Annotated in this window: 52 protein-coding genes and 4 pseudogenes (1 of these 56 cut by a window edge); 22 read left to right on the top strand and 34 right to left on the bottom strand. The window is 70.9% G+C overall.

The annotated features are described in order from the left end of the window. The 3 genes from ACFYP5_RS15470 to ACFYP5_RS15460 all read right to left on the bottom strand — a co-directional run. Positions 1-797 carry the 5' end (the start) of a DNA repair ATPase gene (locus ACFYP5_RS15470; RefSeq protein WP_389035487.1) on the bottom strand. Its footprint begins 4,096 nt before the window's first position, so only the first 797 of its 4,893 coding nucleotides appear in the window; its start codon is at positions 795-797; its stop codon lies beyond the left edge, outside the window. Between the two features lie 216 nt (positions 798-1,013). Next, positions 1,014-3,128: a flotillin family protein gene (locus tag ACFYP5_RS15465; protein WP_389035485.1), complete on the bottom strand. Its 2,115-nt coding sequence runs from the start codon at positions 3,126-3,128 to the stop codon at positions 1,014-1,016. 121 nt (positions 3,129-3,249) lie between these two features. Then, positions 3,250-3,912, bottom strand: coding sequence for a hypothetical protein (locus ACFYP5_RS15460; protein ID WP_389035482.1), 663 nt, complete (start codon positions 3,910-3,912; stop codon positions 3,250-3,252). A gap of 298 nt (positions 3,913-4,210) precedes the next feature. On the opposite strand from ACFYP5_RS15460, the gene ACFYP5_RS15455 reads away from it, so the two are divergent. Next, positions 4,211-5,281, top strand: a complete 1,071-nt coding sequence (locus ACFYP5_RS15455) for a PucR family transcriptional regulator (protein ID WP_389035479.1) — start codon at positions 4,211-4,213, stop codon at positions 5,279-5,281. Between the two features lie 163 nt (positions 5,282-5,444). Then, positions 5,445-7,004 (top strand): MFS transporter, encoded by a 1,560-nt coding sequence (locus ACFYP5_RS15450; protein ID WP_389035477.1) that lies wholly within the window; start codon positions 5,445-5,447, stop codon positions 7,002-7,004. Between the two features lie 226 nt (positions 7,005-7,230). Here ACFYP5_RS15450 and ACFYP5_RS15445 read toward each other — a convergent pair whose 3' ends face one another. Next, positions 7,231-7,686: a tellurite resistance TerB family protein gene (locus ACFYP5_RS15445; RefSeq protein WP_030931413.1), complete on the bottom strand. Its 456-nt coding sequence runs from the start codon at positions 7,684-7,686 to the stop codon at positions 7,231-7,233. Between the two features lie 160 nt (positions 7,687-7,846). On the opposite strand from ACFYP5_RS15445, the gene ACFYP5_RS15440 reads away from it, so the two are divergent. Together ACFYP5_RS15440 and ACFYP5_RS15435 are read left to right on the top strand one after the other, a co-directional pair. Further along, positions 7,847-8,305, top strand: coding sequence for a BlaI/MecI/CopY family transcriptional regulator (locus ACFYP5_RS15440; protein WP_389035474.1), 459 nt, complete (start codon positions 7,847-7,849; stop codon positions 8,303-8,305). Between the two features lie 3 nt (positions 8,306-8,308). Further along, complete coding sequence (locus tag ACFYP5_RS15435; protein ID WP_389035472.1) at positions 8,309-9,241, top strand: M56 family metallopeptidase; 933 nt, start codon at positions 8,309-8,311, stop codon at positions 9,239-9,241. A 7-nt stretch (positions 9,242-9,248) separates the two neighbouring features. Here the strand turns inward: ACFYP5_RS15435 and ACFYP5_RS15430 are convergent, their stop codons facing one another. The 3 genes from ACFYP5_RS15430 to ACFYP5_RS15420 all read right to left on the bottom strand — a co-directional run bounded on the left by ACFYP5_RS15430 (position 9,249) and on the right by ACFYP5_RS15420 (position 11,746). Further along, positions 9,249-10,487: a cation:proton antiporter gene (locus ACFYP5_RS15430; protein ID WP_389035469.1), complete on the bottom strand. Its 1,239-nt coding sequence runs from the start codon at positions 10,485-10,487 to the stop codon at positions 9,249-9,251. Positions 10,488-10,489: 2 nt separating this feature from the next. Next, positions 10,490-10,960 carry a cation:proton antiporter regulatory subunit gene (locus ACFYP5_RS15425; RefSeq protein WP_030931425.1) on the bottom strand — a complete coding sequence of 157 codons (471 nt, stop codon included), beginning with the start codon at positions 10,958-10,960 and terminating at the stop codon, positions 10,490-10,492. A gap of 234 nt (positions 10,961-11,194) precedes the next feature. After that, positions 11,195-11,746: a peroxiredoxin gene (locus ACFYP5_RS15420; protein WP_389035465.1), complete on the bottom strand. Its 552-nt coding sequence runs from the start codon at positions 11,744-11,746 to the stop codon at positions 11,195-11,197. Between the two features lie 97 nt (positions 11,747-11,843). Between ACFYP5_RS15420 and ACFYP5_RS15415 the strand changes: the two genes are divergently transcribed. The 3 genes and pseudogenes from ACFYP5_RS15415 (at position 11,844) to ACFYP5_RS15405 (ending at position 14,977) form a co-directional block, all read left to right on the top strand. Next, positions 11,844-12,575 (top strand): serine aminopeptidase domain-containing protein, encoded by a 732-nt coding sequence (locus ACFYP5_RS15415; RefSeq protein ID WP_389035463.1) that lies wholly within the window; start codon positions 11,844-11,846, stop codon positions 12,573-12,575. A gap of 192 nt (positions 12,576-12,767) precedes the next feature. Continuing rightward, positions 12,768-14,480, top strand: a complete 1,713-nt coding sequence (locus ACFYP5_RS15410; RefSeq protein ID WP_389036157.1) for a SpoIIE family protein phosphatase — start codon at positions 12,768-12,770, stop codon at positions 14,478-14,480. A gap of 27 nt (positions 14,481-14,507) precedes the next feature. Beyond that, positions 14,508-14,977, top strand: a pseudogene (locus ACFYP5_RS15405) (hypothetical protein). On the opposite strand, the gene ACFYP5_RS15400 reads toward ACFYP5_RS15405, so the two are convergent. Both ACFYP5_RS15400 and ACFYP5_RS15395 read right to left on the bottom strand, forming a co-directional pair. Further along, on the bottom strand, positions 14,935-15,786 hold the full coding sequence (locus tag ACFYP5_RS15400; protein WP_389035460.1) for a GNAT family N-acetyltransferase: 852 nt from the start codon (positions 15,784-15,786) through the stop codon (positions 14,935-14,937). The pseudogene ACFYP5_RS15405 and the gene ACFYP5_RS15400 overlap by 43 nt on opposite strands. A gap of 61 nt (positions 15,787-15,847) precedes the next feature. Then, complete coding sequence (locus tag ACFYP5_RS15395; RefSeq protein ID WP_389035457.1) at positions 15,848-17,251, bottom strand: hypothetical protein; 1,404 nt, start codon at positions 17,249-17,251, stop codon at positions 15,848-15,850. A gap of 175 nt (positions 17,252-17,426) precedes the next feature. Here ACFYP5_RS15395 and ACFYP5_RS15390 point away from each other — a divergent pair, with 175 nt between their 5' ends. Further along, positions 17,427-18,719: a molybdopterin-dependent oxidoreductase gene (locus ACFYP5_RS15390; protein WP_389035454.1), complete on the top strand. Its 1,293-nt coding sequence runs from the start codon at positions 17,427-17,429 to the stop codon at positions 18,717-18,719. Positions 18,720-19,080: 361 nt separating this feature from the next. Here the strand turns inward: ACFYP5_RS15390 and ACFYP5_RS15385 are convergent, their stop codons facing one another. From ACFYP5_RS15385 to ACFYP5_RS15375, 3 genes are read right to left on the bottom strand one after another with little or no spacing between them, the layout of a single operon-like run. Next, positions 19,081-19,971: a class I SAM-dependent methyltransferase gene (locus tag ACFYP5_RS15385; RefSeq protein WP_389035451.1), complete on the bottom strand. Its 891-nt coding sequence runs from the start codon at positions 19,969-19,971 to the stop codon at positions 19,081-19,083. Continuing rightward, positions 19,968-20,639: a DUF2064 domain-containing protein gene (locus ACFYP5_RS15380; protein WP_389035448.1), complete on the bottom strand. Its 672-nt coding sequence runs from the start codon at positions 20,637-20,639 to the stop codon at positions 19,968-19,970. Before ACFYP5_RS15380 ends, ACFYP5_RS15385 begins: the two co-directional genes overlap by 4 nt. After that, entirely contained in the window at positions 20,636-21,361 is a 726-nt protein-coding gene (locus ACFYP5_RS15375) for a glycosyltransferase family 2 protein (RefSeq protein ID WP_389035446.1), read from the bottom strand. The genes ACFYP5_RS15380 and ACFYP5_RS15375 overlap by 4 nt, the downstream gene beginning before the upstream one ends. A 123-nt stretch (positions 21,362-21,484) precedes the next feature. Between ACFYP5_RS15375 and ACFYP5_RS15370 the strand changes: the two genes are divergently transcribed. Both ACFYP5_RS15370 and ACFYP5_RS15365 read left to right on the top strand, forming a co-directional pair. Further along, positions 21,485-22,300, top strand: a complete 816-nt coding sequence (locus ACFYP5_RS15370; RefSeq protein WP_389035443.1) for a response regulator transcription factor — start codon at positions 21,485-21,487, stop codon at positions 22,298-22,300. Beyond that, a complete protein-coding gene (locus ACFYP5_RS15365) occupies positions 22,297-23,412 on the top strand; it encodes a sensor histidine kinase (protein WP_389035440.1) in 1,116 nt (371 codons plus the stop codon). Before ACFYP5_RS15370 ends, ACFYP5_RS15365 begins: the two co-directional genes overlap by 4 nt. On the opposite strand, the gene ACFYP5_RS15360 is transcribed toward ACFYP5_RS15365, so the two are convergent. The 6 genes from ACFYP5_RS15360 to ACFYP5_RS15335 form a co-directional block, all read right to left on the bottom strand. Further along, entirely contained in the window at positions 23,403-24,485 is a 1,083-nt protein-coding gene (locus ACFYP5_RS15360) for an NAD-dependent epimerase/dehydratase family protein (protein WP_389035438.1), read from the bottom strand. The two genes, ACFYP5_RS15365 and ACFYP5_RS15360, sit on opposite strands and share 10 nt — an antisense overlap. A gap of 93 nt (positions 24,486-24,578) precedes the next feature. After that, on the bottom strand, positions 24,579-26,456 hold the full coding sequence (locus tag ACFYP5_RS15355; RefSeq protein WP_389035435.1) for an alkyl/aryl-sulfatase: 1,878 nt from the start codon (positions 26,454-26,456) through the stop codon (positions 24,579-24,581). A 220-nt stretch (positions 26,457-26,676) separates the two neighbouring features. Then, positions 26,677-27,288 carry a hypothetical protein gene (locus ACFYP5_RS15350; RefSeq protein WP_389035433.1) on the bottom strand — a complete coding sequence of 204 codons (612 nt, stop codon included), beginning with the start codon at positions 27,286-27,288 and terminating at the stop codon, positions 26,677-26,679. Then, positions 27,285-28,541: an MAB_1171c family putative transporter gene (locus ACFYP5_RS15345; protein ID WP_389035430.1), complete on the bottom strand. Its 1,257-nt coding sequence runs from the start codon at positions 28,539-28,541 to the stop codon at positions 27,285-27,287. The genes ACFYP5_RS15350 and ACFYP5_RS15345 overlap by 4 nt, the downstream gene beginning before the upstream one ends. Before the next feature lie 49 nt (positions 28,542-28,590). Next, a complete protein-coding gene (locus ACFYP5_RS15340) occupies positions 28,591-29,163 on the bottom strand; it encodes a toxin (RefSeq protein WP_389035427.1) in 573 nt (190 codons plus the stop codon). A 5-nt stretch (positions 29,164-29,168) separates the two neighbouring features. Further along, positions 29,169-29,618: a hypothetical protein gene (locus ACFYP5_RS15335; RefSeq protein ID WP_389035424.1), complete on the bottom strand. Its 450-nt coding sequence runs from the start codon at positions 29,616-29,618 to the stop codon at positions 29,169-29,171. A 534-nt stretch (positions 29,619-30,152) separates the two neighbouring features. Here ACFYP5_RS15335 and ACFYP5_RS15330 point away from each other — a divergent pair. The 4 genes from ACFYP5_RS15330 (at position 30,153) to ACFYP5_RS15315 (ending at position 33,218) form a co-directional block, all read left to right on the top strand. Further along, on the top strand, positions 30,153-30,506 hold the full coding sequence (locus tag ACFYP5_RS15330) for a MerR family transcriptional regulator (protein WP_376515844.1): 354 nt from the start codon (positions 30,153-30,155) through the stop codon (positions 30,504-30,506). A 305-nt stretch (positions 30,507-30,811) separates the two neighbouring features. Then, positions 30,812-31,015, top strand: a complete 204-nt coding sequence (locus ACFYP5_RS15325) for a cold-shock protein (protein ID WP_015609674.1) — start codon at positions 30,812-30,814, stop codon at positions 31,013-31,015. Between the two features lie 275 nt (positions 31,016-31,290). Next, positions 31,291-32,856 carry a DEAD/DEAH box helicase gene (locus ACFYP5_RS15320; RefSeq protein WP_389035420.1) on the top strand — a complete coding sequence of 522 codons (1,566 nt, stop codon included), beginning with the start codon at positions 31,291-31,293 and terminating at the stop codon, positions 32,854-32,856. 53 nt (positions 32,857-32,909) lie between these two features. Continuing rightward, positions 32,910-33,218 (top strand): SCO5918 family protein, encoded by a 309-nt coding sequence (locus ACFYP5_RS15315; protein WP_389035418.1) that lies wholly within the window; start codon positions 32,910-32,912, stop codon positions 33,216-33,218. 86 nt (positions 33,219-33,304) lie between these two features. On the opposite strand, the gene crcB (ACFYP5_RS15310) is transcribed toward ACFYP5_RS15315, so the two are convergent. The 4 genes from crcB (ACFYP5_RS15310) to ACFYP5_RS15295 form a co-directional block, all read right to left on the bottom strand. Continuing rightward, entirely contained in the window at positions 33,305-33,679 is a 375-nt protein-coding gene (gene crcB, locus ACFYP5_RS15310) for a fluoride efflux transporter CrcB (protein WP_389035415.1), read from the bottom strand. Then, positions 33,676-34,059, bottom strand: a complete 384-nt coding sequence (locus tag ACFYP5_RS15305) for a DUF190 domain-containing protein (protein WP_389035412.1) — start codon at positions 34,057-34,059, stop codon at positions 33,676-33,678. The genes crcB (ACFYP5_RS15310) and ACFYP5_RS15305 overlap by 4 nt, the downstream gene beginning before the upstream one ends. Further along, complete coding sequence (gene crcB / locus ACFYP5_RS15300) at positions 34,056-34,502, bottom strand: fluoride efflux transporter CrcB (protein WP_389036154.1); 447 nt, start codon at positions 34,500-34,502, stop codon at positions 34,056-34,058. Before crcB (ACFYP5_RS15300) ends, ACFYP5_RS15305 begins: the two co-directional genes overlap by 4 nt. A gap of 313 nt (positions 34,503-34,815) precedes the next feature. Further along, positions 34,816-36,198, bottom strand: a complete 1,383-nt coding sequence (locus tag ACFYP5_RS15295; RefSeq protein WP_389035410.1) for a glycosyltransferase family 39 protein — start codon at positions 36,196-36,198, stop codon at positions 34,816-34,818. Positions 36,199-36,713: 515 nt separating this feature from the next. Here ACFYP5_RS15295 and ACFYP5_RS15290 point away from each other — a divergent pair. Next, entirely contained in the window at positions 36,714-37,451 is a 738-nt protein-coding gene (locus tag ACFYP5_RS15290; protein ID WP_389035407.1) for a polyprenol monophosphomannose synthase, read from the top strand. Positions 37,452-37,645: 194 nt separating this feature from the next. Further along, positions 37,646-38,495: pseudogene (locus ACFYP5_RS15285) on the top strand (alpha/beta hydrolase). A gap of 40 nt (positions 38,496-38,535) precedes the next feature. On the opposite strand, the gene ACFYP5_RS15280 reads toward ACFYP5_RS15285, so the two are convergent. Together ACFYP5_RS15280 and ACFYP5_RS15275 are read right to left on the bottom strand one after the other, a co-directional pair. Continuing rightward, on the bottom strand, positions 38,536-38,901 hold the full coding sequence (locus ACFYP5_RS15280; protein WP_030931508.1) for a PH domain-containing protein: 366 nt from the start codon (positions 38,899-38,901) through the stop codon (positions 38,536-38,538). 143 nt (positions 38,902-39,044) lie between these two features. Continuing rightward, positions 39,045-39,662 (bottom strand): annotated as a pseudogene (locus ACFYP5_RS15275) (phosphoribosyltransferase); the annotation flags it as partial. A gap of 101 nt (positions 39,663-39,763) precedes the next feature. Between ACFYP5_RS15275 and ACFYP5_RS15270 the strand changes: the two are divergent. Further along, complete coding sequence (locus ACFYP5_RS15270; protein WP_389035405.1) at positions 39,764-40,564, top strand: HAD-IIA family hydrolase; 801 nt, start codon at positions 39,764-39,766, stop codon at positions 40,562-40,564. A 198-nt stretch (positions 40,565-40,762) separates the two neighbouring features. After that, positions 40,763-42,376: a D-alanyl-D-alanine carboxypeptidase/D-alanyl-D-alanine-endopeptidase gene (gene dacB / locus ACFYP5_RS15265; protein ID WP_389035402.1), complete on the top strand. Its 1,614-nt coding sequence runs from the start codon at positions 40,763-40,765 to the stop codon at positions 42,374-42,376. 167 nt (positions 42,377-42,543) lie between these two features. Here dacB and ACFYP5_RS15260 read toward each other — a convergent pair whose 3' ends face one another. Next, positions 42,544-43,206, bottom strand: a complete 663-nt coding sequence (locus tag ACFYP5_RS15260) for a CAP domain-containing protein (RefSeq protein ID WP_389035398.1) — start codon at positions 43,204-43,206, stop codon at positions 42,544-42,546. Between the two features lie 469 nt (positions 43,207-43,675). Next, positions 43,676-44,461, bottom strand: coding sequence for a DUF72 domain-containing protein (locus ACFYP5_RS15255; protein ID WP_389035395.1), 786 nt, complete (start codon positions 44,459-44,461; stop codon positions 43,676-43,678). A 177-nt stretch (positions 44,462-44,638) separates the two neighbouring features. Here ACFYP5_RS15255 and ACFYP5_RS15250 point away from each other — a divergent pair, with 177 nt between their 5' ends. Then, entirely contained in the window at positions 44,639-45,379 is a 741-nt protein-coding gene (locus tag ACFYP5_RS15250; protein WP_389035392.1) for a PP2C family protein-serine/threonine phosphatase, read from the top strand. A 144-nt stretch (positions 45,380-45,523) separates the two neighbouring features. On the opposite strand, the gene ACFYP5_RS15245 is transcribed toward ACFYP5_RS15250, so the two are convergent. The 4 genes from ACFYP5_RS15245 to ACFYP5_RS15230 form a co-directional block, all read right to left on the bottom strand. After that, the gene (locus ACFYP5_RS15245) at positions 45,524-45,862 is read right to left on the bottom strand and encodes a P-II family nitrogen regulator (protein ID WP_030931525.1); all 339 of its coding nucleotides are present in this window, start codon (positions 45,860-45,862) and stop codon (positions 45,524-45,526) included. After that, positions 45,859-47,178 carry an ammonium transporter gene (locus ACFYP5_RS15240; RefSeq protein WP_389035389.1) on the bottom strand — a complete coding sequence of 440 codons (1,320 nt, stop codon included), beginning with the start codon at positions 47,176-47,178 and terminating at the stop codon, positions 45,859-45,861. Before ACFYP5_RS15240 ends, ACFYP5_RS15245 begins: the two co-directional genes overlap by 4 nt. Before the next feature lie 215 nt (positions 47,179-47,393). Further along, positions 47,394-48,662: an ATP-binding protein gene (locus tag ACFYP5_RS15235; RefSeq protein ID WP_389035386.1), complete on the bottom strand. Its 1,269-nt coding sequence runs from the start codon at positions 48,660-48,662 to the stop codon at positions 47,394-47,396. Positions 48,663-48,908: 246 nt separating this feature from the next. Next, on the bottom strand, positions 48,909-49,556 hold the full coding sequence (locus ACFYP5_RS15230) for a hypothetical protein (RefSeq protein ID WP_389035383.1): 648 nt from the start codon (positions 49,554-49,556) through the stop codon (positions 48,909-48,911). Between the two features lie 743 nt (positions 49,557-50,299). Here ACFYP5_RS15230 and ACFYP5_RS15225 point away from each other — a divergent pair. After that, positions 50,300-50,653: a hypothetical protein gene (locus ACFYP5_RS15225; protein ID WP_389035381.1), complete on the top strand. Its 354-nt coding sequence runs from the start codon at positions 50,300-50,302 to the stop codon at positions 50,651-50,653. Positions 50,654-51,280: 627 nt separating this feature from the next. Here ACFYP5_RS15225 and ACFYP5_RS15220 read toward each other — a convergent pair. After that, positions 51,281-51,613, bottom strand: a complete 333-nt coding sequence (locus tag ACFYP5_RS15220) for a serine hydrolase (protein ID WP_389035378.1) — start codon at positions 51,611-51,613, stop codon at positions 51,281-51,283. A gap of 35 nt (positions 51,614-51,648) precedes the next feature. After that, positions 51,649-52,146 carry a hypothetical protein gene (locus ACFYP5_RS15215; protein ID WP_389035375.1) on the bottom strand — a complete coding sequence of 166 codons (498 nt, stop codon included), beginning with the start codon at positions 52,144-52,146 and terminating at the stop codon, positions 51,649-51,651. A gap of 630 nt (positions 52,147-52,776) precedes the next feature. Here ACFYP5_RS15215 and ACFYP5_RS15210 point away from each other — a divergent pair. Both ACFYP5_RS15210 and ACFYP5_RS15205 read left to right on the top strand, forming a co-directional pair. Next, positions 52,777-53,967: an acyltransferase family protein gene (locus ACFYP5_RS15210; RefSeq protein WP_389035372.1), complete on the top strand. Its 1,191-nt coding sequence runs from the start codon at positions 52,777-52,779 to the stop codon at positions 53,965-53,967. A gap of 136 nt (positions 53,968-54,103) precedes the next feature. Next, positions 54,104-54,250, top strand: a complete 147-nt coding sequence (locus ACFYP5_RS15205; RefSeq protein ID WP_389035370.1) for a hypothetical protein — start codon at positions 54,104-54,106, stop codon at positions 54,248-54,250. On the opposite strand, the gene ACFYP5_RS15200 is transcribed toward ACFYP5_RS15205, so the two are convergent. Then, positions 54,231-55,007, bottom strand: coding sequence for an ABC transporter permease (locus ACFYP5_RS15200; RefSeq protein ID WP_389035367.1), 777 nt, complete (start codon positions 55,005-55,007; stop codon positions 54,231-54,233). The genes ACFYP5_RS15205 and ACFYP5_RS15200 overlap by 20 nt on opposite strands. After that, a pseudogene (locus tag ACFYP5_RS15195) lies at positions 55,004-55,279 on the bottom strand (ABC transporter); the annotation flags it as partial. The gene ACFYP5_RS15200 and the pseudogene ACFYP5_RS15195, both read right to left, overlap by 4 nt.

Here is a 55,279-nt window from a genome sequence, read left to right as displayed (position 1 = left end):
CGGATGCGCAGCAGGATCAACGGCCCGACCTCGGCGTACTCGACGTCGGCGTCGGCGAGGGACTGAAGCGGTTCGGTGACCGGCTCCTCGTAGATGCCGTCGGGTGTGTCGGTGTCGTCGGCCGTCTTCACGGTCAGGGTGCCGCCGAGCGTGTCGACGAAGAGGGCGCCGCTGTCCCCGATCGCGATGTGCGGGTGCCGGCCGGGGATGTGCGACTCGCGTCCCGCCGGGGTCCAGGTGAAGTCGTGCGACGCCGGGAAGACGTGGTCGCGGTCGCCGCGCGCGTCGAGGAACGGTCCGGGGGAGCCGTCCGGGGCGAGCGCCCAGCGCAGGACACGGATGTCGTCGGCGGTCTCGCCGGTACGGAACACGGCGAGCAGCCGGCCGTCGACACGGCGCAGGCGGAGCAGGCGGGCGTCCCGGTAGTAGCGGTGCAGGGCGGTGAATTCGCGTACGAACGCCTCGTCGGTGAGGAGCGTGTCGCCACTCCCGGCCAGGTCCGGTCCGTACAGCGCGAGTACGTCGGCGACGGCGGCCTCGCCGCCCGCGCCCGGCCCGCGCTCGAAGCCGAACAGCAACTGTCCGCCCACGGCGACCAGATCGCGCGGCAGCGACGGCTGCTCCGTCCGGATCTGCTCGGTGGCCAGCAACCGCAGTTCCGTCGAGCCGAACGCCTCGGTGCGGCGGGCGTTGAGGGTTTCGGCGCGGCGGGCGAGTTCGGCGGCGTGCGCGGCCAGGCGGCGTCGCAGCACGTCGTAGGTGGCCGCGTCCACGGTGCGGGTGGGGTCGGTTTCCATGCGTACGGGGCTCCCTACGGGTGCGGGTTGCGGACCGCGCGTCCGGCGGCCGCACGTCGTCCTCGATCGCCGCAGGTCGAGCCTGTCCGGTGATCGAGGACGGAACCGCGGCCCGGTCGGTCCTGAACTGCGTGGTGGGCGGGCACGGGCCGGTCGACCCGAGCCCGTCGGGCGTTCGAGGACGGACCGGCCGCCGGACCGGCCCGCCCCGCCTCGCTACGCCACCGGCGCCCCGTTGCGTGCCGCCGCCCCGTCGTGCGCCTCCACCGCCGCCCCGACCCGCACATCCGCCAGCCCGAGCTTCCGCGCCGAGTCCAGCAACTGCCGGACCTGGCCGGCATCCGCTCCCACGTCCGGCGCCGCCATCATCCGCATCAGCAGCGCCGACACCGTCAGGTTCTGCACATCGCCGGTGGACACCGACCCGAGCACCCGGGTCAGGTCCTCCGTGAACGACGACGACCCGTTCAGCCACGGCCCTGCGAGGGCCTTCGCGGTGTCCGAGTTCTCCATGAACCCGTCCACGCTCCTGCCGAGCGAGATCGACGAGACCAGCCGGTCGAAGAAGACCGACTCCCCGCCGACGATGTCGATGTCGGCGTTCTCCAGGCCGGCGGCCACGATCGTCGCCTGCGCCTCCGCGACCTGCCGCTGCACATCGAGTCCGGCCAGCCGGATCTCCTTCTCGGCGGCGAGCCGCAGCCGGTACTCCTCGTGCCCGCGCGACGCGTCGTCCAGTGCGGCCATGGCCGCCGCCTTCTCCGTGAGCCCGGCCGCCTCGGCCTTCAGCTTCTCGCCGATCATCGCCGCGTCCGCGGTGGCCTGCGCCTGGGTGCCCTCGGCGGTCGCCAGGGCCTTCAGCCGTGCGCCCTCCGCCTCGGCCCTGAGCCGGGCGGACGTGGCCTCCGCCTCGGCCAGACCGGTCTTCTCGATGACGTCGGCCGCCGCCTCCCGCACCTGCACCTCGGCCAGGCCGGCCGCCGCGGACTCCGCCTGGACGCCTTCGGCGAGCCGCAGCTTGGCCCGGGCGTCGAGATCCGCGCTCTTGAGCCCGGCCTCGGCGAGCGTCAGCTGCTCCGCCGCCCGGTGGGTGGCCGCCACCTCGGCCGCTTCCGCCGCCTTGATGTCCTTGACCAGCTTCTCCTGGGCCTCGGCCTCGGCGGCGATGATCACCGACTTGCGGGTCCGCTCCGACTCCTCGACTGCCCGCAGCGTCTTGATCGACTCTTCCTGCTCGGCGACCGTACGGTCCACGGCGATCCGCTCCCGGATCACATCGGCGACCTCGCGGCGCTCTGCCTCGACCTCCTTCGTCGCGGCGATCCGATTCAGCTCGGTCTGCCGTTCGCGCCCGATGACCTCGATCAGCCGGTCCTTCTCGATGCGCTCGTTCTCGACCGCGATGACCCGTTCACGGTTCTTCTGCGCGACGGCGATCTCCCGCGCCTGGTTCTCGCGCTGGATGCCGAGCTGTTCCTCGGTACGGATGAACGCCGCCTGCGCGCCCAGCCGTTCCTCCTCCTGGACCCGGGCGGTGGCCGCCTCCTCGCGGGCCCGCAGTGTCTCGACCTCGCGCCGCTGCTTGATCTCGGCCTCGGCCTGCCGGCGCTCCAGCTCCAGAATGGTCTCGCGGGCATCGACGTTCTGCCGGGTGATCTCCTTCTGCTCGGTGCGCTGGAACTCGTTGGTGCGTACGTGCTCGATCGTCGTCAGTTCGGTGATCTTGCGGATGCCCTGTGCGTCGAGGATGTTGGCATTGTCGAGCTGCGCCATCGGCGTCTGTTCCAGGTGGTCGATCGCCGCGTCGTCGAGGTGGTAGCCGTTCAGGTCGGTCCCGATCACCCGGATGATGCGGTCCCGGAACTCTTCGCGTTTGGTGTACAGATCGACGAAATCCAGCTGCTTGCCGACCGTCTTGAGGGCCTCGGCGAATTTCGCGGCGAAGAACTCCTGGATGGCGGTCTTGTCGCTGGCCCGCTCGGTGCCGATGGCCTGGGCGACCTTGATGACGTCCTCGACGGTCTTGTTGACCCGTACGAAGAAGTTGATGTGGATGTCGGCGCGGATGTTGTCCTGGCAGATGAGGCCCTCGCGGCCAGTGCGCCGGATCTCGATCGTCTTCACCGAGATGTCCATGTACTCGGCCTTGTGCAGCACCGGCAGGACGACGGCGCCGGTGAAGGTCACGTCGACCTTCTTGGTCTTGGAGATGATCAGGGCCTTGCCCTGTTCGACCTTGCGGAAGAGCCGGCTGACGACGAGGAGCAGAGCGATCGCGATGAGCAGGACCACGGCGATGAGCACACCGAAGCCCAGGGAGATGGCATCCATGACAGTCCTTGGCGGCTGGTGAGGAAGGCGAGGAAGGTGGGAGGAGACGGAGCGCCGGAGCGGCGGCGGGCAGCCTTGCGTGCGCCGGATCGCGGCGTACGGCGGTGGCGGGCCGGGCGGCTCAGCCGGTGCGGCGGGGGCGGGTGCGCGGCAGCTGCCGCGGTGGCGTCGGTGGTCCCGGGTCGAGTGTCACGTCGTAGGGCGAGACCCAGAAGAACTCGCCCTCGTCGTCGTACGCGTAGAGAAGCCCCGCACTGCCCGCCGTGAACACCGCTTCGTCTGTCTGCCGCAACTGCCTGACCTGCACGATCGCGGTGGACCCGTCGGCCGCCGCGACCTCGGCCTGGCCGAAGTCGGTGCTGACGGAGCCGGTGCGGATGGTGCAGACCCGGCCGAGGAAGTCCTGACGGGACGGCGGGGGTTCGGACGGGAAGCGGCGCCGGTAGAGGCCGACGAGCAGTCGGACCACGGCCCAGGAGATCAGCAGTGCCCCGGCGAGCACGGCACAGGCGAGCGCGGCACGCGGGGTGCCGTTGACCGAACTGCGGTGCAGCAGGACGGTGCCGGTCAGGCCGGCGAACCAGGCGACGACGATCATCACGGACACCGAGACGGCGACCGGCACACCGCCGATCCCGGCCAGGTCGGGGTCGAGGTCGGCGTCGAAGGAGTGGTGGTCGGCCGCACCGGCCAGGACCAGCAGCCAGAAGCAGATGACGACGGCCAGGGCCGCGCCGAAGAGGGCGGTCGGGAACGAGAGCGCCGCGTCCAGGAACTCCTGCATCGGTCCACTCCCCCTGCGTGTGAGCGGGGGGTGCGGCGGATGCGCCGTCCGGCGGTGACCCCGGTGCCGCGACGTCGCCGACAAGCGGCGCCGCAGCAGCCGGGTCTTCCCCCGTCCCCGTATCCCCCGTGCTCCCCCGTGTTTCCCCCGGTGGTGCTGGGCCTGATAGTGACAGCCGATGCCGCCGCTCCGCATTGCCGGAGTCCGGCAATCTTTGTGCGTCCTTGATGCCGGGCACCAGCACCTGCCCGGATGCGTTGAGCAAGTGTCAGTGACGCGTCAAGACTGGAGGTAGGTCGTGCCGGAGCCGGAGATCCCCGACGAGTATCTGGGGGACTACGCCCGCATCCTGGGCGAGGTCGCCGCGACCGGCCGCCGGCTGACCCGCGAAGAGCTGGAGAGCCGCCGGGTCCTGGGCCGGAAGGCTGCCGAGGCCGGATTCCAGCTGCGCGCCCTGGTCGGTCTCCACCTGGCGGCGACCCGTACCGGCTGGCCGGGCGCCGACGCCACCGGCCCGGCGTCCACCGACTGCGTACTGGCCGCGGTCGAGCAGTCCGTCGACGCGTTCGCCGAGGGGTTCGAGCGGGCCCAGCGGCTCACCGTACGGCGGGAGGAGGCGGCGCGCCGCGAGTTCATCGACGACCTTCTGTACGGGCGCAGCGACCTGGGCCGGCTCGCCGAGCGGGCCACCAGGTTCGGGATGCGGCTGTCACGTGCTCACGCGGTCGCGGTGGCGACGGGCCCCCAGGCGTACACCGAGACGGACACCGTGCCGCGGCAGGTGGAGTCGGCGCTGCTGACCCGCTTCGACGGCCGGGAGTTCCTGCTGACGACGAAGGACGGGCGTCTGGTCTGTATAGCGCCGGGCTCCCAGCCGGACGTCCTGCGCTACTTCGCCAAGCAGGCGCATGCGGCGACGGACGGCGGCCGGGTCGCGGTCGGCCGCCCGCACCGGGGCCCGGGCGGTGTCGTCCAGTCGTACGACGAGGCGCTCGTCGCACTCGACCTGGCGGACCGGATGAGCCTTGACGATCCGGTGCTGTACGCCGCCGACCTGCTGGTCTACCCGGTGCTGACCCGGGACCGGCAGGCGATGGCCGATCTGGTGCGCAACCAGCTGGGCCCGCTCCAGCAGGCCCGTGGCGGCGCCGAACCACTGCTGAAGACGCTCTCCGCGTACTTCGACGCGGGCTGTGTCGCCGCCGAGACGGCCCGGCGGCTGGCGCTGAGCGTGCGGGCGCTCACGTACCGGCTGGAGCGGGTCCATCAGCTGACCGGTTCGGACCCGTCGGACCCGGTGCACCGGTACACGCTGCAGACGGCGGTGATCGGCGCCCGGCTGCTGGACTGGCCCGCCAAGGCGCTCTGACCGGTGGGTCCGCCCCGCTGCCGGATCCCGGTTCCGCCCGCCGTGCTGCCGGATCCCGGCAGGCCCGGACCCGGGCGCTGCTCACCGCATGCGGGGATCCTGACCCGCGCTTAGCGTGAGGTGCGGGGGATTTCGGGGTGCGCACCGAGGGAGACCCAGGACCATGGCCCGTCATGCACGTCATGCGCGAGAGCCGTTCGAGGGGGAACGCTCCGCGGGTGGCGTGCGAAGGACCGCGACCCCGTCGCCCGCTCACCCCGCGGCGGCCGGGCGTGAGCGTGGACAGGCACATCGGTGGTCGGTGCTCGGGGTGATCGGTCTGGCGCAGCTGATGGTGGTCCTGGACGCCACCATCGTGAACATCGCCCTGCCCTCCGCCCAGCAGGACCTCGGCTTCTCCGACGGCAACCGCCAGTGGATCGTGACGGCGTACGCCCTGGCCTTCGGCTCGCTGCTGCTGCTCGGCGGCCGGATAGCCGACCTGGTGGGCCGCAAGATCGTGTTCCTGACCGGCCTGGTCGGCTTCGCGGTGGTGTCGGCGATCGGCGGAGCCGCCCCGGGCTTCGAGGTCCTGGTCGTCGCCCGCGCCCTCCAGGGCATGTTCGCCGCGCTGCTGGCGCCGGCCGCGCTCTCTCTCCTCACCACGACGTTCGACGTCCCGAACGAGCGGGCGAAGGCGTTCGGGATCTACGGTGCCATCGCGGGCACGGGCGGCGCGGTGGGGCTGCTGCTCGGCGGGGTGCTCACCGAGTACCTGAACTGGCGCTGGTGCCTGTACGTCAACCTGCTGTTCGCCCTGGTCGCCTTCGTCGGCGGCGCCCGGCTGCTGACCGCCGGCGCCCCCGCCCACCGTCCGAAGCTCGATGTCCCGGGCACGGTCCTGGTCTCCTCGGGCCTCTTCTGCATCGTGTTCGGCTTCTCGAACGCGGAGTCCCACCAGTGGAGTTCACCGCACACCTGGGGGTTCCTCGCGGCGGGCGGTGTGCTCGTGGCGGCGTTCGCCTGGTGGCTGACGCGGGCCGCGCATCCGTTGCTGCCGTTGCGGGTGGTGCTGAACCGGAACCGAGGGGCGTCGTATCTGGCGATGTTCATCGCCGGCGGCGGCATGTTCGGCGTGTTCCTGTTCCTCACGTACTACCTGCAGAGAACTCTGCTCTACTCGCCGGTCGCCACCGGTCTCGCGTTCATCCCGATGGTCGCCCTGATGATCGCGACGTCGATGACGACGACCAATGTGCTGGTGCCGCGGTTCGGCGCGAAACCGATCGTGCCGCTCGGCATGGGCATCGCCGCGGCCGCCATGGTGTGGATGACCGGCCTGGACCTGACCAGCGGCTACGTCACCCATGTGCTGCCCAACCTGCTCTTCCTCGGTCTGGGCCTCGGTATGGTCTTCGCGACCGTGATGAATCTGGCCACGTACGGGGTGGCGGTCCGCGACGCGGGTGTGGCCTCGGCAATGGTCAGCACCAGCCAGCAGGTGGGCGGTTCCATCGGTACGGCGCTGCTGAACACGCTCGCCACCGACGCCGCCACGAGCTACCTCGTCGGACGCCCGCCGACCCCCGCCAACATCGCCCAGGCCCAGCTGCACAGCTACTCCACCGCGTACTGGTGGTCGGCGGGCTACTTCGCTCTCGGGCTGCTGGTCACCCTGGTCCTGTACCGCAGGGGCGCGCCCCGCCCGCGGGTGGTCGAGGACGCGGCGCCCGTCCGCGCCTGACGGCCGGACGTACCGAACCGTCGGCGGCCTCGGCGAGCGAGGCTTCGCCGAGGGTGACATCGACGCCGGGCGCGGTGCGGGCGGAGGTCGGCCGGGAACTCGCTCGGGGGAGTCGCGAGTCCCCGGCCGGGCCGGGCACGGTCCGATGGTCAGTCGGACCACGGTGTGATCCCGGCGGTACGGAGGGCTGTTCGGCCGACCCGGAGAGGATGCCCGACGAAGGTGTCTAGAGGTCGAACTCGTGGGGCGGAAGGTCGAGCGCGAAGCACGCCTCCCGCACGACGGCCTGCTCGGACTTGTCGAAGTCGCCGTCGGCGCCGCCGATGACGATGCCGATCTGGATGACGGCGCGCGCCTCGGCCGGCTTCTTCTTCGCCTTGCCGATCTCCTGGAGCACGCTGACCTTGCCGAAGGCGAAGTCGGCGGTGAGCTTGTTGACGTACTCGTTGAAGCGCCGCTGCAGGTCGTCCGCCGGGAAGTTCTGCAGCACCTCGTTGGAGGCGATCAGTGAGGCGACGCGCTGGCGCTCGGACGGATCGATGGAACCGTCGGCGGCGGCGACCAGGGCGCACATGGCCATGCTCGCGTCCCGGAACGCACCGCTCTTCAGGTCGTTCTTCTTCGCCTCGAGCTGCGACTGCATCGTCGTCGCGGATTCCTTGATCCGATCCCACAGTGCCATGACGTCTCCATACGTTGCGTTGCGTTGCCGGAACGAGATCCAACTCTACAGACGTGTAGAAGTTAGCAGGATGATCGCCCACTGTGTCCGGGAACCGGCCTTCAGTACGATGCTGCGACGCCGTGGAGGACGCGGTATCGCACGAAGGGCGGTCACCACGATGGACACGGCCGGGGCCAGCCACCACCCGCACAACGAACCGCCCCACGACAACGTGCCCCCGGCGGGCTCGCTTTCCGACGGCCGGCGCCCCCGCAAGCGCGGGCAGGGCGAACTGGAGGCCCAGGTCCTCGCCGTACTGCGCTCGGCGAACGGCCCCGCGACGGCGGGCTGGGTGCAGGAACACCTCGACGGCGGCCTCGCGTACACCACCGTCATCACGATCCTGTCCCGTCTGTACGAGAAGAAGTGCGTGACCCGCTCCCGCCAGGGCCGCTCCTACACCTGGACGTCCGCCTCCGACGAGGCCGGTCTCGCCGCGCTGCGGATGCGCCGGGTCCTGGACGGCGAACGGGACCGCGAAGCCGTACTCGCCCGGTTCGTCTCGGCGTTGTCCCCGGGCGACGAGGAACGCCTGCGCGCGCTGCTGGCGCAGACGACGGAGAAGGACGAGGACTGACCGATGGGCGTCTTCGTCTACCTGCCCCTCGTGCTGCCGCTGACCGCGCTGCCGATCGCGCGCCTGGCCGAACAGCATCTGCACCCGCGCAGCGCCACCCGCCTGCTGGCGGCGGTCGGCACGACGCTCGCCCTGTGCAGCACGGTGTGCCTGGCGCTGCTGATGGTGGTGGGCACGGCCCAGCTCCCCGGCAACCCGCTGCCGGACGGCTGGTCGGACCCCGAGGTGCGCGCGGCGGTGCCGTACGAGGAGAAGGCGGGCATCGTCGCGATCGGGGTGCTGGCGGCGGTGGTCGTGGCATGCGGGTCGGCGGTCCACCACCACATACGCCAACGCGTCCGCGCCGCACGGGCCCTGCGGTCCCTCCCGGAGCAGCCGTCCGCGGTCACCGTGCTGCCGGACCCGGAGCCGTACGCGTATGCACTCCCCGGTTCCCCCGGCCGGGTGGTGGTGTCGACGGCGATGATGGAGTGCCTGACCGCGCGTGAACGCCGGGCGCTCGTCGCCCATGAGCGGGCCCATCTGACCGCCCGCCACCACCGCTACCTGCTCGCCACCCAGCTCGCCGCGCGGGCCAACCCGTTCCTGCTGCCGCTGCGTACGGCGGTCGCGTACAGCACGGAACGATGGGCGGACGAGGCGGCGGCGCAGGCGACGGGCGACCGGCGGGCGGTGGCGGGCGCGGTCGGCAAGGCGGCGCTCTTCGCCCACCGGTCAACGGACGCCCTGCCCGCGCTCGCGGCGGTCGGCCCGATACCGCGCCGGGTCGCCGCACTCCTGGACCCCGTCCCGCCGACCCGGCTCTGGCCGCCGTCGTCCACCCACGTCGCCTTCGCGGGACTGGTGGCCACCGCCGGGACCACGGTGTCGGCGCTGTCGTCGCTGAACGCGACGGTGGCCCTGGTGCGGATCCTGCACGCGGCCACCCCGCTCTGACGACCGCTCAGTCGACGGCCGAGGCCGGCTCCGCGACCGGAAGCTCCTCGTGAGTGACCGGCACACCGCCCCCGGACACACCGCCCCCACGGTGCCGTCGCTTCCGGATCCGGGCCACGACGGGCTGGGTCCAGCGGGCAGTGAGCGGACCGACGATGACCAGGATCAGGACGTACGCGGTGGCGATGGGCCCGATCCGGGGCTCGGTCGCCACCGCCAGACCGGCGATGACGATGGAGAACTCACCGCGCGCCACCAGCGTGCCACCGGCCCGCCACCGCCCGGGCGACCCGATCCCGGCGCGCCGGGCCGCGTACCACCCGGTGCCGATCTTGGTGAAGACGGTGACGACGGCCAGCAGCAGCGCCGGCAGCAGTACGGGAGGGATCTGAGCCGGATCGGTGGAGAGCCCGAAGAACACGAAGAAGACGGCGGCGAACAGATCGCGCAGCGGTGTCAGCAGCTTGCGGGCGCCCTCCGCCACCTCTCCCGAGAGCGCAATCCCGACGAGGAACGCCCCGACCGCCGCGGAGACCTGCAGCTGCTGGGCGACCCCGGCCACCAGGACGGTCAGCCCGAGGACGACGAGGAGCAGCATCTCCGAATTGTCGGAGGACACGGCCCGGCTGATGAGCCGGCCGTGCCGCAGCGCCAGATACAGCACGAACCCGACGGTGCCGAGCGCGACCAGCAGCGCGATGCTGCCGCCGGCCAGGCCGACGCCGGCGAGCATCGCGGTGAGCAGTGGCAGGTAGACGGCCATCGACAGGTCCTCGATGACGAGAACCCCGAGAATGACGGGCGTCTCCCGGTTTCCCAGCCGTCCCAGGTCGGTGAGCACCTTCGCGATGACGCCGGACGACGAGATCCAGGTGACCCCGGCCAGCGCGACGGCGCCGACGGGCCCCCACCCGAGCAGCAGCGCAGCCACCGCGCCGGGCGTCGCATTGAGTACGAAGTCGACGGCCCCGGACGGATATTGCGTCTTCAGGCTGGTCACCAGCTCGGACGCGCTGTACTCCAGTCCCAGCAGGAGCAGCAGCAGAATGACGCCGATCTCGGCGCCGACGGCGGTGAACTCCTCACTGGCCCCGAGGGGCAGCAGCCCCCCGTCCCCGAACGCCAGGCCGGCCAGCAGATAGAGCGGAATCGGCGAGAGGCCTATCCGCCCGGCGAACCGCCCGATGATCCCGAGCCCCAGAATGACGGAGCCGAGCTCCACCAGCAGTGCGGTCGTGTCGTGCACGGTCAGCCCTCCGCAATGATCTCGGAGAGCGCGTCGACGCCCTCACGTGTACCGACGACGACAAGCGTGTCCCCGATGGCCAGCCGGAAGTCCGGCCCCGGCGACGGGTGCGCACTGTGCGTCCGCAGCACGGCCACGATCGACGCCCCGGTCCGCGTGCGCGCCCGGGTGTCCCCGAGCAGCCGCCCCCCGTAAGGGGAGCGCGAGCCGAGCGGTATGTGCTCGGTGACGAGATCGATTCCCTCGGTCCGTACGGCGTCGATGGGCGCGGCGTCGATGAGATGCGCGAGTGCGGTGGCCTCCTGTGGAGTCAGCGGCACGGAGAGCTGGCACGAATCGGGATCGTCGCGCTCGTAGAAGCCGATGAACCGCCGCCCGTCGTGGTGGACGACGACCGAAATGTGTTGTCCCGACTCGGTGGTGTAGTCGTACTGCACACCGACTCCGGGCAGCGTGGTCCGGTGGGTTCCCATGGCTTCCTCCCGAGGCGCACGACGGCACAGCGACGCACTTGGTGATCTCTTTAACGTCTCATTACCTTAACCGGAGACTTCCGCCGCTTGTGGGGGACGTGTCACGGACCGCCCGCAGCGCCTTCTCGCGACGCGCCGATCGGCGCGCGGCCGCAGGGGGGCGGCCGGGGCCCGGGCACAGCCGTGCCCGGCGGTCTCCTGCTCACCGCCGGGCACGTGGAGTGGGTGAAGCCGTCAGCCGGTGGTCCCGGTCCTGCCGTCGTCGGCCGGCTGCTCGGGAGCGGTTGAAGCGGATCCGCCCGTCGGGCTCCTGATGCCGGCGATGTGCTCGGCGAGCGTGTCCAGGGACTGGAAGGTGGCCCCGAGGACCGCGACATGCTTCCACCGCAGCACTCCGTCCGGCCCGATCAGGAACACGGCCCGTCGCACCCCGATCCCGGGCGCCGTGATCCCGTACGCCCGCGCGATCTCGCGCCCGGTGTCCGCGAGCAGCGGCATCCGCAGACCGTATGTGCGGGCGAACGACTCATGGCTGTCCACACCCTGTGGACTGATTCCCCAGACCTCCGCGTCGAGACCGGTGAAGGTCTCCATGCCGGAGGAGTACGAGCAGAGCTGCTTGGTGCAGACGGTCGTGTTGTCGCCGGGGTAGAAGGCGAGCACGACGGTACGGCCGCGGGCGGCCGACAGTGTGTAGTCGCTGCGTTCGAACGTGTCTCCGGTGAGCGTTCCGCCCGGCAGTGTGAAGTCCTGGACGGGCTGGCCGACTTGTGGTGACGATCCCATGGCGGGTCCCCTTGTGTGCGACGGGTGTACGGCGTTCGGCGATGTCTGGGTACAGCATGCTCGGTACGGTGGTGGCTTCCGCGACCAGGAGGTACGCATGGCGGATCGGCGACCACCGTCGGCGGTGGTACTCCTTCTGCACGGCGGGCGCGAGACGGGTCTGGGGCCGCCCCCGCCCGGGCCGTTGAACCTTCCGGCCCTGCGCATGCGGCCGTTCGCGCAGGGCGTGGTCCGTGGGACCCGGCACGAACCGGTGGAGGTGGCGGTACAGGAGGTCCGGTACGGACACCGGGGGTGGAACGGGTCCCGGGAGGATGCCCTGCACGATGCCGTACGTGCGCTGGACGGGGTGCGGCGCGAGTTCGGCGAGGTCCCGGTCGTGCTCGTCGGGCACTCGATGGGTGCCCGGGCCGCCCTGCGCGCGGCCGGGCATCCCCTGGTGCGAGGAGTGGTCGGCCTGGCGCCGTGGTGTCCGCCAGGTGATCCGGTCACCCAACTCGCTGACCGGGACGTCGTTCTGCTGCACGGAAACCGTGACCGTGTGACGAGCCCCCAGGCCTCCCAGTCCCTCGCCACCCGGGCCCGCAGGGCGGGTGCCCGCTCCTGTCTGGTGACGATCCGGGCCAGCGATCACGCGATGCTCCGCCGGGCCCGGGTGTGGCACACGATGACGACCGGCCTGGTGAGGGGCCTGCTGGGACTGTCCGTGCTCCCGGCGGCCGTCGACGCCGCCCTCCGGCTGCCGCTGGACGCACCGGCGTCGGACGGCACGCTGGACTACGACCGGCTGCGCTCCAGGGGCGACGGCACGGCCGTGCGCCGCCCGTGACGCACCGCGTGGCCGGTCGGCCTTCATCAGGCCGGCGACGGGGAACGCGGCTGTGCGGAGACTCGCGGTGATCCGGAAGGTGATCGGCCGTGCACCGATCCGCGGATCCGTGCGGATGCGGGGTGAGGCGTGGCGGCCGACCATGAAAGGCCGGGCCGGCGGGCGGCCCGCGCCCCGATCCTGGAGGTGCTCGTGCAGGCCGATGCGTACGCCGAGAGCCGGCCGCCGTTCGACCTCGCGGCCCTGGCGACGCTGATCGACGGGACCACGGCCGGGGTGGGCGTCCTCGACACCGAGCTGCGCTTCCTGTACGTCAACCCGGCCCTCGAACGGCTCAACGGCATCCCGGCAGCGGAACACCTCGGCCGTACCGTCTCCGAGGTCCTGCCCCACATCGATGCCCGGGAGGACATGATGCGGGCGGTCCTCGCCGACGGGAAGCCCCGCGAGATCACCTCCAGCGGATACACGCCCGCGGCGTCCGGTACGGCCCGGCGGTACTGGCACGGCGTGTACCACCGGCTGGAGGTGGGCGGGCAGGTGGTGGGCGTCGCGGGGATCGTGCTGGAGGTGAAGGCCTCGGACGAGGAGCGGCGGGAGCTGGAACAGGCCAAGCGGAATCTGACCCTTCTCGACACCGCGGTCGACCGCGTCGGCACCACGCTCGACATGGACACCACCTGCGCGGAACTCGTCGACCTCGTCGTACCGGCGCTGGCGGACCTTGCGACGGTCGAGGTCCTCCCGCCGGACGTGGCACGTCCGGTACGCCCCGCGCCCCCCGGGATGCTGCGGCTGCGCCGGGCGGCGATCTCGGCGACCGCGGGACTGCGGGACGGTGTGGAGGAGTTCGGGCTGACCGGCGAGTACATCGACTACCAGGAGGACTCCGCCGTGCAGCGGTGCCTGGCGGCCGATCAGCCCGTCGTCGAGAACCTCAGCGACGACGTACGGCTCAGCTGGTCCGCCGCCAACCCCCAACGGGTCGCCGGCTATCGCGCTCTCGGCATGCATTCGACCGTCGTCGTGCCGCTCTCGGTGCGCGACGGGGCGCTCGGCGTCCTCGGCCTGGTCCGGGCGGGGGACTCGCCGGTGTTCTCGGACGAGGACGTGGTGGTCGCCCGGGAACTCGCCGGGCGGGCCGCCGTCGATCTGGACCACGCCCGGCGTTACGCCCACGAGCACACCATCGCCCTGGAGCTGCAGCGTTCCCTGCTGTCCGAACCTCGCCTGCCGCACCCGCACATCGAGGTGGCAACCCGCTATCTGCCGGCCCGCGGCGTGATGGTCGGCGGCGACTGGTTCGACGTCATCCCGCTCCCGGACGGGCGCCATCTCAAGGCGATGGGCGATGTGATGGGGCACGGGGTGGAGGCGGCGGTCGCGATGAGCCACTACCGGTCCCTGCTGCGGCTGCTCGCCGACGAACTGCTGCCGCCGCACCGCATTCTGGAACGGCTCGACCGGATGGTGGAGCGGTCGGGTCCGGACCGGGCGGCGACCTGCCTGCTGGTGGTCGTCGACCGGTACAGCAGGGTGTGCGAGGTGTCGAGCGCGGGGCATCCCCCGCCGGTGTTCATCGACCCGGGCGCCGGGGGGACCCGGCTGGGCGACGTGGTTGCGGGACCGCCGCTCGGCACCGGGCTGGGCGGGTATACGACGACGTCGGTGGAGTGCGCTCCGGGGACCGTGCTGTTCATGTACACCGACGGTCTGGTGGAGCGGCGGGGCGAGGACATCGACGTATCGGTGTGCCGGCTCACGGAGCTCTCCCTGCCGGCCGGCGGGAGTCTCGACGATCTGCTGGACGAGGTGCTGGAGAAGTTCGGTCCGGGAGCGGAGGACGACATCGCGGTGCTGGCTTCACGGTCCCGGCTCCCGGCCCCGGAGCGGGACGTTCTCTAGTCAGTGGTCGCTGCGAGGATCGGTGTCATGGAGTCCTCGAAGCCGCTGCTTCTCGCCGACATCGAAGCCGTCGTCCGCGCCGGTTGGGGCGCCGACACGGCCACACCTGACCACCGGCCGCACCGGACGGCCGACAATCCGGGCCGCGACCAGTGCGGGGTCACCGCCATGGTGCTCAACGACCTGCTGGGCGGCGAGCTGATCCGCGGGGAGGTCCGGGTCCACGGCGAGCGCACGGACTTCCACTGGTGGAACCGGCTGGGCATGGGTGTGGAGATCGACCTCACGCGGGAGCAGTTCGGGCCGGAGGAGATCGTCTCGGGCGGCACGGTGATACCCGGCCGACGCAGATCGTACGGCTGCGTGAGGAGTACGAACTGCTCCGCGACCGGGTGCTGGAGAAGCTCCGGCGCCAAGGGTCGTCCCGATCACGGGACAGCCCTTGGCCCCGCGGTCAGCCGAGCTCCAGGCTGGTGATGCCGAACAGCCCGGTGTGATCGACGTCCGGCATCGGGCCCGTGTACATGCGGGCCGTCTCGAACGACGGAGCGAGGCCCAGCTGTTCGGCGAGCGTGACCGCCGCCGGGTTGATGTCGGGTACGTCGACGGCGATCCCGGTGTCCGGTGCGGTGGCCGACAGTGCGCTCATCAGTGCGGCGGCCACTTCGGGCGACGAAGCGTGGAGGGGGCCGATGCGCGACGACGTACGGCAGGGGCGCATCACGGCGAACCCCCGCAACTCACCGTCGTCACCGACGGCGGCGAGGGCGGTGCGCCCGGGTGCGGCGATCCATGGGGCGAGGAAGCTGTCGCGCTCGGCGGGGAAGAAGCGCCGGTCGTAGACGGCCAGCCGGTCGAAGGGGAGCGAGCGGGCGTCGACGAGCGTGAGGCCGGGCGGTACGCCGATGTCCGCGGCCGGCCGGCCGGCCCACCGCATGTTCGTCCAGGCAGAGCGGAATCCAGACTTCCGGTAATTGGCCTGCTGGGCGACGACGCCGTCGAGCCCGACGTTGCGCCCGGCGAGCCGGTCCATTCCGGCGCGCCAGACCTGGATGCCGTAACCCTGGCCGCGAAGTTCCGGGCGGGTGAGATAGAAGCCCAGGAACCCGAAGCCGGAGCCGTACCGGACGACGGAGACGGAGGACACGGGCGCACCGTCGAGGCGGCCGATGAGGAAGCCGCGCGGGTCGGTGGCGAAGAAGGCGTGGCCGTCGGTCCGGCCCGGGTTCCACCCCTCGGCGTGGGCCCACTCTCCCAGCATCTCGATGTCGTCGGCGCTTGCTGTGGTGATCTCGAATGTCGGCACGGGTCACCTGTACCCGGTGCGCGATCGGTTCAAGGACCCTGTTCGGCCACGTGGCACTCCGTTACCACCCCGTCCACAGCAGGTGGTTGACCAGCAGGGCGACGACGGCCTGCGCGATCAACCAGCCGCGTCGGGTGTCCGGGGGAAGCAGCGCGGAGGCGGGCAGGAGCCAGAGGACGAACGGCTGCCAGATGCGTTCCGTCTCCGCCTTGCTCATCCCGGACAGATCCGCGACGAGGAGAGCGAGGAGCGCGGCCAGGGTGAGAAGGATCAGCCGCTGTCGGGAGGAGGTGGTGCCGGTGCGCAGGGCACGTACGGAACCCGGGGCGCCGGCCGCGGCCCGGCGGAGGCCGGCGACCGTGGCGAGACCGGCGGAGACCGTGGTGGCCGCGAGGTTCGCCCAGACCCAGTAGGAGTACGGACGGATCCCGCCTGCCCCCTGGTAGTACCGCTCGACCAGCAGCCGGTACCCCTCCCACCAGTTGAAGCCCACCAGGGTGAACGCGACGGGGACGACGAGCGCCCCGAGAAGGAAGAGGGGCACGGGGCGGGCCGTGCGGGTCAGGAGGAGAACGGTGAGGAGCAGGAGCGCGATGAGCGTCAGACCGTACGAGAGGTAGCAGGTCAGGCCATAGAGCAGACCGGAACCGAGGGCGGCGGCCGCAGCAGCCGGGCGGCGGCTGTGGGACCTGCGCGTCGCCGCCAGGGCGAGGAGCGCGACCGACCATGCGGCGACCGCGGCGAAGTAGCCGTCCGCCGAGGCCCCCGTCCAGACCGCCATCGGCGCGAGGACGAGGAACGGCGTGGCACCCCGGGCCAGGCGTTCGCCGGCCAGGGCGCGCACCGCGATCAGCGCCGCGACCACCGCGGAGCCGCCGAGCACGACGCACCAGACACCGGCCCATCCGCCGCCGCCGAGTCCGATCCGGTCGAGCAGGACGAAGGTGAGCGTGGCGCCCGGCGGATGACCGGCGACATGTGCGGGCCAGTTGTCCGGACGGCCGATCAGGATGTGTCCGGTGAAGCCGTGCAGGGCCGCGCCGATGTCGCCGAATCGGTCGATGACCTGGAGATACTCGTGCTTCGTGGTGAGCCGGTCGGCGATGCCCCGGCCCCAGCCGTCGATCATCGCCAGCGAGAGGATCCAGGCCAGGGAGGCGGCCCACGCGGTGGCGAGCAGGCCCCGCCAGGGCAGCCGGTAGGCGAGGCCCGGCCCGTACGCGACGACGGCCGCGGCGACGACGACGGCGGCCGGGGTGCCGGGGCCGGTGTGCGGGTACCAGGACGCCAGCAGGGGCGGCCAGTGGGCGACCAGGGTTCCGTGGGCGTCCTGGATCGCGCGCCCGATCAGGACGGCCGCGGTGACGAGCAGGACACCCGCGGCGGCGGCGATCAGATCGCCGCGGCGGCCGGTGGTGCGCTGCTGCGGGGGGTGGTGGCCGGTGGTGCGTTCCTCGGTCTTCACGCAGGCACGCTATGCAGGGTGGGGCGGCTGCGGGCGGTGCGACCGGGCCACGTCACCGAACCGTCAGATCCGGCCCGGAGATCTTGGCCCGGTTGGCCGTCGCGGGGAGTGACGTCAGCGTTTCGTCAGGAGTCGTGCGGGCCCGGGCCCGGCAGCCCGGGCATAGCTTCGGGCCATGGGCGACACGCGTCACGGCAGAGCAATCCGCTTCCCGTTCCCGACGTTCCCGGACCGGTCCCGGGTCCGGGAACGGCTGCCTTCCGCGCCCGGGTTCTGGCGCAGTCCGGTGCGCGGTGTCCGGTTCACGGCGGTGCTCGGTCTCGTCCTCCTCGTCGGGCTGACGCTGGTGTTCGTGACGGGTCTGCTGTCGTACGCCGCGTACAACCCGGATCTCGCCGCGGTCAACGACAAGACGCCGGGCAAGGGGCTGCTGGGGTTCTACCTCTTCGACTGGCCGACCGGGCCGCACTGGCTGTACCGGCTGGACCAGGGAGTGCATGTCACGGGCGGCATCGTGCTCGTACCGGTGCTGCTGGCGAAGCTGTGGTCGGTGATCCCGAAACTCTTCGCGCTGCCGCCGGCCCGGTCGGCGGGGCATGCGCTGGAACGGGTCTCGTTGCTGCTGCTCGTCGGCGGGGCACTGTTCGAGTTCGTCACGGGGCTGCTCAACATCCAGCTGGAGTACGTGTTTCCGGGGTCGTTCTATCCCTTGCACTTCTACGGCGCCTGGGTGTTCTTCGCCGGGTTCGTCGCCCATGTCGGGCTGAAACTCCCCCGGGCCGTACGGGTGCTGCGCAGCGGGGAACCGCGCGGTGAAGTGGATGAGCTGACCGCCCCCGCCCCCGATGCGCCCACCATCTCCCGGCGCGGCGCGTTCGCCATGGTGGGCGCCGGATCGCTGCTCCTGCTGGTCACCTCGGTGGGACGGAGTTTCGACGCGCTGCGGAGCACCGCACTCCTCACCCCGCGCGGGGTCGCCGATCCCGGATCGGGACCCAACGGGTTCCAGATCAACAAGACGGCCGCGTCCGTCCGGGTCACCCCGGCCGACACGGGGGAACGGTGGCGGCTGACCGTCCAAGGACCCGCCGGGGAACTCACGTTCACCCGGGAACAGCTGCTGGCCATGGGCCAGTACAGCGCGGCGCTGCCGATCGCCTGCGTGGAGGGCTGGTCGACCTCGGACCAGTGGTGGCGCGGGGTGCGGCTGCGGGACCTGGCGGCGCTCGCGGGCTGTCCGGACCGGCCGCCGGGAGTGCTGGTCGAGTCGGTGCAGCGCAGCGGGCCGTTCCGCAAGGCGGCACTGCGGGACAACCAGGTGCGCGACCCGCGCTCGCTGCTGGCGCTGGAGGTCAACGGCGAGACGCTGTCGCCGGATCACGGGTTTCCGGCACGGATCATCGTGCCGGCCGCGCCCGGTGTGCTGAACACCAAATGGGTGACCCGCCTGACGTTCGGGGAGCTGTGATGAGACGGAGCGGTGAGCGCGCCGGTGAGCGGACGAAGGCGACCGGACCGGGGGCGGTCCTCAGGCGTCGGTACGGGGAAGGGCCGCTGCAACTCGTCCTGCTGACCGCCACGTTCGCGCTCGCGGGCTATGCGGGGGTGCGGCTGCTGGAGGGGGACACGTTCGCCGTGGTGGTGTGGTTCGTCGGGTCGGCGTTGCTGCACGATCTGGTGCTGCTGCCGGTGTACGCGACGGCGGACCGGGTCGTACGCGTGGCGCTCGGTCCGCGCTCCGGCCTGGTCAACTTCGTCCGCGTACCGGCCTTCCTGTCCGGGCTGCTCCTGCTGATGTGGTTCCCGCTGATCACCCGGCAGGCGAAGCGCTACGAGCCGGCGAGCGGACTGTCCCCCGACGTCTTCCTCGGGAACTGGCTGCTGATCACGGCTGCGCTGTTCGCGGTGTCGGCGCTCTGGCTCACGGTCCGGACTCTCCGGTCGCGGCGCAGGGCGACGAAGGGGCGGCCGTCCGCCACCCACTGATCGACCGGGTGCCAGCCGTTCGGCTGCGCGTACCGGAGCAGTGCGGGGGTGCCGATCCGGGCCCACGGGAAGTGCCCGTCCCCGGCATCGGTACGGTCCGGCCCGTCGGTCCCGTCCGGCGCGCGGCGGCCGTCGTACAGCCGGACCTGGACTTGCTCGTCGATGTCCGGCGACACCGTCTCCGCGATGAGCAGACCGCCCGGGGCGAGCAGCTCCGCGGTGCGCAGCAGGAGGCCGTGCGGGTCGCCGCCGATGCCGATGTTGCCGTCGATGAGCAGGACCGTGCCCCAACGGCCCTCGCCGGGCAGCGGGTCGAAGACGGAACGGCGCAGGGCCGATCCGCCGATCCGCAGCGTGCGGGCGACGGCCGTCTCGCTGACGTCGATGCCGAGCGCACGGTGGCCGCGGGCGGCCAGCTCCGCGACGAGGCGGCCGGGACCGCAGCCGATGTCGAGGACCGGCCCTTCGCAGCGGCGCAGCGCGGACAGGTCGGCGGCGTCGGCTCCCCCGCACCAGCGCTCGACGTCCAGTGGGAGCAGCCAGCCGTCCGGGCGGCGGAGGAAGAGCGGACCGTGGCCGTTGCGCAGTGCGTCGGCGTACGGGTCGGTGCTCCACGGGGCGGTGTCCGGATGCGCGACGTCCGGATGCGCGGTGCCGGGGTGCTCGGAGTCCGGGCGCCGGGTGTCCGGGGACACGGGAGTCAGCACCGAGCGGTTCGGAACCGTCCCGCTCATCGGCACGCCGCCCCGGTCAGCCGGGCGAGGGTCGAGGCGAACAGCCCGTGCGGTGCGGCAGCCGCGACGTGCGCGGCGTCCGCCGCGGTGTCCACGTCCCGCAGCGGCGGCAGATCGCGCACCGTCAGCCCCGCGTCGACGAGTCGGCGCCGCTGGACGGCGCCGGTCTCCGGGGTGGACATGGGCACGCCGCGCACCAGGTCCGGTGCGGGCGCGGCCAGGCCCAGCGCCCAGAAGCCACCGTCGTCGGCGGGCCCGAACCAGGCGTCGCACCCGTCCCAGGCGTCCGGGGAGAACGCGGGTGCCAGATCGGCGGCGGTGATCTGAGGAGTGTCCATGCCGATCAGCAACGCCGGTCCGGCGCAGCCGCCGAACGCCGCCGCGAGCCGCTCGTCGAGGCGGCCGGTGCACTGCGCGACGACTTCGATGCCGGGCGGCAGCCAGGGACCGGGCCGTCCGTCGAGCACGAGGACGCGCCGCCGGGCCGGCAGCGAGAGCGCCGTGCGCAACGTGTCACTGAGCGCGGCCTCGGCGAGCTGCGCGGCTTCGGCGGGGGTGAAGGGCGGGGTCAGCCGCGTCTTGACGAGGCCGGGCAGCGGTTCCTTGGCGATCACGAGGAGCGTCGTGGGGCCCGGCGCGACGTCGCGGCGGGCGTCCGCCACGCTCATCGGGACGCCCCCGGGCGTACCGCCCGCGCCGAGGTCCGTTCCGGCGGCTCGCGCAGGACGGCGCGCATGTCGCGAACCGCCTGCCACGTTCCCCGCCAGGTGCCGGTCACCTTGGATCTGCCGGTGCGCGGGAGATAGGGGACGTCCGTCTCCGCGACCCGCAGCCCGGCGTCCGACGCGCGTACCACCATCTGCAGCGGGTAGCCGCTGCGCCGGTCGGTGAGGCCCAGTGCCAGCAGGTCCGCCCGGCGCCCGGCCCGCATCGGCCCCAGGTCGTGCAGGCGCAGGCCCGTCCGGCGGCGCAGCATGCGGGCGAGCGCCAGGTTTCCCGCGCGGGCGTGCAAGGGCCAGGCGCCACGGCCCTCGGGGCGCCTGCGGCCCAGCAGCAGATCCGTGTCCCCGTCGGCGATCCGGCGTACGAAGCCGGGCAGCAGCCCGGGGTCGAGGGAACCGTCGCAGTCGCAGAAGCAGACGAACTCCGCCCCGGCGGCGAGCAGACCGGCATGGCACGCGGCGCCGAAGCCGCGCCGTGGCTCGTGCACGACGGTCGCCCCGAGGGAGCGGGCGAGGTCCGCCGACCCGTCGGTGGAGCCGTTGTCGACGACGATGGCACGCCAGCCGTACGGGATGCCGGCCAGCACCCGGGGCAGCGCCGCGGCCTCGTTCAGACAGGGCAGGACCACATCGGCGCGCGGGGACTGAGTGCGGAAGGAGTCGGTCACCTCGCTCACCCTACGGAGCGAAATCCGGCATTTCGGGCTTCAGGTTCTTACGAAAGCCGGACGTCGGCCCTTCGGCGGACGGCCGACCGGCTCTCCCGGCAACCGGGATGCCAAAGTGGCTGTATGGAGAACATCCCGGACGCCCCGGGTTCCGGTGGCACCGCCCCCGGCGTTCCGCGTGGCCACGTCCTCGTCGTGGACGACGATCCGACGGTCGCCGAGGTGGTCGTCGGCTATCTGGACCGGGCGGGTTACGACGTCCGGCGGGCAGGCGACGGGCCGGCGGCGCTGGAGTGCTTCTCGGCGCGCCGCCCGGACCTGGTCGTCCTCGATCTGATGCTGCCCGGCATGGACGGCTTCGAGGTCTGTCGCAGGATGCGGGCGCACGGCCGTGTGCCGGTCATCATGCTGACGGCGCGCGGCGACGAGGACGACCGCATCCTCGGCCTGGAGACGGGCGCGGACGACTACGTCACCAAGCCGTTCAGCCCGCGCGAGCTCGTGCTGCGCGTCGATGCGGTGCTGCGCCGGGGCCGGGGGGCGGCGCCCGGAGCGGACGCCGCCCGGGCCCCGCTGGAGTGCGCCGGACTCCGTCTCGATCCCGCGGCCCGCCGCGCGGTGCGCGACGGCCGCGAGCTCGCCCTCACCCTCCGGGAGTTCGACCTCCTGACCTTCTTCCTGCGCCATCCCGGCCGGGTGTTCACCCGGGAGGAACTGATGCGGGAGGTCTGGGGGTGGGACTTCGGGGACCTGTCGACGGTGACGGTCCACGTGCGGCGGCTGCGCGGCAAGGTCGAGACGGATCCGGCCCGTCCGCAGCTGATCCAGACGGTGTGGGGCGTGGGCTACCGCCTGGACCCGGCCCTGGTCCCGGCCGGCCCGGACGGCACGAGCACCGCCCCGCCGGGCGCCCCGACCACCGATGCGGACCCCTCATGACCGACCTCCTCCTCATCGCGCTCTTCGCGTTCCTGGGCGCCGCGGCGGCCGGGCTTCTCGGCGCGCTGGTCCTGCGCGTCTTCCGGCACCGTTCGCTCGTCGTGTCGCTGGCCGTCGTCGCCGCCGTCGCCGTGACCGCGATGCTCGCCGGGACCCTCGCGGTCGCCTGGGCCATGTTCCTGTCGGCACACGATCTGACCGTCGTCACGACCGTCGTCGCCATGGCCGCCGTGGTGTCCCTCGCCACCGCGATGCTGCTGGGCCGCTGGGTCGCGGCCAGGAGCAGGGACCTGGCGCTCGCGGCCCGTTCGTTCGGCGACGGCGGTACGTTCGCCGCCCCCGAGGAGCAGGCGACCGCCGAACTCTCCTACCTGGCAGAGGAACTGGCGGCGACCAGCGCCAAGCTCGACAGCTCCCGGGAGCGCGAACGCGCACTGGAGACGTCGCGCCGTGAGCTCGTCGCATGGATCTCGCACGATCTGCGGACCCCGCTCGCCGGGCTGCGGGCCATGTCCGAGGCGCTGGAAGACGGCATGGCCGCCGACTCCGGCCGCTACCTGCGGCAGATACGGACCGAGGTGGAACGCATGAACGACATGGTCGGGGACCTCTTCGAACTCTCCCGGATCCACGCCGGGTCGCTCACCCTGACCCCCACCCGCATCTCCGCGTACGACCTGGTCGGCGACGCCCTCGCGGGCGCGGACCCGCTGGCGCGCGAGCACGGGGTGCGGCTCGTCGGCGACCGTATCGACGCCGTGCCGGTGGAGGTCGACAGCAAGGAGATGAGCCGGGTCCTGGGCAACCTCCTGATCAACGCCATCCGCCGTACCCCGGCCGACGGCACGGTCGCGGTGGCCGCTCGCCGCGCCGACGGCGGGGTGGTGCTGTCGGTGACGGACGGCTGCGGTGGCATCCCCGAGGAGGACCTGCCGAGGGTCTTCGACACCGGCTGGCGCGGCAGCCACGCCCGTACCCCACCCGCCGGTGCGGGACTCGGGCTGGCGATCGTCCGCGGCATCGTGGAGGCGCACGAAGGCCGGGCGGAGGTCCGTAACGTCACGGGTGGCTGCTGCTTCGAGGTCACCCTCCCTGCGGCCGCTCAGGCGTGAGCGTGCCGTCCCCGACAGCCCGCCGGGGCCGACCTCAGTTCCGCCTCCGCGAACTCCTTCATCCCCTCCGCGAACCCCACCTCCGGCCGCCAGCCCAGCTCCTCGCGCAGCCGGTGCGAGTCCGCCGTCACATGGCGTACGTCCCCGAGCCGGTACGCACCGGTGATCTCCGGTGCCGGGCCGCCGTGCGCGCAGGCCAGTGCTGTGGCCATCTCGCCGATCGTGTGCGGTTCGCCGCTGCCCGTGTTGTACGCGGTGAAGCTGCCGGCCGGCCGTTCCCGCACGGCCTCCAGCGCCACCGCGTTGGCGGCCGCCACGTCGCGTACGTGGACGAAGTCCCGCCGCTGGCAGCCGTCCTCGAAGACCTGCGGTGCCTCGCCCCGGGCCAGCGACGAGCGGAAGAAGGACGCGACACCCGCGTACGGGGTGTCGCGCGGCATCCCCGGCCCGTACACGTTGTGGTACCGCAGGGCCGTCGCCCGGCCGCCCGTCGCCCGTGCCCACGCGGCGGCGAGATGTTCCTGGGCGAGCTTCGTCGCCGCGTACACGTTGCGCGGGTCGGCCGGCGCGTCCTCGGTGACCAGGCCCGGGGTCAACTCGTCCCCGCAGCGCGGACAGCGCGGTTCGAACCGGCCCGCCGCCAGATCGTCCACGGCTCGCGGGCCGGGCCGGACCTGCCCGTGCCGGGGACAGTCGTACCGCCCCTCGCCGTACACGACCATCGACCCGGCGAGCACCAGATCGCGCACCCCGGCGCGGGCCGTCTCCGCCAGCAGGACAGCCGTCCCCAGGTCGTTGCAGCCGACGTACTCAGGGGCGTCCGCGAAGTCCTTGCCGAGGCCGACCATCGCGGCCTGGTGGCACACCGCGTCGACGCCCCGGAGCGCATCGGCCACGGCGTCCCGGTCCCGTACATCGGCGACGATCATTCCCTCCCGGTCGCTGCGGGCACCCCCACCGTGCGCCGACTCCAGCAGTGCGTCGAACACGACCACTTCATGGCCGCGCGCGACCAGCGCTTCGGCGATGTGTCCCCCGATGAACCCGGCTCCGCCGGTGAGCAGTACGCGCATGACGCCACGTTAGATCGCCCGGGGCGCTGCGCTCCGCCGCCGTACGGGCGCGTCACCGGAGCGTAAGAACCGGGAACACCGGGTCGCGCACGGTCAGCGCGTGACGATGGGGAAGTCCGGGTCGGTGGAGTCCAGGACCGACACCAGGGTCCGGAGCGCGCCGATGTCCCCGGTGTGCTCGATGGTGTCGAGCCCCTTTCCGGCCAGCAGGTCCAGCAGCTGCGGCCGGGTCAGGGTGAACGTCACGTCGGCGGGGATGCCTTCGAATCCGGGGGCGCCTTCGAAGCCGACGGCTGCCTTCGCCGGGTCCGTTCTCGTCGGTACGAGGACGCCGTTGCGCAGGCTGGTGCGGTACTGCTCGTCCAGATCGGTGAAGCGCCAGTCCAGAGTGGCCCGGTGACCCCATGCCTCGGGGCCGTCGATGCGGATGGCGAGCGAGTCGAAGATCTGCTCCACGCTCAGCGCGGCGGTCATGCCTCCGGCGGACAGGGGCGTCGTGGTGACGCCCTGGCGCAGTTCGAGGGCGCCCGTGAGATAGCAGTTGCGCCAGGTCGCGTTCTCGGCGCCGTGGGCGAGCCGTTCGAAGGTCTCGGCGAGCAGCTCCTTGGCCGCGGTGTGGCCGGGGTCCGCGAAGACCGCGTGCTTGAGCAGCTGGGCCGCGAACCGCAGATCCCCCTCGCCGACGTACTGCCCGGCCCGGGCGACCACCGCGTCGACGCCGCCCATGCAGTCGACGTAGCGGCGCGCGGACTCGGTCGGCGGGTGCTCCCAGAGCGAGGACGGGTGGCCGTCGTACCAGCCCAGATAGCGCTGGTAGATCGCCTTCACGTTGTGGGTGACGGAACCGTAGTAGCCGCGGGCGTGCCAGGAGCGGGCGAGGCCGGGCGGCAGCTCGATCAGTTCGGCGATCTCGTTGGCGGTGTGACCCCGGTTGGCCAGGCGCAGGGTCTGGTCGTGGAGGTAGGCGTACAGGTCGCACTGCTCCGACAGGAACGTGGTCAGTCGCTCCGTCCCCCAGGTGGGCCAGTGGTGGGATGCGAACAGGACGTCGCTCTCGGTGCCGAAGAGCTCGACGGCCTCGTTCAGATAGCGGGACCAGACCCGGGCGTCGCGGACCACGGCGCCGCGCAGCGTCAGGATGTTGTGCAAGGTGTGGGTGGCGTTCTCGGCCATGCACAGGGCGCGGTGCTCGGGCAGATGGAAGTTCATCTCCGCGGGTGCCTCGGTGCCGGGCGTCAGCTGGAAGTGGAACACCACGCCGTCGACCGTCTCGACCTGCCCGGTCTCGGTGATCTCGATGGTGGGCGGGAGGATGCCGGTGGTTCCGGTGGAGGTGGTGAAGCCGAGGCCCGTCCCGACCAGGCCGGTGGGGCCGCGGCCGAGGTTCATGCCCGAGTAGTAGGCGCCGCGCCTCAGCATCGCCGTGCCTGCGTACACGTTCTCGGTGACCGAGTGCTCCATGAAGCCCTGCGGGGCGAGGACCGGTACGTCGTCGCCCGGGCCGACGACGCCGTGGACGCCGCCGAAGTGGTCGAGGTGCGAATGGGTGAAGAGCACACCGGTGACGGGCCGGTCACCGCGCTGCTCGCGGTAGAGCGCGAGGCCGGCCGCCGCGGTCTCCGCGGAGACGAGCGGATCGACGACGACGACGCCGGTGTCGCTCTCGACGAGGGTCATGTTCGACAGGTCGAAGCCGCGGATCTGGTAGATCCCGTCGGTCACCCGGTAGAGACCGGCACGGGCGCAGAGCTGGGACTGCCGCCACAGGCTCGGGTCGACGGTGTCCGGGCAGTCCCCTTCCAGGAAGGCGGTGGCGGCGAAGTCCCACACCACGCGTCCGTCGTCGGTGGTGACGGTCGTGGACGACGGGCCGGCCACGAACCCCCGTTCGGCGTTCTCGAAGTCGGTGCGGTCCGCAAAGTCCGGCGTGACCGGAGAGGCAGGTGTGCCCGATGCGGCGGCTGTGGTCATGCTGATCTCCTGGGGCCGATGGCGATACCAGCCGCCGAGCTGGGCATCTGGCCGTTGGCGTCGCCCACGAATCCCTCCCGGGGCACGTGAAGCGCCGTCCCGGCCCCGTACCGCAGGACGCTTCAGTCCGTATAAGTCCGTCGGTACACGACTATTTGGGCATGCCTGACGTTACGCAACCGGGGATGCGCCGGGAGAAGCAGCACTGACCGGACGGCCGTCACACGAGCAGGAACGCGCCCGCCGTCGCCGCGCCCAGCGACGCTCCCGCCACCACCTGTGCGGCGGTGTGGTAGCCGAGCGCCACCCGTGACCAGCACACGGCGGCCGTCATCGCGTACGCCAGGAGCCACCACGGGGAATGGACGGCGGCGAGCAGCGCGACGACAGCCGAGGCGACCGACGCGTCCACCGAGATCTTCCAGACGGTGTTGACGGCGAGCAGGACGACGGTCATCGCCCACAGCGCCAGCATCGCCACCAGGATGCCGGTCGGCGCGTGCCCGAGGACCATGACGACCGAGCCGGCACCGATCGAGCCCAGGATGACGAAGAAGATCGGCGCACGCTTCGTACGGTCGACGACGTGCCGGTCGCCCCAGGTGCCGCGCCCCCGCTCCCACTCGATGTAGCCGGCCGGGACGAGACCCGCGCACAGGGCGCCGAGCAGGCCCCACAGCAGACCGGTCCAGTGGCCCGCGGCGGCCAGGCCGATGGCGAGCATGCCGACCAGCAGGACGTTGCGGGGCTGGAGCACGTCCGTGACCCTGCGGGCGGCCGGCACCCGGGCGCCGGCGGTGGAGTCGAGGGTGGGGTCGATGGTGGACGTCACGCTGTCTTCTCCAGGTCGGTGACGGATGCCAGGACGTGCCGGGCCCGTTCGTCGGTGATCGTTCGGTACGCGGCCGCCACCTGCACCAGCCACGCCACTTCGCCGTCCTGATCGGTGGCGTGCTGTGTGCCGACCGCCCCGGCCGGCCCCGCCGGGGTGCCGGCGTTCCTGGCCGTCAGGGCGGCCTTGATCCAGTAGGCGTCGGCGAGCGGTCCGGACTTCGCGGGGTCCGGCGTATGAGTGGTGGCCGCGGCCTCGGCGGCCGGCAGCAGGCCGTCCGGTACGTAGTGGCGCAGTTTCTCGACCGCGTCCGCGATGTCGGCGGCCCACCGGTCGATCCGCAGATCGGCGGGGGTGTCGAGCCGGGTCAGTTCGCGGCGCAGCGACCGCGGCGGCTCGAACGGCTGGTCGGGAAACGCGGTCATCAGCTCGTACCAGAGGGCGTGCAGCCGGCTCTGGGCCCGCCACAGTTTCGCCCGGCGCCCGCCCTTGCTGAAGGCGGGGACGGACGCGCCCACCGCGAAGAACGCGAACAGCACGAGCTGCGCGGCCTCGGTGACCTCGTCGAACTCCAGGGCGAAGGCCGGGCTCGGCCGGTCGATGACGCTGACCCACAGGAACAGCGTGCGGCTGACGGTGTAGCCGACCCCGATGAACATCGCGAACGTCATCATGCCGAGCCCCACCCGCAGATGGCGCAGCCGGGCGCCGGCGGTGGCCAGTGCCCACTGGTACGCGCAGACCGCCGACGCGGCCCCCAGGTAGAGGTAGAACACGCTCATGTACAGCGTGGCGCCCCACTGGCCCGCGTGGTCGGAGACGAAGCGGTCCGACGGTACGGAACGGTCGACGACGGTGAAGAAGAGCACCGTCAGCAGGACCAGCGTGGCGACGGACGCCTTGGCCGCCACCCGCTGGATCGTCCGGGCGAACCGTACGTGCCGCGGGATGTCACCGGCGTCGGGGTACTCACCGTAGATGGCGACGATGTAGCTGAGGATCGCCAGGATCGCGACGGTCGCGGTGTAGTGCTTGATGAGGACCGAAAGGTCGGTGACCGGGCTGTCGTTGAGGCTGATCCGGACCACCCGGGTCTTGGTCCACAGGGCGGCGGCGAATCCGGCGTAGCAGCCCCACAGGGCCCGGCGACGCTTGTCCTCCTCGTCGCCCCACAGGGCGGCCGGCATGCGCCACACGGCGACGGCCGTCATCAGGCCGGCTATGAGATAGCCGGCGAGGTCGAGCGGGGTCACGGCGAATTCCTCTGGGTGGGGGACAGCTGGAGAAGGGAGGGCCGGGTGGTCAGGTCCGGCGGAACAGGCTGCGACGGCGGTGCGCGACCGGGCGGGAGAGCGAGTTGGCGAGGCGGCCCATCATGTCGTCGCTGGTCACGTCCCTGGCCATACGGGGGATGAGTGAGGCGCCGAACTCGGCGACCCGCTCGTCGTGGGTGTCGTACTGGGCGCGCGCCTGCACCGTACCGTCGCCCGCCCGCAGTGCGCCCGCGACATCGGAGTCGAGTACCCGGGAGATCAGGGACGTGTCGAAGACGGGCAGCAGCCGCCGGAGCTGCTCCGCGTCGAGCGAGGTGCCGTGGTCGAACCACTCGTGGCACAGCTCGTGCAGGATGACGTGCTGCGTCTGGTACGCGGTCGGGCGCCGCCGGTAGAGGACGAAACTGGTCCGGCCGGAGGCCAGGCGCAGCCCGCAGGCGGCGTTGACCCGCGCCAGCCGGTCGGGCATCTCGTGCAGCGTGATGGTGCGCCCGCGGGCCGCCTCCATGTTCGCCACCAGGCCGGCGACGGAGAACGGGGCGGGGATGGGCAGGTCGGCCAGTCCGGCCTCGCACTCCTTCCGCAGCGCACGCAGGGACATGAGGTCTACTGCTCCGCCCGGCCGTCGGCTGCGTCACCCGGGCGGTCCTTGGCGTCCTCCAGGAGCGAGAGCGCGAACTGCAGGAGCTCCGGCGGAAGACCGTCGTCGTCGAGGCCACGGCCGGCCAGCCCGCTGATCTCCCCGGTACGCCGCTTAGCGAGGAACCGCAGACCCGCGACGACATCGTCGACGACCTCGGACTCCTCCTTGAAGAAGCGCCAGTCGACACCGAAGCCCAGCCCGAGGGCCTTGAGGATCTCCTCGGACGGCTGGGTGACCTTCCCGGCGAGGATGTTCGAGAAGTAGCTGTGCGACAGCGAGCCGCCGCGCTCCTTGACCAGGTCCGCGAAGACCCGCCCGGAGATCTTCTGGCCGGGGAAGGTCTCCTCCACCATGTACTCGACCTTCTGCTGCAGCGTCCGCAGCTCCGGCGCGTGTTCTTCGCCGTTGTCCATCGGGGCCCCCACGTCCACGTCCGCCGCACGCGCGTCCGTCCGAGCGGAACATCCTGCTCCGGTGCCAGGAGCGGGCTTGCGTAAACACTCTACGTCACTGTTAACTCGAAAAAACATGGGCAAGGGACCACGAGGGGAGTCCCTTGCCCGTGAATTCGTCGCGCGTCCGAGCGGGCCCGCAACGAGTCGTAGCCCTTCACGACGGGGGATGCGTGAAGGGCTACGCGCTCATTATGGCCGCCGGCCGGGCCGTCATCAACTGACCGTCCGGTCAGTGTGTCCGACCGGGTGTGCGGACAGGCGTTCCGGGACGCGGAAGGGCGTACCGGGATGCGTACGGAGAGGCGTACGGCGGTCCGTCGTGCTCCGGGGCGCCGCCCCTGTCCGGCAGGCAGATAATTTCACCTGGCAGGCCCGGGAAATCTGTCGCGGCTATGCTAGAGATGATGGCTCGCACCATGAGAGTTTCTTTTTCGGTCAACGAAATCAGAGACACTTCCGATGTCTCTCGCCGCGGGCCCGGAAGAGGTGCAAATGCCCGCAGATACCCCTCCGCATGCCGCCGATCGACTCGATGACGACGACTACCCCGCCTACACCATGGGGCGTGCTGCGGAGATGATCGGCGCCACGCCGGGCTTCCTCCGGGCGATCGGTGACGCGCGCCTGATCACGCCCCTGCGGTCCGAGGGCGGCCACCGCCGCTACTCCCGCTACCAGTTGCGTATCGCGGCCCGTGCTCGTGAGCTCGTCGACGGCGGCACGCCGATCGAGGCGGCCTGCCGCATCGTCATCCTGGAGGATCAGCTGGAGGAGGCGCTGCGCCTCAACGCGGAGCTGCGCCGGCCCACGGCGGGTTCGGCCGGTGGGGCGGGTGCGGGGCCCTGAGACCGGGTCCGCGGGGCAGAATATCTGCTGTCACAAGCGCAGAATTTTATCCAATGCGCGATGAGGGTTTATGACACACCGGGCGGAGTGTAATTACTCGCCGCGCCCGGGCGCCTTCACCGTGCTAGTGTGGATGCCAGTTGCAGTTGTGGTTCCCAAAACTCCAAGTGCTCTCGCCGACGTAATGTGCCGGTGGGCGCGCTTTTGTATTTCCGGCATTCTTGTTCCGGACGGGGTAATCATCGCGGCGACGCGGGTTCCGCACAGTGCGGATCCCCGGGCACTGCCCCAGAAGGAGATAAAACATGGCTACTGGCACCGTTAAGTGGTTCAACGCGGAAAAGGGCTTCGGCTTCATCGAGCAGGATGGTGGCGGCGCTGACGTCTTCGCCCACTACTCGAACATCGCCGCGAGCGGCTTCCGTGAGCTGCAGGAGGGCCAGAAGGTGAACTTCGACGTCACGCAGGGCCAGAAGGGCCCGCAGGCGGAGAACATCACCCCCGCGTGATCCTGCGAATGCTCCGGCGCTGACGCGCTGACACGCACTTGCGCAGCTGGGGCCCGCACCTTGGGGTGCGGGCCCCAGCTCGTTGCTTTTTCCGGGCCCGCCACCGTGCGCCGCCCCCCAGTCCCTGTGACGGACACGGTTCATCCGTGTCGGACACGGCTCATTCTTCGCAGCCGGGCTTCGTCCACGCATTTCATCGGCCCGTTCTTGCGATTCCTGTGCCGCTCCGCCGCAGTGAATTCCTCGATACGCGCCATATCGAGGAAAGGTTCTGCATGAACCGCACAGCTCGCACGAACGACCGCTACTCCCGCAGCGGCGGCTTCCGCTCCCAGGCCGGCAGCGGCCAGGGTGGCCAGAGCCGCTACGGCGCCCCCGGCCGCTCCGGCGCCGGTTCGCGTTCCGGTTCCGGTGGCTACGGCCGTCGGCCCGCCGCCAAGCAGGGCGAGTTCGCCCTGCCGAAGACCATCACCCCCGCGCTGCCCGCCGCCGAGGCGTTCGCCGATCTGGATCTGCCCGCGCCCCTGCTGGCGGCGCTCGCCGCCGAGGGCGTGACCACGCCGTTCCCGATCCAGGCGGCCACGCTGCCCAACTCGCTCGCCGGACGCGACGTCCTCGGCCGTGGCCGCACCGGCTCGGGCAAGACGCTCGCCTTCGGCCTCGCCCTGCTGGCCCGTACCGCAGGCCGGCGCGCCGAGCCCCGCTCCCCGCTCGCCCTGGTCCTCGTCCCCACCCGGGAGCTGGCCCAGCAGGTCACCGACGCGCTCACGCCGTACGCCAAGTCGCTGAAGCTGCGCCTGGCGACCGTCGTCGGCGGGATGTCGATCGGCCGGCAGGCCGGCGCGCTGCGCGGCGGCGCCGAAGTCGTCGTCGCCACGCCCGGCCGGCTCAAGGACCTCATCGAGCGCGGCGACGCCCGCCTCGACCGGGTCACCATCACCGTCCTCGACGAGGCCGACCAGATGGCCGACATGGGCTTCATGCCGCAGGTCACCGAGCTGCTCGACCAGGTGGCGCCCGAAGGCCAGCGGATGCTGTTCTCGGCGACCCTGGACCGTAACGTCGACCTGCTGGTCCGCCGTTACCTGCACGACCCGGTGGTCCACTCCGTCGACCCGGCGGCCGGTGCGGTCACGACGATGGAGCACCACGTGCTGTACGTCCACGGCGCCGACAAGTACGCCACCACGACGGAGATCGCGGCGCGCGACGGCCGGGTGATCATGTTCCTGGACACCAAGCACGCCGTGGACAAGCTCACCGACCACCTCCTCAACAGCGGTGTACGGGCTGCCGCGCTGCACGGCGGCAAGTCGCAGCCGCAGCGCACCCGCACCCTGACCCGGTTCAAGACCGGGCACGTCACGGTGCTGGTCGCCACGAACGTCGCGGCGCGAGGCATCCACGTCGACAACCTCGACCTGGTCGTCAACGTCGATCCGCCGAGCGACCACAAGGACTACCTGCACCGCGGCGGCCGCACCGCCCGCGCCGGCGAGTCCGGCAGTGTCGTCACGCTGGTGCTGCCCAATCAGCGCCGTGAGATGACCCGCCTGATGGCCGACGCGGGGATCACCCCGAAGATCGCCCAGGTCCGCTCCGGTGAGGCCGAACTGAACCGGATCACCGGGGCGCAGGCCCCGTCCGGTGTACCGGTCACCATTACGGCACCGGTGACGGAGCGTGCCAGGAGCGGCGCGTCGTCGTCCCGCGGCCGCCGCGGCCGCCCGTCACAGGCGCGCCGCACGTCGGCCGGCACGTCCTCGTCGCAGTCGCCCTCCTCGGCCCGCGCGGGGAGCGGCGGTTCGCCGCGCAGGTCCTCGGGCAACCGCGCGGCCTGAGCAGGACCCGGCCCACTGATCCCGTTCCTTCTCTTCAACCCCGTTGAGGCACTATGCGCTGCGTCATCGCCCGCTTCCCCTTCGACCTGTTCAAGAGCGACGTCATGGAATCGATGAAGGGCATCAAGCCGGAGCCCGTCACAGGTGATTCGGTGGTCATCGGCCGCCGGGTCTATCCCGTCAAGCAGGTCGGCGAGGTGATCACCCGCCAGGACCGCCGCGACTTCACCTCCGGCGAGGTGACCCGCGCGCTGACCCGTCTCGGCTTCACCTGCCGTACCGCGGACGTGCCCGTCCGGGCGACCGCGCCGACACCGTTCGAGGCGGCGTCGGCGATGCTCGGATCGGCGACGACCGTCTGACGCCTGGCGGGTGAGAGACACGAGGGCCGGGGGCCGGGACGCACGTCCCGGCCCCCGGCCCCTTCGCACGTGCGTACCGAACGGGCCTACGCCCACAGTGCGTCGGCGACCGCGACCCCCGCGAACACCGCGCCCAGCCCCGCCACCACGCTCACCACGACGTTGGCCGCCGCGTAGAACTTCGCCCCGTCCTCCGCCAGTCGCAGCGTCTCGTAGCTGAACGTCGAGTACGTCGTCAGCGCCCCGCACAGTCCCGTGCCCACGAAGAGCTGCACCTGCGACGACGCCGCGCCGGCCGCCACCGCTCCGGTGAGCAGGCCCAGCACCAGGGATCCGGACACGTTGACCGTGAACGTCCCCCAGGGGAAGACCGTGTCGTGCCGGGACTGGACCGCCCGGTCGGTCAGATAGCGCAGCGGTGCGCCGATCGCCGCGCCGACGATCACCAGCAGCCAGTTCACCGGCTCTCCTCCCGGCCGGGGCGGTGCATGACCTCGCAGGCGTCCAGGACGACCACGCCTTCCCCGATCACCTCGTCGACGAGCGGAAGGAACGCGCGGATCCGCTCCTCCGTGTCCACGATCACGACGGTCACCGGCAGGTCCTCGCTCAGCGACAGCAGCCGCTGGGTGTGGATCATCGACGAGGCGCCGAACCCCTCGATGCCCCGGAACACACTCGCGCCCGCCAGCCCCGCGCGGTGTGCGCGGTGCACGATCTCCGAGTAGAGGGGCCGGTGGTGCCAGCCGTCGGACTCCCCGATGAGGACGGTCAGACGCAGACCCCGTTCGGTCACCCTGCTCCCCTCGGCCTCATGCGTCTCCCTGGACTTCCTCGTCATGGCTGCCTCCACGCCAGCACGCGGCGTGTCAGCCACACCGCACTCCACACCGCGGTCAGCGCCGCCAGCGGGGTCAGCCCGAGATACGCGATACCTGCACGGGTCCGGCCGGCGTCCACGAGCCGCTCGATGTCCACCGCGTACGTGGAGAACGTGGTGAACCCGCCCAGTACCCCCGTACCGAAGAAGGGCCGCACCAGCCGGTGCACCGACCGGATATCGCTGATGACCGCCATGAACACGCCGATCACCGCACACCCGATGACATTCACCAGCAGCGTCGTCCAGGGGAAGCCACCCGGCGGAGTCGTCCAGATCAGCGAAGCCCCGTAACGGCCGCATGCCCCGAGCACACCACCGAGGGCGACGACGGCGACGACGGGCCACTGCGTGCCGGCCCACCGCCGGCCTGACCGCTCGGCCCGCTGCTCGGGTACGGACATGGCGGCCTCGGCGTCGTCGGGCTCATCCGCCGCGGATCCCCGGGACCCTGTGGGTACGGGGGACATGCTGGGCTGCTGGGCTCCGATGGGCATACGTCTCCTACCTGCTGGTTGCCCGTACGCGGGCACACTGCTTCGCAAGTAGGGACCGTTGGCGGCACTGCTGCCGCGGTTCGGGTACGGCGGGCCCCACCGCCGCGCAGCAACCGTCAGTCCAGCACAGTCCCTGCTCGCACCAGACTATCGCCCGCGTGTGCACGCCGCCCGGCGCAGGGGCGACGGATGACCGGCGCGCGGCCGGGGCCTGGCCGGGTCAGCACCTGCCCGGCCGCGCGTACAGCGTGACCTGGCCCCCCTTGGCCCGCACCCGGCGGCAGACGACGAATTCCTGCCGCAGCACGTCCCGCTTGACCACCTCCTCGGGAAACGCGTCCTCCGGCTGTCCCGGCGGATCGCTGAGCGCCACGATCCGGTCGAAGGCGTGCAGCCGGACCCGGATCCGGTCGGCGGAGAACTCGGTGCCTTCAAGCGTGTTGCCGGGCCTCGGGCCCCGCCGCAGGGCCAGATCGGTCAGGCCCCGGAAGTCGTCCGGGTAGGAGAGGGCCCATTCCCTCCGTCGCGCCGGCATGAAGAGCACACCGGTGTCGTGCGACGCCATTGTCCGCACGTGGGCGGCGATGGCGGTGACGTCGTCCTTGCGGCTGTCCGGGGTGCGCATCTGGAGCGTCACCGGGAGGAGCGCGACGACCACTCCGGCCGCCGCGGTACCGAACACCATGGCCCGTGACCGGGGCACCGCGGGCCGGGCGGTCCGTCCCGCGGCGTCCCACAGCCGGTCCACGGCCGCCCCGATGAGCAGGGCCAGGGCGAGCTGGGAGTAGAGGACGTAGCGGTCCAGGTACATCGGGTCGTAGAGGGAGCCGAGGAGGAGCGTGGCCGTGGGCACGATCAGCAGCGGCAGGGCCAGCCCGGCCGGGCTGAGCACGCCCGCCCGGGCCCTCGTACCCGTGGCCGGTTCCGGCGGCTTCGTCGCGTATCCGGCGCAGAGCACGCCGACGAGGGTGACGGCCGTGATGACGAGCCATTCGCCCGGATGCGGCCACCCGATCCAGGAGACCTGCCCGGACTGGCCCGCGGACCGCAGGGCGAGGGGGGCGACCGCGATCACGGACAGCCCTGCGGCGACCGCCCAGGAGCGCGTCAGCGCACGGGGCAGCCGCGAGAGGTACAGCGTCAGGCCGTGGGCGGGCAGGGCGAGGACCGCGAATTCGTGGAGCCAGCCGGCGACGACGACGGTGAGTGCGTACGCGGTCCAGCGCCGGCGGGAGGAATTGTCGACGGCGCCGACGAACAGATAGGTGGAGAGGGCGATGAACGCGCACACCATGGCGTAGGAGCGCCCCTCCTGCGCGTACATCTGGACCATGGGCAGGAGAGCGAAGACAAGACCGCCGATGAGTCCGGCACGGGGGCCCACGAGGCGTGTGCCGGTCGCCGCCACCAGAAAGGCGGAGACGGAAGTCGCGAGCACCGACGGGAGCCGGAGTGTCACGAGACCGTCGCCTCCCACGGCGAACAGCGCGTGCATGAGGAAGTAGTAGAGGCCGTGCACCGCATCGGCATTGCCGAGCAGATGCCAGATCTCGGAGAGGCTTCGATGGGCGACCTGGTACGTCACGGACTCGTCGCGCCACATGGAGTTTTCGCGACGGATCCCCCAAAGGCCCATCAGCAGTGCCAGCAGCGCGGGTAATAGGCTTGCCCGGTATCGGGACAGTGGCGCGGAACTCCGTTCAGGACCCGGCTCGTGGCGTCTCTCGGGACGGCGCGTCGTGCGCAATGCGGCCGGAGTCTGCGGAAGGTCGATGGCGCACTCCGATTCGGCGGCGAAAGGGTGCAACGGTTCCGGGTCTGCGCGCCCGTCAGCGTACCCAGAATCCGGGAAGTCCGGGAAGATTCGGCCCTGTTCCGGCACGGCGCATGCGGAATCGGGATGGCCTTTTCATCGATTCAGGCCCTTGGAACAAGGGGCGGGCTCGCGTATCGACTTCTGCCGGGCCCGTATCGGCAGGGACCTTGCCGATCGGGCGGCCGGTGCGATGCGCGCAGCTGCCCGGACGAACTCGCGGAGGTGCCGTTCCCTACTGCTAGGCTCGCGCGGATCAAGAGCGTGAATCACCGGCAAATGCCTGAGAACGCAAGGGAATGGTCGTGGAGAAGACTTCCCCGAAGGTCGTGGTGGTCGTCCCGACCTACAACGAGCGGACGAACCTGCCCATCCTCGTCGATCTGCTCACGGATCTGCACGTACCGAACCTGCACGTTCTCGTGGTGGACGACAATTCGCCCGACGGCACGGGTGAGGTCGCGGACCGGCTCGCGACCGAGACCTCGGGCCTGGTCGGCGTTCTGCACCGGACGGAGAAGAACGGGCTGGGCCGCGCGTATGTCGCCGGTATGACACGCGCGCTCGAAGAAGAAGCGGACGTCGTCATTCAGATGGACGCCGATCTCTCCCACCCGGCCTCGGTGGTCCCGCTCATGGTCGAGAAACTCGTCGCCGACGATGCCGCCGTGGTGATCGGCTCCCGCTATGTGGAGGGCGGTTCGCTCGCGACCGAGTGGCCTTGGCACCGCAAGGCGCTCTCCGCCTGGGCGAATTTCTATGTCAACGCGATTCTTCGGCTGCGCGTGAAGGATGCCACGGCCGGTTTCAAGGCATGGCGTGCGGACGCCCTGAAGGCGATCGATCTGCCCTCCGTCCGCAGCAACGGGTATTCCTTCCAGGTGGAGATGAACTACCGGACGGTCAGGCGCGGACTGCGAATCGTCGAGGTGCCGATCAGATTCGAGGAGCGGGTCAGCGGCGAGTCGAAGCTCGGGCTGCGCGTGCAGATCGAGTCGGCGATCGCACCGTGGAAGCTGCTGTTCGGCAGGAAGAACAGCTGACTTCGGGTCGCTCTCCGGGGGCCGCATCGTGGTGGAACTCCCTCCGCCCTGAACGCCGGTGGGCACCGGACCTCCCGCCCCGTGGCCCGGCCCGGCATTCGGGTGACCGCCCCCGAAACCTCGGGGGCTACCCCCAGCGGAGCCGTGACGCCTGCCGGATGGGAAAGACGATTCCGCTCAACCAGCCTTGTCCCATGACCACTTACAGCAATCGGGCCCTGCTTCTCGTGCTCTCGGCGACGGCCGTCGCCACGTCCCTGACGGCCGCCACCGCCCCGGCGGCCCAGGCCGCGCCGGCGAAGTCCGGCACGTCCGTCCCCGCACTCACCTGGCGGCCCTGCGCCCAGCCCGGCGGACCGGCCGGGCAGGAGTGCGCCGACCTGCCCGTACCGCTCGACTACGCCGACCCGGCCGGTCCGCAGCTCACCCTCGCCGTTTCCCGTCTGCGCAGTGACCGTCCCGAGGCGCGGCGCGGCACGCTGATCGTGAACCCCGGTGGCCCGGGCAGCGCCGGGGTGCAGCGGCTGACGCAGAAGGGGGCGGCACTGCAGAAGGAAATGGCGGGCACGTACGACCTGGTCGGCCTCGATCCGCGCTGCCGATCTCGCGAACCCGCTGCCGGACCGGGACGCCGCGGTCATGGTGGCCGTCATCTGCAACGACGTGCGCTGGCCGGCATCCGTCTCCTCGTACCGGAGCGCGGTGGCCGCCGACCGGATGCGTCACCCGCTGTTGGCCGGGATGCCGGCCAACATCACGCCCTGCGCGTTCTGGAAGGACGCACCCGCCGAGAAGCCGACCACGATCACCTCGGAGGGCCCGTCCAACATCCTGATGATCCAGAACCGCCGGGACCCTGCGACCCCGTACTTCGGCGCGCTGAAGATGCGTGAGGCCCTGGGCGACCGTGCGCGGCTCGTCACGGTCGACCACGGAGGACACGGCGTCTACCTGGGCAACGGCAACGTGTGCGGCACGGGCAGGGTCACCGAGTTCCTCACGACGGGGGCGCGCCCGGCGGTGGACGCGTACTGCGCGGACTGAAGGGGCCGAGCAGGGTCCCGCCCGCGCAGCCGGCGGGACCCTACTTCGCCACGAACTGGGTGAGGATCGCCTGCACCTCGTAGATGTCGACGCCCTTGGTGAAAGTCTTCTGGATCGGCAACGAGGTGCCCGAGACCCAGATCTTGAGCTCCGCGTCGAGGTCGAACGTGCCGGCGGTCTCCACGGCGAAATGCGTGATGCTCCGGTACGGCACGGAGTGGTACTCCACCTTCTTGCCGGTGATCCCCTGCTTGTCGACGAGGAGGAGACGCCGGTCGGTGAAGAGGATGGTGTCGCGTATCAGCAGGTACGCGGCGTGCACCTGCTCACCCTGGCCCAGCAGTCGCGCGAAGTCCTGCTGCGCCGTAGCCGTATCGATGGTGTGCGCGTTCCCGAACAGTGCCATGTCGGCCCCCCATGTACTTGAAGTTGCATGTTTTTCGCACTGTATACGGGTCTGTCCGTCGGCACGCGAAAACCGGTGGGGCGGCTCCGGGCGGCCCCACCGGGTCCCGTACGGGATGAGGGATCCGGGCGGTTCTATGCCTTCAGCAGGGAGATGACTTCCTCGTCGGAGGTCTGGGAGAAGTCGCGGTACCACTCGCCGACGGCCGAGAACAGAACCGGCGTGGAGAGGCAGACGACCTCGTCCACCTGCGTACGCAGCCAGTCCACCGTGTCCGCGGGAGCCACCGGGACGGCCAGTACCACGCGGGCCGCGCCCTGTGCCCGTACGACCTGGCAGGCCGCCGAGGCCGTGGCACCGGTCGCGACCCCGTCGTCGATCACGATCGCGGTACGGCCGTCGAGCGCCAGCCGGGGCCGGTCGTCACGGAACTGTCCGGCCTGCCGTACGAGTGCCTCCTGCTCGGCGCGCTCGACGGTGGCGATGTCCGCGGGATTCAGTCCTCCGCGGCGGACGACGTCGTCGTTGATCACCCGCACACCACCCTCGCCGATGGCACCGAAGGCCAGCTCACGGTGGTACGGGACACCGAGCTTGCGGACCACGATCACGTCGAGGGGGGCGCCGAGCGCCGTGGCGACCGCCGCGGCCACGGGAACCCCGCCGCGCGGCAGACCCAGCACCACGGGTTTCTCCCCCGCCAGATGCCTGAGCGCTTCGGCGAGGCGCTGCCCCGCATCCGTGCGATCGGTGAACAACACAGTGGTTCACCCCCGACCCAGGGGAGACAGTGACCACGTATGTACCTACTTCGAAGCAACCCCATGTGCGGCGGTCGCGCAAGTCGGCGACATTCGACCTCATGGAACGAATCGGAGTGTGCGGAGCGGCCCTGATCGACATCGACGGCGTACTCACCGTGGACTGGCAGCCGCTGCCCGGCGCTGTGGCGGCCATGGAGCGGCTGCGTGCCGCCGGACTCCCGCTCGCCCTGGTCACCAACACCACGTCCCGCACCCGCGCCCGCATCGCCGCGAAACTGGCCGGGGCGGGCTTCCCCATCGGCGAGGACGACATCCTCACCGCACCCTCGGTCACCGCCGCGTATCTGCGCGAGCACTACCCCGGTGCCCGGTGCGCGCTGCTCAACACCGGCGATGTCCGCGAAGACCTGGCGGGCGTGACACTCGTCGACGTGGCGGAGGGCGGCCCGGGGAACGTGGACGTGGTCGTCGTGGGAGGCGCGGGCGACGCGTTCGGCTACGCGGCCCTCAACGCGGCCTTCCGCCACCTCCAGCGCGGCGCCAGGCTGATCGCGATGCACCGGAACCTGTACTGGCGCACGTCGGAAGGGCTCGACCTCGACACCGGGGCCTTCCTCCCCGGGCTGGAACGGGCCGCCCGGGTCGAGGCGGAAGTCACCGGCAAGCCCGCCGAGGCGTTCTACGCCACCGCGCTGGCCCACCTCGGCGCCGTTGCGTCCGAGACGCTGATGGTGGGCGACGACATCGAGACCGACGTACTGGCGGCGCAGCGCTTCGGTATCACCGGGGTACTGGTCAGGACCGGCAAGTACCTGCCGGAGACACACAGGTCCGCCACCGGCAGCCCGGACCACGTCCTGGACTCCTTTGCGGATCTGCCCGCACTGCTGGGCCGGTGAGCTGCCCGGAGGCGCCGCCGGAGGGGTGAGCCGGCGGCGCCTCGCGACCATACGGGCGCATCAGGCCGCCCCGTCCCGCGACCGTCCGGGGGACCCGCCCGCCGCGCCGAATCGTTCCGCCCCTCGCGGCCCATAACCTCGAAGCACCCTTTTTCGGTCCCAGTGAGCACCGCGAACCACACACCACGTGGAGTCCGCATGTCATCAGCCATCACGCCAGGCCGGAGCAGCAGCCGGAACAGTCAGCGTGTCGTCACCGTCCTCGGCCTCCTGCTCGCCGGCAGTGTGGCCGCGTTCGGCCTTGCCTGGGTGACGCCGCCGAAGGAGCTTTCCGGCCTCGACCCGCGCATCGCTTCGATCATGCACAAGCCCTACTACCCGCATGCCCAGTGGGCGCTGTTCCAGCAGAACCCGGCGACCGGCGAGATCGTGCAGACGCGCTCCGCCGACGAGTTCTTCATCCCCGGGTCCGTGGCCAAACTGTTCAGCGTCAGCGGCACCTGGCACACCCTCGGCAGTGATCACCGCTTCGTCACACCGGTGCACGCGGTCGGAAAGCGCCAGGGTGCGACCCTCACCGGGGACCTGGCCCTCGTCGCCCAGGGTGATCTGACCCTCGGTGGCCGTACGCGTGCGGACGGCACCGTCGCCTTCACCGCCATCGACCACACCTACGCCGACGACGTCCCCGGAGCGACCCTCACACCGCAGAACCCGCTGGCCGGCATCGACCAATTGGCCCGGCAGGTGCGCGCCTCGGGGATCACCAAGGTGGACGGCGACGTGATCGTGGACGCGCGGCTGTTCCGTCCCGACCGGGAGCTCGATCCGGCTCCGACGCCGCTGATCATCAATGACAACGTGATCGATCTGCTCACCACCCCCGGCGGCGGTCCGGGCTCGCCGGCCCGGCTCGACTGGCGTCCGCACGTGGCGTCGTACACCGTGTCGTCCACCGTCCGTACCGTCGCGGCCGGCAAGCCCACCGACATCACGGTCAAACCCTCGGCCGACGGCACCCGCATCAAGCTCTCCGGCACCATCGCCGCCGATGCCGACCCCGTCCTGCGGGTGTCGGACATCCGCGATCCGAACGCCTTCGGCCGTACGGCCCTGATCGAGGCGCTGAAGCGGGCCGGGGTCGAGGTCACTGCCGAACCCGCGGGGCCCAATCCGGCCGGCCGGCTGCCCCGGTCGTACGGGGACGCGCCGGAGGTCGCCCGGTTCACTTCTCCGGCCTACGGCGAATACGCCCGGCTCATCCTCAAGGTGAGCCACAACCTCGGGGCGAATCTCGGGATCTGCCTCATGGCTGTGAGCGCGGGCGGTTCACGGTGCGCGGACGGTTTCCCCGTGCTCGCGAAGTTCCTGGACGTCGCCAAGGTGGACCGCAAGACGGTTCAGCTCGCCGACGGCCGCGGCGGCGACCCGAGCGACCGCACCACACCCCGCGCCGTCGCCCAGATCCTCACCCACTGGCAGGGCACCTCTGACGCGACCCGTTTCCGGGAGGCGCTGCCCACGCTGGGCGTCGACGGGTCTCTTGCGTCGTCGTGCCGGAGCTGCCCCGCCCGCGGCCTGGTCTCCGCCAAGACGGGCACCGTCGCGGGTGGCGACCTCGTCAACGACCGGCTGGGCGTGGGCGCGGAGACCATCGCCGGGTATCTGGAGACCGGCAAGGGGCATTACGACGTGTTCTTCGCCGGGGTGAACGGTGCGTCGGCGCCCGACATCAAGGGCGTGCTGGCGATCGGGAACGACATGGCCGACATCGCCGCATATCTCCAGGAGGGCCCGAGCGGCGCCTCCTGACGCCGGCCGGGGGAAGCCTGACGCCGGGCCGCCGGGGCCGTTCCGTCCGCGCCGGGACCCGGGCCGACGGTCGCCCGGACGGAAACGCACCGATGGTGAAGGCCCCGGCCGGCGAATCGGTCGGGGCCTTCGTCCGAGGGAGGACGCGCACCGTCCCCGCAGTGTCCCTATCGGGCAGTGCCGAAGTCCTGCGTCCAGTAACTGTCGGGCTGCGCGAGGCCGATGCCGATCTCCTTGAACGAGCAGTCGAGGATGTTGCGCTTGTGGCCCGGGCTGGACATCCAGGCCGCCATGACCTTCTCGGGCGTGGAGTAGCCGTAGGCGACGTTCTCGCCGTAGGAGCTCCAGCTGTAACCGGCACGCGTGATCCGGTCGCCGGGCGACGACCCGTCGGAGCCCGTGTGGGACATGTTCCCGTGGGATGCCATGTCCTTGCTGTGGTCCTGAGCGGCCTTGGTCAGCTTCGCGTTCGTCGTCAGCGGGGAGCATCCGGCCTTGCTGCGCTCGTTGTTGACGAGCGTCAGCACGCGGGCCGTGTCCCCGGACGCCGGTGCGGTCGTCGCAGGCGCGCCGGGAGACGCGGTGGTCTGCGGTGCGCCGGGAGTCGCAGTGGGACTCTTCGTCGCTCCCGCAGTCGGCTGGTGACCCCAGGACGAGCCCGTCCACCGCTGGTGGGAGCTCACGTTCTCCCAGTGACCGGAGGGGCGACCGCCCGCATCACCCTGAGTACCCAGGCAGGCCATGGCGGCGGAGGGCACACCCACGGCTCCCACGGCGATGACAGCGATGGTTATCGGCCGGTAGTACGACTTCCTGCGGTGCTTCCTCATGCGTGACCTCGCTCGGTGATCGCGGAGCGCCTCCAGGGGGGTCCGGCTCTGCCCAGTTCCTGCACCAGGGCCGCGGAGACGCCTTGCGGCCGACATTCTTGGAACTGGTGTCGGGGTGCGGCAACAGGCGCCAGTACTACCCCGGCCCGTAGCCAGGGACGGCTCTTGAAACGGGCGCGCAGGCGTGCTGGTCCGTCTTTCGGGGCGGCGAAGAATTCCGTCGGTCCGTCAGAAGCCGTTGTTCGGCGCACGAACGGGCGAAAATGTCGAGCGGGTCGAATACCACTCGATCTTGCTCGGAGCATTTATGCATCAAGACGGATAAAACGCACCATGCCGTCAAGCCTCGACCTACTACTCGACGACCTGAGTGCCAAAAGTCTGTGTGGCCGATGTCACGGAACGACGGGTGCACCGGCCTCGCCGTGCCGCTGGTGACGCAGGCGCCGCGTGCGGTCCTCCGCTTCCCTCAGGAGGTGGTCCGGGCCGGCGGGGCCGGAGGCGTCCGGCCCACCGTCCGGCCCAGCGCGGCTGCCACCCGCGCGAACTTCGCGGCGTCCACGACGGCCGCGCCGCCCAGGTCGTTGTTGAAGTACACATACACATCGCTCTTGTCGGGCCAGGTGTCGACGATGCGGCGGGCCCAGGACTTCAACGCCTGGCGGCCGTAGCGCGGCGGCGGCTCTGCGATGCCGCCGTGAAACCGTACGTACCCCCACGACGCCGTACGCCACAGCGGCGTCACCGGGCGGGACCCCCGATCGGCCCAGCACAGCGCGCTGCCATGCCGTTCCAGCACCGCCCGGAGCTTTCGCTCCGCCTCCCACCACGAGGTGTGCCGGAGTTCGACGGCCACCCGAACCGTGTCGGGGAAGCAGGTCAGGCAGGCGTCCAGAGCCTCGGTGTCCTCCCGGAAGTGCGACGGCAGTTGCAGCAGCACGGGTCCCAGGCGGTCGCCGAGACCCTGGGCGTGATCCATCAGCCGATGCACCGGTTCCTCGGGGTCGCGCAGCCGCTTCAGATGCGTCAGGTAGCGGCTGGCCTTGACCGCCATGACGAACCCCTCCGGGGTCCGCTCCCGCCAGGAGGCGAAGATCTCCGCAGTGGGAAGCCGGTAGAAGGCGTTGTTGTTCTCCACCGTGCCGAATTGCCGGGCGTACTCCTCCAGCCACAGCCGCTGCGGTTGCCCGGATGGATAGAGAACGCCGCGCCAGTCCTTGTACTGCCACCCTGACGTTCCGACGAGCATGGGCATGATCCGATGCCTGCCCGTGGGGCCGAAGGCCGTAACACCTCACCCTGCGAGCGACCCACGTGGAGCCCTGTCCGCCGGTCGACGAGAACTGAGCTGCGACGAGGGCATCCGCCGGCTCGCAGCGCCACAATGGAGGTGCGGGACGCGCCTGCCGTCGCGGAGAGGCGGGACCCTCTGATGCCGTACGTAGCTGTCACTGCACTGAGCCACACCGGGCTGATCCGCGATCACAATGAGGACAGCCTCGTTGTCGGACCGTGGACGCTGTGCGGCACCGTGACCGAGAACCCGCAGACGCTGCTGTTCCCTCTCGGCACACCGCTCGTCGTCGCGGTCGCCGACGGTATCGGCGGGCAGCCGGCCGGCGAGGTGGCCAGTGCTTTGGTCGTCCACCGACTCGCTGCGATCGGCCCTTCGCTGAACAGCGAGGCAGCCGTTCGTGACGCTCTGAAGTCCTGCAATCATGCGGTGTACGCGGCCGCCGTCGGCCATCCCGAGCTGGCCGCCATGGGTACCACGGTCGCGGGTGCCGTCGTGCTGGCGGAGTCGTTGCTCGCCTTCAACGTCGGCGACAGCAGGGTGCTCGACGCGACTCAGGACGGACTTCGCCGGGTGAGCGTCGACGACAGCCCGCCGTTGCCGCCGGGCATGCGCACCACGTCGCTCATCACGCAGGCGCTCGGTGGCGCCTCCCGGTTCAGTGCCGTCACGCCCCACGTGACGACGTTGCCGCTGTCCGCAGGCGATCGTTACCTGGTCTGCACCGACGGGTTGACCGACCCGGTGACGGAGGACGAACTCGACAGCCTGCTGCGGGTGCACAACGACGGAAGGGCCGCCTTCGAGCTGTGGAAGGCCGCCATCGAAGTGGGCGGCCCCGACAACATCACCCTGGCGGTGGTACGCATCGGCGAGTAGCGGCCGGCGGAAGCGGGTGTTCTCGATCCCCGAAGCCGCAGGTCAGTCCCTGTCCGGTGCCGCAGAGACGGAAGCCGATGTGGCGGGAGCGGTCCGGTACGAGCACCGTCGGCCGCCCTCGGTGGTGACCGCGACCGGCACCGCCTACAGCGCGTCCGGGCCCCGCTCGCCCGTGCGGACCCGGACCACCGTGTCCACCGGCACCGCCCACACCTTGCCGTCGCCGATCTTGCCGGTCCGGGCGGCGCGGACCACCGCGTCGATCACCAGGTCCGCGTCCGCGTCCTCGACGACGACCTCGATGCGGGCCTTCGGCACCAGGTCGACCCGGTACTCGGCGCCCCGGTACACCTCGGTGTGGCCGCGCTGACGCCCGTATCCGCTGGCCTCCGTGACGGTCAGTCCTTGCACGCCGAGCTCCCGCAGTGCGGTCTTCACCTCGTCAAGGCGGTACGGCTTGACGATCGCGGTGATGAGCTTCATGTGGCAGGGCTCCTGTCCTTGGAATGAGTCGAGAGGGCCAGGGCCTGCGGGGCGGCATGACCCAGGACGCCGTGATCGTAGGCGCTCTCCGCGTGCACCGTCTGGTCCAGGCCCGTGAGCTCCTCCTCCGTGGAGGCCCGCACCCCCATCAGCTTGTCGATCGCCTTACCGATCCCGTAGGTCACCAGGAACGTGTACGCGGCCACGGCAAGGACGGCGACGGCCTGCCGGGCGAGCTGGCCCGGGCCGCCCCCGTACAGGAGACCTTCCTTGCCGCCGGTCATCGTGGCCGTTGCGAACAGTCCGATGAGCAACGTGCCGACGACACCTCCGACGAAGTGCACGCCGACCACGTCCAGCGAGTCGTCGTAGCCGAACCGGAACTTCCACGCGACCGCGTACGAGCAGACGACGCCGGCCGCGAGTCCGACCACGGCGCCGCCCAGGATGCTGACCGTGCCGCAGGCGGGCGTGATCGCCACCAGTCCGGCGACCGCGCCCGACGCCGCGCCGAAGGTGGTCGGGTGGCCGTCGCGCTTCTGCTCGACGAAGAGCCAGCCGAGCAGGCCGGTGGATCCGGCGACGAGGGTGTTGAGGAGCGAGGCCGCGGCAAGACCGTTGGCGCCGAGGGCCGAGCCGCCGTTGAAGCCGAGCCAGCCGAACCAGAGCAGGCCGGCCCCGAGCATCACCATCGGCAGGTTGTGCTGGCGCATGGCGTCCTTCTTGAAGCCGATGCGCGGGCCCACCACCAAGGCGAGTGCCAGGCCCGATGCTCCGCACGTGATCTCCACCACGAGGCCCCCGGCGAAGTCCAGGGCGCCCAGGGAGTGCGCGATCCAGCCGCCGGGTCCCCACACCCAGTGTGCGACGGGAACGTATACGAGCAGGGTCCACACCGGCACGAGGACCAGCCAGGCCGCGAACTTCATGCGGTCCGCGATCGCGCCGCTGATCAGTGCCGCCGTGACGATCGCGAAGGTGAGCTGGAACGTCGTGAACAGCAGGGTGGGGACGCTGCCGGTGAGGGTGCCGGGACCGATGCCCGCCATGCCCATGTGGTCGAGGTTGCCGATGAGGCCGGCGAAGACGTCGTCGCCGAAGGCCAGCGAATAGCCCGCGACCAGCCAGACGACGGTGACCAGCGCGATGGAGACGAAGCTCATCATCAGCATGTTGAGGACGCTCTTCGAGCGGACCATGCCGCCGTAGAACAGAGCCAGCCCGGGAGTCATCAGCAGGACGAGGGCGGTGGCGGCTAGCAGCCAGGCGGTGTCGCCTGTGTCGAGGCCTGCCGCGGCCAGGGTCACGGGGGTCAAGAGGGAGTCCCTCCTCGGGGCGGCGTGGGGGTCCGGCGACAGAGAGGGTGGCGGGGTCGCGTTTCGTAACGAACACCCATGCGTTTCCGGCACATTTCATTGCGCGGAGGTGACCGAGTTCTCACGGCGGCCGCGGTGGGCGTGGGATGGCGCGACAACGCGGCGAGGGTGCCGTAGCTGTCGTCGTGCGCCCGCCAGGGGTTACGGGGCAGTCCTCAGATGCGGGCGAACCTGTCGTTCTGGTCGGAGAACTCCTGGGCCATGGTGCTGCTGACCGTGGGCTTGGTCGCGCCGATCGTCTCCAGGTAGTCGTCCGTGGTGGGACGGGCCCGGGTTCCGGTGTCGACGGTGCGCTCGAACTGGGCCTGGGAGACCGTACGCGCGACGTGGGCGATGTCGGCGGGCGTGAATCCCTCACTGGCGGCCGCGAGTGCCGCGTTGTCGGCCTCCGCGCCCGCTCGCGCCAGGTAGCTCTCCCACAGCGCGGCCCGGGCCGTGTGGTCGGGAGGACCGATGGGCAGTACGTAGTCGAAGCGACCGTGCCGCAGGAAGGCCGGGTCCAGCGTGGTCACGTTGTTGGTGGCGCAGACGAGCAGCCGGCCGTCCTGGCTGCGGAACCGGACGATCGCCTTGAGCAGCTCGTTGACGATGCCGACCGCGGTCGGGTCCGCGCCGGTGCGTTCGACGGCGATCTCCTCGACCTCGTCGATGAAGACCAGTGCGTGGTCGAGCTGGGCGATCTCGTCGAACCGTCGGTTGAGCCCGGCCGCCAGCCCGTATTCGGCGGCGAGACGCGCGGGGAAGAGTTCGACGAACGGCCATCCCAGGCGGCTGGCGATCGCGTGCGCGAACGTGCTCTTGCCCGTCCCGGGCGGACCGAACAGCATGACGGCGCGTGGCAGCTCCACCCCGTGCTGGGCCGCCAGTTCGGGGTGGGCCAGCGGCAGGACCAGGCGCCGCTCGATGAGCTGTTTCTCCCGTTCCATGCCCGCGACCTTCTGCCACAGCCCTCCGGGCGGCAGCTCCGCACCGAGCACGGCCAGCATGCTGATCGCCTGAGGGGTCACGGGCCCGCGCTTCTCGAAGAAAACCAGGCCGGAGCGGGTGTCGAAGTCGCAGTTGTGCAGAGCGGCGGCACCGGTCTCGCCCTCGGGCAGTACCGCGTGCACCGTCCGGACACCACCGGCGAAGAGCTGGTGCTCAAGGGTTGTGATCAGGGCACTGCCCAGACCTCGATGCCGCCAGGACGGGGCCATGCAGATACGCAGGATCCACGCCCGGTCGCCTTCCACCCTGCTCACCGCGGCCCCGATCATCACATCGTCCGCCATGGCAACCACGGCCGGATGAAGCGCTTGGAGGGCCGCCACGGTGTCGGAGAGCTGGAAGAGGGGTGGTTCTCCAGTCGTGCCGCTCTCCGTGTCGAGGCGGATCACCGCCTCGAGATCGTCCTGGGAGTAGTCCCTGACAAACCAACCCGTCATGATCAGCTCCGAGTGCTCGGCCGTACTCCCATCATCGGCCGCAGCCCGCGGTGCGCAGCCCGGGCGCGTGGCGCAGGCCGCGGCCTGCTGCGGGACCGGCCTGCTCGCAGGAACCCGAGGCGGGCGGGAGGCACCGGAAGCGCCCAGCTCGCTGCCGTTCTGCTGCTCACTCGTCACGCCCTACGGTGCGGCGGCGCCGCGACCTGTCCGGACGATGGACGTCTGTGTGCGAGGGCGACGAAGCGATCAGCCGATGCACACGGCGATCAGACAGATCTGCGTCGGAGATGTCGGATCACCCGCCGACGTGATCGGCAGCAGGTGCACAGCCGACGGGCCTGCGCCGGAGTGTTCGGTGGCCGCCGGCGGAGTCGTCGCCGGGGCCGGGGCCTGGGGCTGGACCGGGGTCCCGGTGTCGCCCGTGTGCGTCCCGTCGGCCGACTCGGGTGTGGTGCGCGGCGTGGTGCTCGAGGTCGCGGGAGAGGGGGCCGTGGCTGCGGCCTTCGGCTGCCGGTTCGGCGTCGCGGTGTGCGGCGCGGCGACGGTGGCGCTCCCGTGCCGGCTCGTCGTCGCGGGGCGGTGAGTGCCGGGACGCGCGGGGACCTGGGTGTCCGGCTGCTCCGACACCGAGTCGGTGTTCGCTGTCCGGGGTGTGGCCGCGGTCACCGGCTCCGGCGGTGAGGCTGCGTGTGTATGGCTGTTGGAAGACCTGGTGGCCGGCAGCGCGGCGACGGTCAGGCCGCCACCGACGAGGGCGACGGCCGTTGCGGCCACGGCCCGACGCTTGTTCTTCTTCCAGCGCGCCAGCTGCCGACGCCGAGCCGCCCGGCCCTGCCCGGTGGCGGCAGTGCCTTCGGGGCCGCTGGACGAACCGGTGGCCGATGCGTCCGCCATCGCGTCTCCGGGCGCACCGATGCCGAACGGGTCCGCCTCGGCGTGACGAGTGCCGGTGCCGGACCTCGGAGCAGGCCAGTCCTCCGCGAGCCATGCCTGACTCGCCGTTGGGGCGGAGGCGGCCGTGCCGTGGGAGTGACGGGCGGGCGGGGCGATGTCGGGAGCGTATGCGCCGCACCCCGGACACACGAGCGCCCCATTGAGAATTCGGCGGCACGCGGAGCAGTAGTCCATCTGCGATCTTTCTGTGATGGCTGCGCCGCCAGGGACGCCGGCGACCTGTTCTCGAGTTCGCACGCGGGATCGAGCGGGCAGCAACGCTACTGGCACGCGCCGAAGGTGATGCGCAGCCCTTGTGACGCTGCTGCAAAGATCTGCAGGCGGTGATGCGTCCGGCTCCCGGACATGTCGTCACGAATGCCGGGATGAGTGGCGGGGCCTCGCCTGCCTCGGGCCGCCGGACCGGGGGCCTTTGTGTGGAGCGGTGAAGGGGAATCGAACTCGCGCTCCCGGCCCGGGAGTCATGTCGCCGGCGGTCGGTGGGCGGGGGAGGCGTGGCTGTCGCTCCCGCTCTCCGGCTCTGTGCACGCTCGGGTCCGCAGGCCGGGTCCGGCTCCGAGCGCTGACGGGATCGGTCGGAGCTCGCGTCCGGGTCTGCCGCGACGCGGCGGTCTTCGGCGTTCAGCCGATGGCCCCCTCGCCGAAGCTCCCCGGACGGGTCCCGGTGAATAGAATCGGCTCTCATGTCGAAGCCTGACGAATTGCTCGTTGACGTCGCCGCCCTGGTGGAGTCCGGGCAAAGCAATCAGATGTCCCTGACCGTGGTCACCGGTGGCGCTGTCATCACCGGTCGACTGGCTCCCGAAGCCGTCTGGCGACAGCGGGTGTCGGAGGTCCTGACGGATTCGGCCCACCTGGGCGAGTTCGCCGGTACCTTCACCGCCTCCACTCGGAAGGACGGACCCCCGACGCATCTCCACTTCCACGTCGCACGGATCCTGCAGGGGGCTGTGGGAATCCCGGAGACCGGTGGGATGTACCGGGTCTCGATCGAGGACGTCGGCGCCTGGACCGTGGGCGACTTCAGCTACCACTGAGCCCGGACTGACGGGAAACGTACGACACGTGAGGAGGCCTGGTCGGCGCGCGCCACCAGGCCTCCTCTCTCGTACGAGGTGGCCTTCAGGAAGCGATGCTCCGAGCGCACGCTGACCAAGAAGTGCCCCGCCTGAGGTGTCCGCATGTCCGTGGACCGTGATCGCCTCATGGCTCCCGGACTCCACACTCGCTCGGTCATGTGAGGGGCTTGCCCAGGGGCGGCCGCTGAACGTCACTCCGATGCTGCTTTGATCGGTGCGTGACTCGTGCTGATGACCCGCCCGGCGACAGACCGGAGAGGATGAGCCTCGCCATCGCATTCGGTGGGGCTTCCGTCGCGTTCTGGTTCTGCTGCCCGTTCTGGGCGCTCGTCTGGCTACTGGCCTTGCCGTTGGGCCTGACAGGCCTTGTCCGCGGTTTCGTCGAATACCGCGCTGCCTCGCGTCGGAACACGAGCGTGCTCAGCCTCTGGTCGGACTGGTGCTCTCGTTCGTGGGGACATCGGCTGCGGTCGCGTACATGATCTTCGTCTTCACGCATCCGGACCTGCCGGTTCAGGGCTAGTGGAACCTCTCGGCGGGATGCGTGAGGCGTCCGGGGGCGAACCCGCACCCTCCCTCCTCAAGTCACCTCCGTACGGACGGACTTGATGCCCCGGACCGTGACTGCCCGGCTCCGCCGGGGACGAAGGCGGTCGAGACGGGAGCGCCGGGCCACCTCAGGCCCGGTGGAAGCCGTGGCAGGCCCGAGGTGTGGTCTGTCAGGTGCCGCAGCGTGATGCCCGATCCGGGCGACGTCGGGAGCCATTGCTCCACCGGGTCGTCGAGGCCGAGCAGGCCCGCCCGGGCCATACGTACCAGTACGGTGCCGGTGAGAACCTTGGTCAGGGATCCGATCTCGACGAAGGCGGCCGGATCGTGCCCGTGCCGGTCCAGCGGCGGAGCCGAGCTCCTGAGCACGCAGACAGGAACGGGCCGCAGCGACAAGCCCGCCTTCAGGACTGCGCCCACTGCTGGAGAAGAGCCTCGCGTTCGGCGAGGCGCGGAGTCTTCCCTGCACCGTGCGCCCGCCCCCATGTGCCGAGGACCGCCGGGCTGAGAGTCCCGGCGACGAAGCGGTCCAGTACCTGATGGGACAGCTCCACCTCGCGAGGGGTGTACGCGCCTGCGGCGGCCGAGTGTACGGGCAACTCAGCCACACCGTCGGATGCTTGGACATGTACGGTCATCTCGGCGGGACCCTCCGGTCCGCCCAGCCCCATGGCCCCGAGCACCACGTCGAGCGTCATCGACAGCCTCCGGCCGGGAGTCGCTCTCACCGGCGCACCGACGACGGTCACCGAGCTGAGGCCGGTCCACTTCCAGGTGCCGGACCGGGGTCCGACCGCATCGAGGCCCGCCGTGGCCAACCGGACACCAGGGGCCGACTCGCCGGGTGGTGCACCGAGGTGGACCGCATCCTCGGAGACCCAGAACAGCCCGACCATTGCCACAGTTGACTCCACCGTTCACGTATTGCCATGGGTTCGATCTGAAATGGATGCTCAGGCAACAGGCCTGACGATCAGCCAGTATTTTCCACCGGACCCTGGGCGGTCGTGTCGCAGGCGTTCTTTTCCGGCCGCCGCAGCCGTTCATGCAGGGACCGCTCGATCCGGACCATGGCGCGGGTCGCGAAGGCCACACCCTCGCCCGGTGGCCGACTCAGGAAGATGAGGTCCCACGCCACCATCGTCAGGAAAACGGAGCCAGCGGCGCGGCGTCCGATACGGAGGCTTCGGTGTCAACCTGCTGCACGGTGCAGGACAGCTTCATGCCAGGACCCGCGCACTCGGCCGCCGAGCGGCAGAGCGAGGTGGTGGCACCGGCCCCGACCGGCTCGTACGGGCTCGACGTGAAGCCGCGGATGATCAGAGATCCGCGGGGGTCGCATGCTCGGTGGGTGACGTGACGGAGAACGTGGCATGGCGAATGCGCAAGAGTCTCCCGAAGGTCGACTCTCAAATGTCTGAATTCTCTTGTCTGTTCGGATCGAGTGGGTTTTCGCAGACGTACCGTGAGCCGCCTGCGGCCCATGGGGCCAGGGTTCCGTCGGTTCCACTTGTCAGGATGGCGTAGATGTGATGCAGGGCAGGTATCAGCAACCGCTTCCCCCGGCCGTCGACTCGCTCGAAGGCGGAGGTGTCGCGGTCGCCGAGCCACCGCCTCGCAGACGCCCGGCGCGGAAGACCGGCACCGCCGCACGGGCGCGGCCCCGGCTGTACGTCATCGACGGCATACGCCTGGTCGCCGCGCTCATGGTGGCCCTGCACCACTACGTGGGTACCTCCCGCGTCGACCAGCCGGGCAACGCGTTCTGGGGCCGGCCGGTGTCCGAGATCATGCCCACGGTGTTCCGCTTCGCGTCCTTCGGCTGGATCGGCGTGGAAATCTTCTTCGTGATCAGCGGCTTCGTGATCTGTATGTCGTGCTGGGGCCGAACTCCGAAGGACTTCTTCGTCTCCCGGGTGATTCGCCTCTACCCGGCGTACTGGGTCGCCGTCGCCTTCACCGTGGCCGTCCTGGTCGCCTTGCCGGGCGTGTGGGGGCGGCCGCACAAGCGGGACGTCCTGTTCAACCTCACGATGCTGCAGTCGGGCTCCGGAGTGCCGAACGTCGACGCCGTCTACTGGACCCTCTGGTCGGAGCTGCGGTTCTACCTGCTCTTCATGGTCATGGTCGCCATGGGGCTGACCTATCGCAGGGTCGTCGTGTTCTGCTGCGTGTGGGGCGCGGCCGCCATGCTCGCCCCCGTGTCCAAGTTCCCGCTGCTGGTGCTGGCGGCCGACCCGAGCGGCGCCTGGTACTTCATCGCGGGTCTGGCCCTCTACCTCATGCACCGCTTCGGCCAGGACCTGTTGCTCTGGGGCATCCTCGCCATGGCGTTGCTCATGGGCCAGCGGGAGCTGGGGTTGCGGGTCGCGTACGAAGGTGTCTCCAGCTGGCGCGGATCCGTGCTGATCTTCACGGTGTTCCTGCTCGTCATGGTCGCCGTCGCACTCGGCTTCACCGATCACATCCGCTGGAAGTGGCTGGTCACCGCGGGCTGCCTGACCTATCCGCTCTACCTGATGCACTACGTCATCGGCACGACGCTGATCAGCCGTCTGCACGACGCCATGGACGCCCGGCTTCTGGTCGCTCTCGTCATCGCCGGTTTCCTGGTCCTGAGCTGGCTGGTCCATCGCCTCGTGGAACGGCCGACGGCGCGGCTGCTGAAGCGAGGGCTGGAATCCTCCTTCACCCGGCTGCGCTCCTTCGGGCGCCCGGCCTGACCTCTCGTCCCGGACCTGCCACACCCATGGCGCCGAAAGCGGCCCGGGGCCCGGGAGGAAACCGCTCCTGAGCCGGCCCTTGGCATTGTTGGCGCCGGCCGAACGGCTCGGGTGATCAAGGGAGTTCCGGCCGACGATGTCTGCGGTCCGGGTCCGGCGGGCGGCCGATGACGCGGACGGGGCGGCGTACGCCGACGCGGTGTCGGAGTACGCCGCCCTGGGGCGGGACGAGTTGCGGGAGGTGACCCGCGCCGGCATGGCGGTTACTTCGGGTCGCCGTTGAACTTCGAGGCCGACCAGAAGTAGCCGAGCACCGCGAGACCCAGGCACCAGGCCACCGCGAGCCACCCGTTGTGGCCGATCTCGCTGCCGAGCAGCAGGCCGCGCAGGGTCTCGATGGCCGGGGTGAAGGGCTGGTACTCGGCGATCGGCTGGAACCAGCCGGGCATCGAGTCGATGGGGACGAAGGCGCTGGAGATGAGCGGGAGAAGGATCAGCGGCATCGCGTTGTTGCTGGCGGCCTCGGCGTTCGGGCTGATCAGGCCCATGCCGACGGCGATCCAGGTGAGCGCCAGGGCGAAGAGCACAAGCAGCCCGAATGCCGCGAGCCATTCCAGGGCGGTGGCGTCGGTGGAGCGGAAGCCGATGGCCACGGCGACCGCGCCGACAAGGACCACGCTGGCGACCGACTGCAGCACGCTGCCGATGACGTGGCCGATGAGCACGGAGCCGCGGTGGATCGCCATCGTGCGGAAGCGGGCGATGATGCCTTCGGTCATGTCGTTGGAGACGGATACCGCGGTGCCGACGACGGTGGAGCCGATGGTCATGAGCAGGATGCCGGGGACGATGTAGGCGATGTAGGCGGAGCGGCCCGCGCCGCCGCTCATGGTGTCGCCGAAGATGTAGACGAAGAGCAGCAGCAGCATGACCGGGGTGAGCAGCAGGTTCAGGGTCAGCGACGGATAGCGGCGGGCGTGCAGGAGGTTGCGGCGCAGCATCGTGGACGAGTCGCGGACGGCGAGGGAGAGGGAGCTCATCGGACAGCCTCCTTGGGCTGGGTGGTCTGGCTGGGCACGCTGGAGCCGGTCAGGGCGAAGAACACGTCGTCGAGGTCGGGGGTGTGGACGGTCAGCTCGTCGGCCTCGATGCCGGCCGCGTCCAGCTGGTCGAGGATGGAGCGCAGTTCGCGCTGGCTGCCGCCGCTGGGGACTTGTAGTGCCAGCGCCTCGTCGTCCCGGGTGGCCTCGCGCAGTGCGACCGCGGCGGATCGGTAGGCGGCCGGGTCGGTGAAGCGGAGTCGTACGTGGCC

Source organism: Streptomyces sp. NPDC005262 (assembly GCF_042872425.1).
Taxonomy (GTDB): Bacteria; Actinomycetota; Actinomycetes; order Streptomycetales; family Streptomycetaceae; genus Streptomyces.
The sequence above is the reverse complement of the archived record's forward strand: the minus strand, read 5'-3'. Positions and strand labels throughout refer to the sequence as shown.

What these genes read in the sequence shown, in the direction of transcription:
- ACFYP5_RS15200 (WP_389035367.1), bottom strand. Translation starts at nt 55,007, where the DNA reads ATGAGCTCCCTCTCCCTCGCCGTCCGCGACTCGTCCACGATGCTGCGC.
- ACFYP5_RS15225 (WP_389035381.1), top strand. Translation starts at nt 50,300, where the DNA reads ATGTCGAAGCCTGACGAATTGCTCGTTGACGTCGCCGCCCTGGTGGAG.
- ACFYP5_RS15390 (WP_389035454.1), top strand. Translation starts at nt 17,427, where the DNA reads ATGGGCGACACGCGTCACGGCAGAGCAATCCGCTTCCCGTTCCCGACG.
- ACFYP5_RS15255 (WP_389035395.1), bottom strand. Translation starts at nt 44,461, where the DNA reads ATGCCCATGCTCGTCGGAACGTCAGGGTGGCAGTACAAGGACTGGCGC.
- ACFYP5_RS15210 (WP_389035372.1), top strand. Translation starts at nt 52,777, where the DNA reads ATGCAGGGCAGGTATCAGCAACCGCTTCCCCCGGCCGTCGACTCGCTC.
- ACFYP5_RS15355 (WP_389035435.1), bottom strand. Translation starts at nt 26,456, where the DNA reads ATGACCACAGCCGCCGCATCGGGCACACCTGCCTCTCCGGTCACGCCG.
- ACFYP5_RS15365 (WP_389035440.1), top strand. Translation starts at nt 22,297, where the DNA reads ATGACCGACCTCCTCCTCATCGCGCTCTTCGCGTTCCTGGGCGCCGCG.
- ACFYP5_RS15315 (WP_389035418.1), top strand. Translation starts at nt 32,910, where the DNA reads ATGCGCTGCGTCATCGCCCGCTTCCCCTTCGACCTGTTCAAGAGCGAC.
- ACFYP5_RS15385 (WP_389035451.1), bottom strand. Translation starts at nt 19,971, where the DNA reads ATGAGCGGGACGGTTCCGAACCGCTCGGTGCTGACTCCCGTGTCCCCG.
- ACFYP5_RS15230 (WP_389035383.1), bottom strand. Translation starts at nt 49,556, where the DNA reads ATGGCGGACGCATCGGCCACCGGTTCGTCCAGCGGCCCCGAAGGCACT.
- ACFYP5_RS15380 (WP_389035448.1), bottom strand. Translation starts at nt 20,639, where the DNA reads ATGAGCGTGGCGGACGCCCGCCGCGACGTCGCGCCGGGCCCCACGACG.
- ACFYP5_RS15360 (WP_389035438.1), bottom strand. Translation starts at nt 24,485, where the DNA reads ATGCGCGTACTGCTCACCGGCGGAGCCGGGTTCATCGGGGGACACATC.
- ACFYP5_RS15440 (WP_389035474.1), top strand. Translation starts at nt 7,847, where the DNA reads ATGGACACGGCCGGGGCCAGCCACCACCCGCACAACGAACCGCCCCAC.
- dacB (WP_389035402.1), top strand. Translation starts at nt 40,763, where the DNA reads ATGTCATCAGCCATCACGCCAGGCCGGAGCAGCAGCCGGAACAGTCAG.
- ACFYP5_RS15330 (WP_376515844.1), top strand. Translation starts at nt 30,153, where the DNA reads ATGCCCGCAGATACCCCTCCGCATGCCGCCGATCGACTCGATGACGAC.
- ACFYP5_RS15425 (WP_030931425.1), bottom strand. Translation starts at nt 10,960, where the DNA reads ATGGGAACCCACCGGACCACGCTGCCCGGAGTCGGTGTGCAGTACGAC.
- ACFYP5_RS15280 (WP_030931508.1), bottom strand. Translation starts at nt 38,901, where the DNA reads ATGGCACTGTTCGGGAACGCGCACACCATCGATACGGCTACGGCGCAG.
- ACFYP5_RS15245 (WP_030931525.1), bottom strand. Translation starts at nt 45,862, where the DNA reads ATGAAGCTCATCACCGCGATCGTCAAGCCGTACCGCCTTGACGAGGTG.
- ACFYP5_RS15465 (WP_389035485.1), bottom strand. Translation starts at nt 3,128, where the DNA reads ATGGATGCCATCTCCCTGGGCTTCGGTGTGCTCATCGCCGTGGTCCTG.
- ACFYP5_RS15420 (WP_389035465.1), bottom strand. Translation starts at nt 11,746, where the DNA reads ATGGGATCGTCACCACAAGTCGGCCAGCCCGTCCAGGACTTCACACTG.
- ACFYP5_RS15205 (WP_389035370.1), top strand. Translation starts at nt 54,104, where the DNA reads ATGTCTGCGGTCCGGGTCCGGCGGGCGGCCGATGACGCGGACGGGGCG.
- ACFYP5_RS15320 (WP_389035420.1), top strand. Translation starts at nt 31,291, where the DNA reads ATGAACCGCACAGCTCGCACGAACGACCGCTACTCCCGCAGCGGCGGC.
- ACFYP5_RS15460 (WP_389035482.1), bottom strand. Translation starts at nt 3,912, where the DNA reads ATGCAGGAGTTCCTGGACGCGGCGCTCTCGTTCCCGACCGCCCTCTTC.
- ACFYP5_RS15335 (WP_389035424.1), bottom strand. Translation starts at nt 29,618, where the DNA reads ATGGACAACGGCGAAGAACACGCGCCGGAGCTGCGGACGCTGCAGCAG.
- ACFYP5_RS15415 (WP_389035463.1), top strand. Translation starts at nt 11,844, where the DNA reads ATGGCGGATCGGCGACCACCGTCGGCGGTGGTACTCCTTCTGCACGGC.
- ACFYP5_RS15435 (WP_389035472.1), top strand. Translation starts at nt 8,309, where the DNA reads ATGGGCGTCTTCGTCTACCTGCCCCTCGTGCTGCCGCTGACCGCGCTG.
- ACFYP5_RS15340 (WP_389035427.1), bottom strand. Translation starts at nt 29,163, where the DNA reads ATGTCCCTGCGTGCGCTGCGGAAGGAGTGCGAGGCCGGACTGGCCGAC.
- ACFYP5_RS15250 (WP_389035392.1), top strand. Translation starts at nt 44,639, where the DNA reads ATGCCGTACGTAGCTGTCACTGCACTGAGCCACACCGGGCTGATCCGC.
- ACFYP5_RS15235 (WP_389035386.1), bottom strand. Translation starts at nt 48,662, where the DNA reads ATGACGGGTTGGTTTGTCAGGGACTACTCCCAGGACGATCTCGAGGCG.
- ACFYP5_RS15270 (WP_389035405.1), top strand. Translation starts at nt 39,764, where the DNA reads ATGGAACGAATCGGAGTGTGCGGAGCGGCCCTGATCGACATCGACGGC.
- ACFYP5_RS15370 (WP_389035443.1), top strand. Translation starts at nt 21,485, where the DNA reads ATGGAGAACATCCCGGACGCCCCGGGTTCCGGTGGCACCGCCCCCGGC.
- crcB (WP_389036154.1), bottom strand. Translation starts at nt 34,502, where the DNA reads ATGTCCGTACCCGAGCAGCGGGCCGAGCGGTCAGGCCGGCGGTGGGCC.
- ACFYP5_RS15260 (WP_389035398.1), bottom strand. Translation starts at nt 43,206, where the DNA reads ATGAGGAAGCACCGCAGGAAGTCGTACTACCGGCCGATAACCATCGCT.
- ACFYP5_RS15445 (WP_030931413.1), bottom strand. Translation starts at nt 7,686, where the DNA reads ATGGCACTGTGGGATCGGATCAAGGAATCCGCGACGACGATGCAGTCG.
- ACFYP5_RS15305 (WP_389035412.1), bottom strand. Translation starts at nt 34,059, where the DNA reads ATGACGAGGAAGTCCAGGGAGACGCATGAGGCCGAGGGGAGCAGGGTG.
- ACFYP5_RS15450 (WP_389035477.1), top strand. Translation starts at nt 5,445, where the DNA reads ATGGCCCGTCATGCACGTCATGCGCGAGAGCCGTTCGAGGGGGAACGC.
- ACFYP5_RS15325 (WP_015609674.1), top strand. Translation starts at nt 30,812, where the DNA reads ATGGCTACTGGCACCGTTAAGTGGTTCAACGCGGAAAAGGGCTTCGGC.
- ACFYP5_RS15295 (WP_389035410.1), bottom strand. Translation starts at nt 36,198, where the DNA reads ATGTGGCGCGACGAGTCCGTGACGTACCAGGTCGCCCATCGAAGCCTC.